The sequence below is a fragment of the Haemophilus sp. SZY H53 genome (assembly GCF_054332375.1).
Window position 1 is genome coordinate 1 of sequence record NZ_JBTGNV010000011.1, and the last position, 57,671, is coordinate 57,671.

Consider the following 57,671-nt stretch of genomic DNA (forward strand, 5'->3'; position numbering starts at 1 on the left):
TAAAAATAAGAAAAGGTTTCGGAATTAAAATTGACTTTAGATAGCGTAAATACTGGATTATGCTCTTTTGAAGTCAATGTGAACCAATTTTGGTTTGAATGGGTGACGTTGCATTGCTTGAACTTTCACTGCAACTTCTTTACCTTCAACCACTAAAGTGATTACATCGCTATAGAAAGAATCGTGAACTTGTGCGTTGTTTAATTCATCGTGATTTAAGATGATTGAAACAGGTGCTTCACTGCCACCATAAATGATTGCAGGGATTTGACCGTTGTGACGCAGGCGGCGGCTCGCACCCTTACCTTGCGCTTGACGAACTTCAGCGTTAAATTTAAATGCCATTTTAATGTTCTCTTGATTAAAAGTTTAAAATAAAAAATTGCAGGCGACCCAGCAATTTTCCTAAATTTGCTCAAAGACAAACTTTGAGAGCGACGGATTATAAAATATTCAGCCCCACAATGCAAATTTACACAGCAAATTTTTTCTAGGCTTTTCAAGGCAAAGCGATTAAAATAAGCCCCAATTTTTAATTAATTTTAACTAACTGATTGTAAGTGGGTTTCAAATGGAATTTCTTATCAGCTTTTTTACCGATTACGGTTATTGGGCGGTGCTATTTGTTCTGATTATTTGTGGTTTTGGTGTACCCATTCCAGAAGATATCACGCTTGTATCCGGTGGCGTAATTGCTGGTCTTTATCCTGAAAGTGTAAACTCCCATTTAATGTTATTAGTCAGTATGATCGGCGTACTTGCTGGTGACTCTTGTATGTATTGGCTTGGTCGCATTTACGGCACCCGAATTCTTCGTTTCCGTCCAATGCGTAAAGTAATCACTCTACAACGCTTAAAAATGGTACGTGAAAAATTTGCCCAATACGGCAACCGCGTACTATTTGTGGCCCGTTTCCTTCCAGGATTACGCGCACCGATTTACATGGTTTCAGGTATCACCCGCCGCGTCAGTTACACACGCTTTATATTAATTGATTTCTGTGCGGCCATTATTTCTGTGCCAATTTGGGTTTACCTTGGCGAATTTGGTGCAAGAAACTTAGATTGGTTGCACGAACAAATCCAAAAAGGTCAGCTTGTAATTTATATCCTTGTTGGTGCATTAGCGGTTTTCTTATTCTGGAAATGGAAAAAAGCGAAGAAACAGGCTAAATAATTTCTTATAAAGTGCGGTCAAAAATTTATAAATTTTCGTCAATTAAAAAACGCTTAATAATTTTATTAAGCGTTTTTTTGTTTTTGTTAATCTACTCTCACATCTTTATTTTCTAAATAAGCAGAAAAAAGATGTCCCTTGAAACTTACATTTCAAGGGACAGAGCTTTGCGAGAAATCTTTTCTCTTATTGTAACAACGTTTTTCATTTCGCAGTGCCATTACAACGAGGTGAATTCTATCTATTTATTTTTTTATCGTCAATATATTTTTTATACAAAAATCTGTTAAAATTTAAACAAAAAAACTAATGAAAAGGAACCAACCTTATGGAAAATAAAAACTTACATTATATCCTTGGTCTCGACCTTGGTATCGCCTCTGTTGGCTGGGCTGTAGTTGAAATTGACGAAAAAGAGAATCCTCTGCGTTTAATTGATGTTGGTGTTCGTACTTTCGAACGAGCAGAAGTACCCAAAACAGGTGAAAGTCTCGCGCTTTCTCGCCGTTTAGCCCGCGCTGCTCGTCGATTAACTCAACGTCGCGTTGCTCGCCTGAAAAAAGCAAAACGACTTCTAAAATCAGAAAATATCCTATTATCCACTGATGAACGTCTTCCTCATCAAATTTGGCAGCTACGTGTCGAAGGTCTAGATCGAAAACTAGAACGCCAAGAATGGGCTGCTGTGTTATTGCATTTAATTAAGCATCGTGGTTATTTATCTCAGCGTAAAAATGAAAGTAAAAGCGAAAATAAAGAGCTAGGTGCGTTATTAAGCGGTGTAGCCAGTAACCATGAATTATTGCAACAAGCTACATATCGTACGCCTGCAGAACTTGCTGTAAAAAAATTTGAGATCGAAGAAGGTCATATCCGTAACCAGCAAGGCGCCTATACTCACACGTTTAGCCGACTAGACTTACTCGCCGAAATGGAACTTCTCTTCTCTCGTCAACAACTCTTTGGTAATCCATTCGCTTCAGAAAAATTATTAGAAAATTTAACCGCACTTTTAATGTGGCAAAAGCCCGCCTTATCTGGTGAAGCCATTTTAAAAATGCTCGGTAAATGTACTTTTGAAGATGAATATAAGGCGGCTAAAAATACCTATACTGCAGAACGTTTTGTTTGGATAACAAAATTAAATAATTTACGTATTCAAGAAAATGGCTTAGAGCGTGCTTTAAGTGATAATGAACGTTTAATGTTAATCGAGCAACCTTATGAAAAAGCTAAATTAACTTATGCACAAGTACGTTCAATATTAAATTTATCTGATGATGCAATCTTTAAAGGCGTCCGTTATTCCGGTGAAGATAAAAAAGCCATTGAAACCAAAACAACTCTGATGGAAATGAAAGCCTATCATAAAATTCATGATGTATTAAAGAGTAATAACCTAAAAGCTGAATGGGCGGAATTAAAGACAAATCCAACATTGTTAGATGAAATTGGCACGGCATTTTCATTATATAAAACTGATGAAGGTATCAGCGCTTACTTAGCAGGAAAACTTTCTCAGCCTGTATTAAATGCCTTATTATTGGAAAACCTTAGTTTTGATAAATTTATCCAATTATCTCTTAAAGCTTTATATAAACTTCTACCATTAATGCAACAAGGGCTACGCTATGACGAGGCTTGTCGTGAAATTTATGGCGATCATTATGGTAAAAAAACAGAAGAGACCCATCACTTCTTACCACAGATTCCAGCTGATGAAATTCGTAATCCTGTAGTTTTAAGAACGCTCACGCAGGCTCGTAAAGTAATTAATAGCATAGTGAGATTATATGGTTCGCCCGCTCGTATTCATATTGAAACAGGACGAGAAGTGGGCAAATCTTACAAAGATCGTCGAGAACTAGAAAAACGTCAAGAAGAAAATCGCAAACAGCGTGAAAACGCAATCAATGAGTTTAAAGAGTATTTTCCTCATTTTGCTGGTGAACCTAAAGCTAAAGACATTTTAAAAATGCGACTTTATAAACAACAAAATGCAAAATGTTTATATTCCGGTAAACCTATCGAATTACACCGTTTATTAGAAAAAGGCTATGTAGAAGTCGATCATGCCTTGCCATTTTCCCGCACTTGGGATGATAGCTTCAACAATAAAGTATTGGTGCTTGCTAATGAAAATCAAAACAAAGGCAATTTAACCCCTTTTGAATGGCTTGATGGTAAACATAACAGCGAACGCTGGAGAGCTTTCAAAGCATTAGTTGAAACAACTGTATTCCCTTATGCGAAAAAACAACGCATCCTAAGCCAAAAGCTTGATGAAAAGGGCTTTATTGAACGTAACTTAAATGATACGCGCTACGTTGCTCGTTTCTTATGTAACTTTATTGCAGATAATATGCACTTAACAGGTGAAGGAAAACGTAAAGTCTTTGCTTCCAACGGGCAAATTACTGCTTTACTTCGTAGCCGTTGGGGATTAGCAAAATCACGTGAAGACAATGATCGCCATCACGCTTTAGATGCCGTTGTGGTCGCTTGCTCAACCGTCGCTATGCAGCAAAAAATCACACGTTTTGTTCGTTTTGAAGTAGGTGATGTATTCACTGGAGAACGAATAGATCGTGAAACAGGTGAAATTATTCCATTACACTTCCCTACACCATGGCAATTTTTCAAACAAGAAGTTGAAATCCGAATTTTTAGTGATAATCCTAAACTGGAGCTAGAAAATAGATTACCGGATCGTCCACAAGCAAATCATGAATTTGTCCAACCTCTTTTTGTATCTCGAATGCCAACACGCAAAATGACTGGTCAAGGACACATGGAAACCGTGAAATCCGCGAAACGTCTCAATGAAGGGATAAGCGTGATTAAAATGCCACTCACTAAATTAAAATTAAAAGATTTAGAATCAATGGTAAATCATGAGCGTGAAAAAGAGCTTTATGACGCATTAAAAGCTAGCTTAGAGGCTTTCAATGATGATCCTGCTAAAGCGTTTGCTGAACCTTTTATGAAAAAAGGCGGGGCTATTGTTAAATCAGTACGAGTAGAACAAATACAAAAATCTGGAGTATTAGTCCGTGAGGGTAATGGTGTCGCGGATAATGCCTCTATGGTGAGAGTGGATGTCTTCACTAAAGATGGAAAATATTTCCTTGTACCAATTTATACCTGGCAAGTAGCGAAAGGTATTTTGCCTAATAAAGCTGTTATTCAGGGAAAAGATGAAGAAGATTGGGAAAATATGGATGACAATGCAACTTTCCAATTTTCATTACACCAAAATGACTTAGTAAAATTAGTCACTAAAAAGAAAACTATTTTGGGTTACTTTAATGGACTTAATCGTTCCACAGGTAATATTGATATTAAAGAGCATGATTTAGATAAATCTAAGATCAAAGATGGTATTCATCAAAGTGTCGGCATAAAACTTGCTACTTCCTTTGAAAAATATCAAGTAGATGAACTTGGCAAAAATATTCATTTATGTAAACCAAGTAAACGTCAAGCTGTTCGTTAATTTTCTCCAATCCCCATCGCATTGCCTATGGGGATTTTTTATAAGGAAACATTATGACATGGAGAAGTCTTCTTATTAGCAAAGGAGGAAAACTCTCTTTGCATCAGCAACAAATGCTAATTCAGCAAGAAGGGAAAGAATTTACCGTTCCTTTAGAAGATATTGCTATTGTTGTTGTGGAAAGCCGAGAAACAGTGATTACCTTTCCGTTACTCTCTGCATTCGGTTTATATGGGATCACTTTATTGAGTTGTGATGAACAATTTTTACCTTGTGGTCAATGGCTCCCTTTTAATCAATATTATCGACAATTAAAAACCCTTAAATTACAACTTGAAACCAGTTTTCCACTGAAAAAACAACTTTGGCAACGAATTGTGCAACAAAAAATTCGTAATCAAGCAAAAGTCTTATCACTCTGTCAGTTTCAAGAAAAATCAGAACGCTTACTCCAGCTCGCTAATTTAGTGAAATCAGGTGATAAAGATAATCTTGAGGCACAAAGTGCGGTTATTTATTTCTCTGGATTATTCGGCACTCATTTCAGACGAAAAGAAGAAGACAATGCGATTAATATACATCTGAACTATGCTTATTCAGTTATGCGTTCAGCTGTGGCAAGAAGCCTTGTTCTTTATGGTTGGCTACCTCAATTAGGTTTATTTCATCATAGTGAACTTAATGCCTTTAATTTGGCTGATGATTTTATTGAACCTTTTCGCCCTATTGTTGATTTGCTTGTATCGAACTTGCTCGAAAAAGGCTTACTCTCCAAAAACCTTAGTCCTATATCAAAACAACAATTAATAAAAATCTTACATCATCAACTACGCTTTAAGCGGGAAAAAGTGAGTGTTTTAACTGCCATAGATAAAAGTGTTGCCTCTTTACAAATTGCACTTATTCAAAAAAATGCAGCATTATTGCAGTTACCAGAAATTGATACACTACAGGAATATCAATATGAGTGAGGAAGTATTTATGCGTATGATCGTTTTATTCGATTTACCAGTCACCACTAAAGCAAAAATGCGGACGGCAAACCAATTCCGCCAATTTTTACTTAAAGATGGTTATCAAATGTTGCAACTTTCTATTTACACTCGAATTATTAAAGGGCGAGATGCTTTAGAAAAACATCATAAAAGACTCGTCGCACACTTACCTGAAGAGGGTTCAATTCGATGTTTATCTATTACAGAAAAACAATTTGCGAGCATGGAAATTTTAGTGGGAGAGAAAAAACCGCAAGAAAAAAAGTCAATTCAAATCAATTACTGCTTTTTTAACCGTTTTTTTAGACAAAAAAAAGCCCCTAAACCTTACGGTATGGGGCTTTTTGCTGTCCCTATTATAGCACTGCGAAATAAAAAAGGGAGCTACAACTCACGGTAAAGCATAATGATTTGGCTTGCGATTATAGCACTGCGAAATAAAAAAGGGAGCTACAACGAAAATGAGTACACACATCCGCTATTTATTATTATAGCACTGCGAAATAAAAAAGGGAGCTACAACTTACATATTTGTGGTAACAATCCGAATTGTATTATAGCACTGCGAAATAAAAAAGGGAGCTACAACACAAATACTGACTGGGGATTACCTTATTTAATTATAGCACTGCGAAATGAAAAAAGGGTGTTATTACAATACAGTATAAATTTATTATTTAATAATAATGTATTTAACTTTATTCTCTTCTTGCATTTTTTTCTGATGCTCTCTCTCCCATTTTTTATATAAAAAATAGATTAATATCCTAAATAAGACAAGAAATACGAGGTAAGTAAATACAATACCTAAAAGTACATTCCATATTACACCATGAATAACGCCAATCAGCACTAAAATAATTGAAAGCGGAAATAGAAAAAACACATTAAACACGACAATAAACTCTCTGCCTAAAAAGCGAATAAGAGCAATTTCATCTTTAAACATATTTCCTCCTTATAGTAATCTTAATTAACTATATCCCTCTTGCTTTTAAATAATTCTCCACCGTATCTACAATCGCTTGTGTTTGAGGATCAATTTCAATATTTACTAAATCGCCAATTTGGCGTTTGCCGATCAGAGTTCTATGCAAAGTTTCAGGAATTAAATTCACGCAGAATTCATCACCTTTCACTTCACCGATAGTAAGGCTGATGCCGTCAATCGCGATAAATCCTTTGGTGAGGATATATTTCATCACGTCTTTAGTAGGTAATTTAAACCAAATCTGACGATTGTTTTCGCTTTCGATAATCTGTGAAACGCTTGCAGTACAATAAACATGGCCAGATAAAATATGCCCACCAATTTCTGCACCCATTTGCATTGCGCGTTCAATATTGACAAAATCCCCTGCTTTTAAGCTGCCGAGATTGGTGATGCGCAAGGTTTCTTGCATTAGGTCAAAGCTCACAAGATCATCATGAATTTCAGTCACTGTTAAGCATACGCCGTTATTCGCCACTGATGCACCGATTTCTAAGCCTTTTCGCATTTCAGCTGGTAATTTTACGATCTGTGTTCTAAAATTATCGCTATCTTTAATTGTATGAATTTGGGCGATGCCCTGTACAATACCTGTAAACATTATTATTCCTTCATTAAAAACTTTTCCAATATTATAGCAAAATTTATGAATTCTCGTCTTTTTTCTCAATACCGTATTGATATTCAAAAACTTATCCGCATTGCGACACCTATCGGGCTTGCCCAGTTAGCTCAAACTGGCATGGGCACCGTGGATGTGATTATGGCGGGGCGTGTGAGCTCGGCTGATGTAGGCGGCGTCGGTATTGGCGCCTCCATTTGGCTACCTTTAGTACTTTTCGGACAAGGCTTATTACTCGCCTTGCCACCAACAATTTCCTATTTAAATGGTTCAGGGCAGCGCCATCGCATTGCTCACCAAGTAAGACAAGGCCTTTGGATTTCATTTTTAGTGATGATTCCCCTTGCTTTCATCATCTATCATAATGATTTCATATTACAGTTTATGAATATGGATACCCACATGGCAGATGTGACGATGAATTATTTGCGTGCGATGGTGTGGGGCTTACCTGCCTATTTATTGCTGATTAATTTCCGCTGTTTGAATGATGGCATTGCTAAGACCAAACCGTCCATGGTGATTACCTTCATGGGGTTAATGCTGAATATTCCACTGAATTATATATTTATTTACGGCAAATTTGGTGCGCCAGCATTGGGCGGTGTTGGTTGTGGTGTGGCAACGGCTATTGTCAACTGGGCGATGGCGATCTTAATGATTACTTATTCGGCCAAAAACTATAACGAACGTAGTTTAAAAGTCTTTGAAAAGATTATTGAAAAGCCTGACATCAAAACACTGAAAAAATTGACCGCACTTGGTTTACCTATTGCCATTGCGCTGTGCAGTGAAGTGTCACTGTTTGCCTTGAGTAGTTTATTACTTTCCCCATTAGGTGCGGATGTAGTCGCTAGCCACCAAATTGCCTTAAACACCAGTGCCGTAGCCTTTATGTTCCCCATGTCTATTGCGATGGCTGCAACCATTTTAGTGGCGCAAGAACTCGGTAATCACGCACCACAAAAAGCCAAAATCATGGCTCACGCTGCTATTATTCTTGGTTTGATCGCGGCAAGTGTATTGGCGTTGGTAATTTGGGTATTTAGTGCAGAAATCGCCGCATTAATTGTAGGCGATAATGCCACCGTTATTGCCCTTTCAGGCAGCTTATTAGCAATGGCGGCGATTTATCAATTTTCAGATTCGGTGCAAGTGGTAGTGAGCGGTATTTTACGTGGCTATAAAGATACCAAAATTATCCTTTATATCACGTTACTTGCCTATTGGGGCGTGGGTATCCCTGTTGGTTATATTCTTTCCCGCACGGATTGGATTGTTCCAAGCATCGGTGCAAAAGGCTTCTGGGTTGCGTTTATCATTGCATTAACCATTGCCGCCACTTTACTCTTTATACGTATGCGAAAAATCCAATCACAACCTGATGAGGCCATTATTCAACAGTTAGAAAGATTGAAATAGTTAAAATAAAAAGTGCGGTCAATTTGATTTGACTGCACTTTTGTCTTTTACATCACCACCACATCAAACTGTTCTTGGTTGTAGTACTGCTCTGTTTTGACCTGAACCTGTTTGCTGATGAACATTTCGATCTCTGGCAATAAACCGTGCGATTCTTCTTTGATTAAGTAATCCGCTACAGCGGGAGAGGCATAAACCACAAATTGTTCACTCGAGAATAAGTGGTTGACGCGAATGATCTCACGCATAATTTCATAACATACCGTTTCAACGGTTTTCACGCGTCCACGACCTTGGCAAGTTGGGCATTCATCACACAAAACGTGCTCTAAACTTTCACGTGTGCGTTTACGGGTCATTTCCACTAAACCAAGTTGAGTAAAACCATTCACATTCGTTTTTACGCGATCTTTCGATAGGGCCTCTTCCAAGGATTCAATCACGCGATTGCGATGCTCATCGGTTTGCATATCAATAAAATCAATAATGATAATACCGCCTAAATTACGCAGTTGTAACTGCTGTGCAATGGCTTTAGTCGCTTCAATATTGGTGTTAAAAATTGTTTCATCTAAATTTCGATGTCCGACGAAAGCACCTGTATTAATGTCAATAGTCGTCATGGCTTCGGTTTGCTCAATAATGAGATAGCCGCCCGATTTTAAATTCACACGTTTCTCTAAGGCATTTTGAATACCACGTTCTACACCATAAATATCAAAAATCGGCTGATTGCCCGTATAAAGCATTAATTTTTCACTTAATTCAGGCATGAATTCATCGGTAAATTCTCTAACCTCGTTAAAACAAAGTTTGGAATCGATATGAATTTTCTCTAAATTAGCACCGATAAAATCACGCAAAATACGTTGCGGCAATGCGGGTTCGCCATAAATTTTAGAACGGGTTGGATATTTGCCTTTACGCTCAAGCACTTTACGCCATAAACGTTTTAAAAATTCCGCATCTTGGCGTAACTCTTCTTCCGTTGCGCCTTCGGTAGCTGTACGGACAATAAAGCCACCTAACTCATCACAAAAAGGCTCAACCAGTGCTTTTAATCTTGCGCGCTCTTCTTCGCTTTCAATACGTTGTGACACACCAACATGACTATTTTCCGGCATAAAGACAAGATAGCGAGAAGGTAATGTAATATCCGTGGTTAATCTTGCGCCTTTTGTGCCCAAAGGATCTTTCACCACTTGTACCACGATATCCTGCCCCTCGCGTACGAGTTCAGAAATGCTTTTTGCACGGAATTGTTTTTGTTCGTTTACATCCACACATTCGGTATGTGAAACAATATCGGAAGCATGCAAAAATGCTGCTTTTTCTAAACCGATATCCACAAATGCGGACTGCATTCCGGGTAAAACACGGGTTACTCGCCCTTTATAAATATTCCCCACAATGCCACATTTGGCTTGACGTTCAATATGAACCTCTTTTAAAACGCCCGTTTCCACCAACGCAATACGGGTTTCATTGGGCGTAACATTCATTAGTAATTCAACTGAATTCATTTTTGTAACCTTCGTTTCAATCGTACTAGTCTATCGAAAAGGGAAATAGAATAATAGTCCCAAATAAGGTAAAATATGACCTTTCTCAAATTTTCATGACTTATTTTGGGGTATTTAATGTTTGGTTTAGACCCAACACTTATTACTTTTAGTATTTATATTTTCGGCATGATTTTAATCGGTGTCCTTGCCTATTATTATACAAACAACTTATCCGATTATATTTTAGGTGGCCGTAAACTCGGGAGCTTTGTAACAGCCATGTCTGCTGGCGCTTCTGATATGTCTGGCTGGTTATTAATGGGCCTACCCGGTGCAGTATATGTATCTGGATTAGTTGAAGGTTGGATCGCCATTGGTTTAATTCTCGGCGCTTATTTTAACTGGTTGCTCGTGGCTGGTCGCTTAAGAATTTATACCGAATTCAACAACAACGCACTCACATTACCGGAATATTTCCATCATCGTTTTGGTACATCACATAATCTCTTAAAAATTGTGTCAGCAACAATCATCTTAGCCTTCTTCACGATTTATTGTGCTTCAGGTGTGGTTGCGGGTGCTAAATTATTCCAAAACTTATTTTCTGTCGACTACTCCACCGCCATTTGGTACGGCGCATTAGCGACGATTATTTATACCTTTATCGGTGGATTTTTAGCGGTAAGTTGGACTGATACGATTCAAGCGACATTAATGATTTTTGCCTTAATTTTAACACCACTTTTTATCTTTTTAAGCTTCAGTGATGCATCACAATTTACAGAAGTATTACATCAAGCTGAACTCGCTGCCAATAAAGATTTTACTGATTTATTGAGTTCTACTACGCCATTAGGTTTATTAAGTTTAGCGGCTTGGGGAGTCGGTTATTTTGGGCAACCACATATTCTAGCCAGATTTATGGCCGCTTATTCAGTGAAATCTTTAATCAAAGCTCGCCGCATCAGTATGACATGGATGGTCATTTGTCTAGTAGGTGCGATAGGTATTGGTTTTTTTGGTATTCCTTATTTCTTTGCCAATCCAGAGATTGCAACTGTAGTTAATCATGAACCCGAGCAAGTCTTTATTGAACTAGCCAAATTGCTCTTTAATCCATGGGTTGCTGGTGTTCTATTATCCGCAATTTTAGCGGCAGTAATGAGCACACTTTCTGCACAATTATTAATTTCTTCAAGCTCTATTACTGAAGATTTTTACAAAGGTTTTATTCGTCCCAAGGCCTCTGAAAAAGAATTAGTTTGGCTAGGTCGAGCAATGGTTTTGATCATTGCGGCAATTGCCATTTGGATTGCACAGGATGAAAACAGCAAAGTTTTAAAACTTGTTGAATTTGCATGGGCGGGCTTTGGTTCTGCATTCGGACCTGTCGTACTTTTATCTTTATTCTGGAAAAAGATGACTTCTGCAGGCGCTATGGCTGGTATGATTGTTGGTACTGTCGTCGTATTTAGTTGGAAATCTGTAATTGTCGAAACGAGTGAATGGTTTAATGTTTACGAAATGATACCCGGATTTATTCTTGCGAGCCTTGCAATTCTTATCGTATCTCTCATTTCTACTGAACCGAATAATGAAGTCAAAGAAACCTTTGAAAAAGCAGAAAAAGCCTATAAGGAAGCAAAATAATGATTAATTTTCGTCCTTTTTATCAGCAAATTGCCACCACCAATTTATCTGCCTGGCTAGAAACGTTACCTTTACAGTTAAAAGAATGGGAAAAGCAAACCCATGGTGATTATGTCAAATGGTCAAAAATTGTAGACTTTCTCCCTGATTTACAGGCAGATACCATCGATTTAAAAAATTCGGTGAAATCTGACTGCACTTCGCCACTTTCAGAGGGCGAAAAACAACGTATTATCCATCATTTGAAGCAATTGATGCCGTGGCGAAAAGGACCTTATCATTTATTTGATATTCACGTAGATTGCGAGTGGCGCTCTGATTTCAAATGGGATCGTGTTTTGCCTCATCTTGCGCCATTAAAAGATCGTACCATTTTAGATGTAGGCTGCGGTAGCGGCTACCATATGTGGCGCATGGTTGGTGAAGGTGCGAAAATGGTGGTGGGTATTGATCCAACCGAACTTTTCCTTTGCCAATTTGAAGCCGTTCGAAAATTATTAAATAATGATCGACGAGCTAACTTAATCCCACTAGGTATTGAAGAAATGCAACCTCTTGCGGCATTTGATACCGTGTTTTCAATGGGGGTGCTTTATCATCGTAAATCACCGCTCGAGCACCTCACTCAACTAAAAAATCAATTAGTAAAAGGTGGCGAGCTTGTCTTAGAAACCTTAGTGGTTGATGGCGATGTGAATACGGTATTAGTACCTTCAGATCGCTATGCAAAAATGAAGAATGTGTATTTTATTCCTTCCGTTGCCTCACTCATTAATTGGTTGGAAAAAGTCGGCTTTACTAATGTGCGTTGTGTGGATGTTGCCACCACAACATTAGAAGAACAGCGTAAAACGGATTGGTTAGAAAATGAAAGCTTGATTGATTTCTTAGATCCAAATGATCACAGTAAAACCATCGAAGGCTATCAAGCCCCAACTCGTGCAGTGATTTTAGCGAATAAATAATGGTTTAAATAAAAAGAGCGGTCAAAAATTCAATGTTTTTTGACGGCTCTTTGCTTTTCTATTTTAAGGCAATATGCACTGTAATCTCTTCGCGATCGTGATATAAATGCTTCGCTTGAATATCAAATTCCAGTTCTTTTTCTGCTAACATCACCGCAAGATTTTCTAAACACAACATCACTTCTTGATAACGTTTTTTCATTGGTAATTTCAAATTGAAAATAGTTTCTCGGCACCAGACGTTAATTAACCATTTTCCAATTAAATTCGCAATTCGACTTGGTTGCTCCACCATGTCACACACAAGCCAATCAATATGCTTACGTTTTGGTGGTTGGAATTTAAATCCATCTTCCGGGCAGTGCTCTATTCTGCCGGTATCATGTAAACTGGCCGCCATTTTGCCGTGATCAACTGCATACACAAATAAACCACGTTTCACTAATTGATAGGTCCAGCCGCCAGGGCATGCGCCGAGATCAACGCCAACCATATTTTCATTTAAGCGTTTACTTTCTTCATTTCGAGGAATAAAGGTTAAAATCGCTTCTTCCAATTTTAAAGTTGAACGACTTGGTGCATCCGCTGGGAATTTCAAACGTGGTATCCCCATAAAATAGGTAGAGTTATTGCCAAGATAGGAATACCCTACATAACAGCAATTCGGCTGAGTGAAAAAACAATGTAAAATCTGACCGCGCTTTGCATTCGGCTTACCTTGTAACCAACCTTGTTTTTTCAACGCTTGGCGTAACGGCACGGTAAATTTTCGGCAAAATGTCGAAAGCGCTTTCGCTTCATTGGTATCTGCTGTTTCGACAAATAGCTCTACCGCTTGCTTAAGATTAATGTCTTCTGCAATACGTTTATATTGAGCAAGAATTGGCGAGATACGATCTTGAGGATCGAGATTTTCTAAGAAATCTGAAACAACGATCATTTGACGCGCAAAAATCAAACGATTAAAAGGGATTTCCCTCGCTAAGCGATCCGCATCGCCTGGTTGATAGCATTCAAAAATGACATAGCCGCTGTTTTCTACTACTCGAGCAAAACCAAATACACCACGCTCAGAGGCTCGGTCGGTAATTTCTGCGGCGACTTCTTTTTCAAAGCCAATTCGACAATATAAGGCTAATTTATTCATGTTTTCCTAATTTAATTGAATCTTTAATCCATGTTCTAAAGGCTTGAATTTGTTCATCATCTAAACGATCTAAATGATTGACCACATAGAATGATTTTGGATCCCGCAATTCGGTTGGTAACACAATTTGCAAATGACCGTTTTCAATTTCTTGCTGAGCCAAAATACGATTAGCTAGCGCAATACCCTGCCCATGAACGGCAGCTTGCAATGCCATAAAGGTGTGGCTAAATAACGGACCTTGTTGAATATTTAAATCATCTAATTTGAGATAATCCGCCATAGTTTTCCAGTTATCTCGGGTATGCGTATGAATCAGCGTATGCTTTTTCAAATCATTAGGACAACTTACTGGTGTTTTCTCAAGCAATGAAGGCGCGGCTAAAATCACGAGGTTTTCTTCGCCTAAACGATCAACCTGTAAATTTTCCCAATCACCTTTACCATAATAAATGGCAATATCTATTTCTTTATCCAATAAACCTTCATCTTGATCAACGCCTTTTAAGCGTACTTCTATTTCAGGATACTGCTCATTAAAATCATTTAAATGCGGTACAAGCCACTGAATACCAAAGGTCTGTGGAACACTAATGGTTAAATGGGGCTCGGCCTTAAATGTTAATAATCGTTCCGTCGCTTCGTTTAATTTTCTTAAAATTTTATTAATATCGATAAAATACGCTTTCCCAAACTCAGTCAATTCTAGCAAACGATTCTTACGAATAAAAAGCTCAACGCCTAAAAAATTTTCTAGTGATTTAATTTGATGGCTTACTGCTGCTTGTGTTACACACAACTCATCAGCTGCTTTTGTAAAGCTTAAATGCCGTGCAGCTGATTCGAAAGACTTCAATGAATTAAGGGGAGGCAAACGTTTATACATAATTCTTCCCAAGGGTTAAATTTTAGTTTATAATTAAAAAATATATATCGGATTAGTTTTTTTTATGCTTCAAATAAAAAAACATCACTTGCCCTTTCAAAACCTTCTATCTAAAATACGCACATACTTAATGATTGGTAATTCCTTACAAGTTAATGAGTTTCGGACTTAAGTATGATGTTGTGTTTGCATATAGTTCGGTCTCCGAACTAGAGTAACGATTAAGTTACTCATTTACTTCCTGTATATATTGAACCATTTTGGTTAAGCGCTGCTCACTCAGAGCAGCGTTTTTTTATGTCTGTCATTCTAACATAAGCTGCATTTTATTTCCTAACCGAGTTCACAAATTTAAAAATCCACACAAAATTTTTGAAACATTATCATATTTTACGTTTAAATATTTTCATTCTGGTGATTATGGTGTAGATTAATTAATGTTCTCATTTCATTATTTATTTGTACAACAACATATTAAGGAAGCAAAATGAAAGACTTAGACTGGAAAAATCTTGGATTTAGTTATATCAAAACGGATTACCGTTTCATTGCTCATTGGAAAGATGGTAAATGGGATGAAGGTAAACTGACCACTGATAATATGCTACATATCCACGAAGGTTCAACGGCAATTCACTACGGCCAACAATGTTTTGAAGGCTTAAAAGCCTACCGCTGTAAAGATGGTTCAATCAATTTATTCCGCCCAGATCAAAATGCAAAACGCATGCAACATACCTCTGATCGCTTATTAATACCACAAGTGCCAACAGAATTATTTATCCGTGCTTGTAAAGAAGTGGTGAAAGCAAACCAAGAATGGTTAGGTCCTTACGGATCTGGCGCAACATTATATTTACGTCCATTCCTCTTTGGTACAGGCGCGAATATCGGTGTAAAAACCGCACCTGAATTTATTTTCTCTGTATTCTGCTGCCCTGTTGGCGCTTATTTCAAAGGTGGTTTAGCACCATCTAATTTCATTACGACTGATTACGACCGTGCTGCACCTATGGGAACCGGTGGTGTAAAAGTAGGTGGTAACTACGCAGCAAGTTTGCTTCCACATGAACTCGCCGCAGAAGCAGGTACGCCAGAACGTAAATTCGCTGATGCGATCTATCTCGACCCAAAAACACATACTAAAATTGAAGAAGTGGGTGCGGCAAACTTCTTTGGTATCACCAAAGATAATAAATTTATCACACCAGCGTCCGACTCTATTTTACCAAGTATCACTAAGTACTCATTACTTCATATTGCAAAAGAGCGTTTAGGTATGAAAGCTATCGAAGGTGATGTGTATATCGATCAACTTGATCAATTTGCAGAAGCGGGAGCTTGTGGTACTGCTGCAGTGATTACGCCAGTAGGAGGTATTCAACACAAAGGTAAATTCCACGTGTTCTATTCCGAAACTGAAGTGGGTCCTGTCACACGTAAACTTTACAATGAATTAACCGGTATCCAATTTGGTGATGTTGAAGCACCTGAAGGCTGGATTGTGAAAGTGGAATAATCTTTCCTAAAAGAAAAAAGCGATAACTCTCCTAAAAGTTATCGCTTTACTTTTTTATAAAATAACTAGAAATCCTTTTCTACTAACATCTGCACATATTTTTCTGAATAAGAAAACATTGAAGGAATGTTACTTTCTTGTTTTTTCCAACGAAATTGAACTTTCGGCGTAAAGCCTAAATACTGCCAATCTTGTTTCCAAAGCGTTAAATTTAGTGAATAGATTTTATCTCGACGAATTTTATTTAACGGCAAAATCCCACCAAGAGAAGCAAAATCCTTATACTGTTTCAACGCAATAGAGCCATTAATTTGACTTGCAATTGCATAACCCCAATTTTGCCGCCAACCTATTCTCAAGGCTTTCATATCATTACTATATTGTTTTATACGAGTGCTTTCTCGAACAAAATCCGAACCTAAGTAATAATAACCTTTATCATATGGCTGCCAAATAAAGGTTAAAGAAGCTAACTTAATTGTTCCATTACGATCTGCTTGGGTAAAATAACGTGGCTGACTTAATTCAAGTGCGGTTGAAATCTGCCAATTTTTTGAAAAATTTAAGCTATATTCCGCTCTGGCACCATTTGCCCAGTTATAACGATGTCCGCCCAACCATTGATGCTCATAAAACGGTTTTAACACTAATTTATATTTAGCATTTTGATATTGATAGCCTAAATAAGTACGGTTGGTGATTTCATCATAATCGTGATTATCCCAATAATTTTTGCCATATAGATTATTTGCAAAATGCAGATAATGCGAACCCGCTATGTTCCAATTTTTCTGAGCATCAAAATAATAAGCAAAACCGTGTGCCGATTGTGGCAACATATCATCATTTTTCACAAAGCCTGTGTTTTCAATATGTCGCTCATTAGATGTATTATTCACATTCTTGGTTTGTAAATAATTCCCACCTAAGGAAAATTGCCAATGTTCTCGGTTTTCAATTGCTTGCAAATAATTTTGAATAATCGACCGCTCTTCATCATTTAAATTTGCTTCTGTTTCCAATGCCTGAAAAGCCTTTTTTGCATTATTGTTTTGATAATCTAAGAATAATAATCTTGCTTGTCTTATTTTAGCGTAATTAACCAATCTTAAATCTTTATCTGGAAAGCTTTGATAAATCGGTAACAAACGATCTACTAAATCCATTCGATCAATACTTAACATATCTGAAAGGAGTTTTTCAGTAAGTACTTGATTATCCTTTAATTGAGTTATGGAGTAGGCTGTTTCATTTGCAACAGCAATACAATTAGATAAGCAAAAAAAGAAAAAAAGTTCATATTTCATATTCAAAAAGACCCACAATAAAATTATTGTGGGAAAAAAATTATTGTCTATTTAAATCAGAACCTGAAGTATTATACCCTCCAGCATACCCTCGGCTATACTCTAAAGCACCTTCTTTTATAGTACGACTTTGATCTTTTTCTGATGTTACTTTATATCCTGCACTCATTTCCGAGAATGGACTAGCTTCACCATAAATAATTCCTGCATATTGACCTGAAAATTTTTCATGATTGTGTATCGCAGAAGCATCTCCCTTAAATTCATACATCTCATTATAACTGGAGTAATTTCCATCAAGATATCTAATTGTACCTCTATACAACGTTGTACTATTTAAAGAGATATTTACATTTTGATTGTCTATTTTCCCTACCGCACTACCTGAGATAGTTCTATTGTCAAAATCTGCATCTAATCTTATTGAGCTTGTCGCAGAAGCATAAGTTGCTTTACCTGTTGCATAGCCATCTGAAGCGACTTTAAATGTCGATGGAGTGATTGAAGGAACTACAACTGTTGCATTAGGTTTCGTTGCGTTCGTTGAATTATTCACCGTGTTAGAATTATTGGTATCAACATTTGGTACGGTAATTGAATCTGTATTGTTCGTGCTTGAAGTTGTTGGTTCATTTGAACCACCGCCACCACCCGAACTACAAGCAGTTAATCCCAGCATTACAACCGTTGCTAATAACGTTTTTGAGAATGTTAATTTCATTATAATATCCTTATGGTTGATTAAGAATTTTGTTTGTGTAATACAATTAAAAATTGCATTAACACGGTGGTTTGATAAAAGATAAAATCTATCTCAATATATTTAAAATTAATATTATGTTTTACATTTTCATTTTGATACTTAGTGAAAAAATCAAAAACAGTAGCCATATAAAAATTTTTAACTTCCACGTTAATATTTCTTTCATCTAGAAATTTACCTAACTCAGATTTTAAATTTTCTAATGATTTTCTACTCTGTAGAATATCTTTAACTAAAGATTCAAAAGAAGAACGTAAATCATCAAGTAAATTTCTTCCGTAAATATTGCAGTTCTTTTTTTCTAAAGCACTTTCATAATTAACTTTAGCTTCAGGATAATCATCTAACCAATGCCTAACTTGATTGATGCTTTCTAAAATTTGTTCTGGGACATCTTGTGGGGCAAGATGAGAATAATCTCTTGCTAAAGTTAGTTTTAGATCCTTTACTTGTTCATTATTGGAAAACTTTTCTAAATCGCATAAATCTCGAATAATGACAAACTGCTGCTCAGGCTCAAAGCAAGCTAAATTTTCTCGTAAAACTTGTGCTTTATTCGATACTCCTTTTGCAAAAGGTAACTTTGTATGTTTAATTGTTTTTGCGTATTTAACAGCATATTGATTACAGAATTTACAAATTTCTGAACCACTTAATCCTTCATTAGTATCAGCTAAAATTCTAGCTGCATAACTTAAATACTCATTATTAATCATCAGCGACTCCATAAATTTTTGGATAAATTTCGCGTAAATGTTATACTCAACCCCAATTTTTCACCACAAACGAACAGTGTCAAAAACTGATCTGCCACTACCTAAAACCGCACTTTAAGGAAATAAAATGGAAGTCCACGATAAAATTCGCGTAATGAGAGAAATCAATCAATGGTCGCAAGAAGAAATGGCGGAGAAGCTTTCAATGTCACCGAATGGATATGCCAAAATTGAGCGTGGACAAAGCAGTATTAATTTAGATAAATTACAGCAAATTGCGAATGTGTTTAATATTGATATGGGCGAATTGATTACTTGTAAGGATAGATCGATTTTCTTTGCGGTAGGTGGCGATAATTCTTATAACTTAACTAACAGTCATTTCGGTACTAATGAAGTATTAACCGCTGAAAATGAAAAATTAAATAGTTTACTGGCAATGAAAGATACATTATTAGCTCAAAAAGATGATGAAATTAAGGCATTAAAAGAGATTATTGAGTTGTTAAAAGCAAAATAAAATTGTGAAATTTTATTGATAACCGCAATAAGCGCGAAAACTAAAAAATCTAAATAATAAAAGCCTATCTACAATGTAAAATAGGCTTCTTTATAACCGCACTTTTTTATTGATTCAATCCCCATTGGCGAGAATCTTTATCAAATTTAACACCTGAATGAGAACCTTCTGCGCCGTTAAAATACACATCTTTATTCGAACAAGCTGAAATAATCAATGCGCCTGCGATAATGAATAATCCAATAACACTCAACCAAATATTTTGATCTGCTTTTAATGTGCGAACGTTATCTTTTAAATACCTTAAAGAAAGGTATTTTCTCATATCAAACTGACCATCTGTATTTTCAACTTCTTGCTTAAAGAATGGGATTTTAAACGCAAAATAGGCTTCGAGTGTACTCAGTAATACTAATGCTACACCTATCACCCAAACACTTTGTAATACTTCATTCGGATCATCTGATGCCACATAATGCGCTTCAAAGAAGAAAGAAAAAGCAAAAGAACTAAATAGAATGGCCACAATAGTAAGCGCTTGAATGACACCATTTGCCATACCAATATTTTCAGTGCCCACAATTGATTTAATAATGCTATATTTGGCCGGAGAATAGACCGCACTTTGCGCTGCCAAAATCAATGTCAGTACAAAGGAAATAGCAAACATTCCCGTCATATAACTCAATAAAATCCCAGCACTGATCACCACAGCTGCTAAACTGCTATAACGAATGACTTTAGTGCGGGAAAATTTATCATTAATAAATGCCGAAGGCGAAAATAAGAAAATAAATGGCAATAAAATCATCGCATTAATTAATGCCGTTAAAACGACCAAACTCTCGCCTGAAAAACTTTTCAGTAACACATTTTGAATGGTAATTTTATGTGCCAAATCCACACCGGCATTAATAAAGGCAATGGCTAAATAAGGTACAAAGCCAGCATATTTTAAGAGTTTCATTTCGCACTCTCCGCTTGATAAAGATTAAAGGTTTTCATATTCAAGAGATACGGTTTTAACACCAACAATAAATCAAATAAATGTTTTAATTTTTCATCTTTTTGTTCGGTATTGGCTAATGCCGCTAAAGTCACGTTTACCTCTTTTTCCGCTAACATTTTCGCAGCGGCCAAATAAGCTTTCACTACATCCATTTCGGCTTCATCACAACGAGCTAAGATCGCCAAAATATCACGTTCTTTTGCTGTAAAAATACCGTCACGAGGATTCAATAAGCCTTCCGCTACCATGTCTTCGATTTGTTTAGCAGAAAGATGAAATTCTTCACATAATTGCTCAATGGTGAATACTTCATTTTCTGCCCCCATGATGATATCTAATAATCCAATAAGGCTTTCATAAGGATTATTCCAATCAAAATGAGGATGAGCAAAAAGTGCTTTAATTTGTGAAATCGTCGCATTGAAATTGCTTTGTAGATATTTAATAAAACTGAGCAACTCTACACAATATTCATCATAGAGATGAAAATTCGGTTTATCTTTTACCGGTTCTGGCAACAAACCTTCTTTCACATAGTACAGCACCGTGGATTTTGGTGTCTGACTAAGCTTAACTAGGTCATTCATTTTTAACATAAGGATTTCCCTCTAGGTTGATTTGTTGTGTATTGTATCGGATAAAAATAAAAAGTAAATAGTGTTACTCTACACTTTTATTGAATTTAATAAAAAAAGTTGTTCACCACATCATGAACAACTTTCTTAATCAGCTTTAGCTTTCAACTTTTCGCCATAGATCCTTACTGTAAATGACACCCACTGGATTTTTCTTCGCCCCCATAATAGTTGGAGAAAGATAAACCGGTGTGGTGTATTGGAAAAGCGGTAAAGCAAGGTTTTCCTGTTGGATCTTCTCACTTAATTTTAAGTAAATTTCTGACCGCTCTTTTTCATTTAAGCTTTTTAATGCTTGCTCAAAAAGTTGGTCATATTCCGCATTGGCATAGCCATTTTTATTATCGGGACTTTTAGAATAGAACAACCCCAAGAATGCCATCGGATGATTAAAGTCTGCACACCAGCCTGAACGAATGACTTGGAAGTCACCTTTTTGACGTTTAGTCTGTAATGTTTGCCAACTGACTGGTTGAGCATCCACACGCAACATATCTGATTGCGTTAATTGCCCAACTAAACGTTGCGCGATATTTACATGCAATGGCGTCTCATCATAAAGCACATTTAAGTGTAGCGGGTGTCTTTCATTAATTTTATTTTGAGCCAATAACTGCTCGGCAACAACAGGCTCCCATCTTGAATCTTGGCCATTTAACATGGCTTTCGGTAAAAAATATGAACTCGGAATTGCTGTTGGAATTTCATTATTCACAATATTGGTGACGGAGACCAACGAAGCAATCGCCTTACGCACATCTGTCTTGGCAACATTAGGATCGTTGAGATTAAATTCATAAAAATAACTGCAAAGCTGTGGAAAATACTGAAGATCTTTATGTACTTCCAGCACATCAATGACTACATCAAATTCAATCAATTTAGGTAAAACAAAAGGCAAATAGGCTACACGCTCAAAAGCCACATTATTTTTTTGCCAATAATACGGGTTCTTAATTAAATGTATACCTTGTTGGTTTTCACTTTGCAACATATAGGCGCCATTTGTTACTGCGATTACATTTGGATGTTTATATTGAGGCACAAGACTAATATGTGCCAACATTTCCGGTAAATAAGGCGTGGCTTTATCCAGTTCAATACGTAAAGTGCGTTCACTTTCCGCATAAATTCCCAAACTCTTAAAAGGTTTATTTTTCTCTAAAACACCTTTTGCATTTTTTAAATTGAGATAAGCTAAATAGGATCTTAATGGGCTATTTGATTGAGATAACGCTTGCCAAGAAAGCATGACATCTTGGGCGACTAAAGGATCACCATTTGACCAACGAAGCCCTTCACGCAAGGTAAAAATCCAGGTTTTATTATCTTTCGTTTGCCAATGTTCTGCGATACCTGGCACGATTTTTCCCTCTGGATCATAAGCCGTTAAGCCTTCATACAAATCACGCAATAAGCTCTCTTGTTCTGGATAACGAACAAACCAAGGCTCAAAAGAAGGGGCATGAGTAAACGCCCGAGTCAGTAATGTACGATTCGATTTTGAAGTATTCTCTTGTTTGATAGACTGGCTGTGTGTTAGTTGGTCATCCGTTTCTGTGTTTATCGATTTCTGGCTGTTTAATTTATCACAGCCACTCAATCCAAAAACGACACCGAAAATAACCGCACTTTTAAGCCAAGTCAGGAAAGAATTATCCATTTTCAACGTCTTCTGTTTTAATCCAAAAGAAAAAGAACCAATATTTTACCGCAATTAAAATGGCAATGATCGTTCGACCCACAACGCTTGGGGTAAAATAAAAGCCAATTAAAAGCATTGTGGTTGAAAACGTTAGAATAGAAATTTTTGCTTTTTTCGTCAATGCACGACGTTCATTAAAGGATTTTAGGTGTTTTTGATAAAGCTTAGTGCCTAAAAACCATTGTTCTAAACGAGAAGAACCTTTCGCAAAAGAATAAAGTGTAAGCAGTAAAAAAGGTGTGGTTGGAAGAATAGGTAAAAAAATACCAATAACACCTAATATTAAAGAAATGCAACCAAGAACAATATACATGACTTTGGTTAAAGAAGTCTTTGAGAAAAACTTAAGTGAAACAACACCTATAACGATCGCAAGAGCAATGATGCCAGAAAAAATGATAATAGAAAAAAAGGAAGTGCCGTCCATCATAAACCCTAAATAAAAGTGATACGCAATTATCACTGATTTTTTAGATTTTTCAACCTTGATATTATAGAATTTGTCGCAATTTACTAAAGAAACTATTAGCAAAAGGAATATTTATGTCTAATCCATTACTTCATATTGAAGGCTTACCTCCGTTTTCTCAAATCAAACCGGAGCATATTCAACCGGCAATCCAAAAACTCATCGAAGAAAATCGTCAAGCCATTGAACAAGTTCTAAAACAACCGCACTTTACTTGGGAAAACTTTATTGAACCGCTTTCTGAAGCAGGCGAGCACTTAAGTCGTGCTTGGTCACCGATCTCCCATTTAAATTCAGTTAAAAACAGCCCTGAATTACGTGATGCGTACCAAGCCTGCTTACCACTACTCTCTGAATACAGCACTTGGGTAGGCCAACACAAAGGCTTATACAACGCTTATTTAGCCTTAAAGAATAGCCCTGAATTTGCGACTTACTCCGTCGCACAAAAGAAAACCATTGAAAATGCACTACGTGATTTTGAGCTTTCAGGTATCGGTTTATCCGAAGAAAAACAAAAGCGTTATGGTGAGATTGTTGCTCGCTTATCTGAATTAAGTTCACAATTTAGTAATAATGTACTCGATGCCACCATGGGCTGGGAAAAAGTCATTGAAGATGAAAGTGAATTAGCGGGTCTTCCTGAATCCGCATTACTTGCGGCAAAACAATCTGCCGAAAGTAAAGGCTTGAAAGGCTATCGCTTTACGTTAGAAATCCCAAGTTATTTGCCAATCATGACCTATTGTGAAAATGCAGCATTACGCGAAGAAATGTATCGTGCTTATGCGACTCGCGCTTCTGATCAAGGTCCAAATGCCGGTAAATGGGATAATACGGCGATCATTGAAGAAATCATGACGTTACGTGTGGAACTAGCTAAATTATTAGGATTCAATACCTATACTGAACGCTCACTTGCCACCAAAATGGCAGAAAACCCACAACAAGTGTTAGATTTCTTAAATAACCTTGCAGCTCATTCAAAAGCACAAGGTGAGAAAGAATTAGCTGAACTCAAAGCTTATTGTGAAAAAGAATTTGGCGTCACTGAACTCGCCCCTTGGGATATCAGTTTCTATTCTGAAAAACAAAAACAACATTTATATGCGATCAATGATGAAGAACTTCGTCCTTATTTCCCTGAAGATCGCGTTATTTCGGGCTTATTTGAATTAATTAAACGTATTTTTAATATTCGTGCAGTTGAACGTTTTGGCGTAGATACTTGGCACAAAGATGTACGTTTCTTTGATTTAATTGATGAAACCGATGAAGTACGCGGCAGTTTCTATCTCGATCTTTATGCACGCGAAAATAAACGTGGCGGCGCATGGATGGATGATTGTATTGGTAGAAAACGCAATGCCGATGGTTCAATTCAAAAACCGGTTGCCTATTTAACGTGTAACTTCAATGCGCCTATTGGGGATAAACCTGCGCTATTCACCCATGATGAAGTCACGACTCTATTCCACGAGTTTGGTCATGGTATTCACCATATGCTCACCAAAGTTGATGTGCCGGATGTTGCGGGTATCAATGGTGTACCTTGGGATGCGGTAGAGCTTCCAAGTCAATTTATGGAAAACTGGTGTTGGGAAAAAGAAGCGCTTGATTTTATTTCGGGTCACTTTGAAACGCACGAGCCATTGCCAGAAGAAAAATTAAATCAACTTCTCAAAGCGAAAAACTACCAAGCAGCGATGTTTGTGTTACGTCAGCTTGAATTTGGCTTGTTTGATTTTACTCTTCATCATACTTTTGAAGTGGGTAAAGCTAATCAAGTGCTTAATACCTTAAAAGCTGTGAAAGATAAAGTTGCCGTGATTAAAGGTGTTGAATGGGCAAGAGCGCCACATAGCTTTAGCCATATTTTTGCGGGCGGTTATGCGGCCGGTTATTACAGCTATTTATGGGCTGAAGTGCTATCTGCTGATGCCTTCTCTCGTTTTGAAGAAGAAGGGATTTTCAATCCAGTTACGGGTAAATCCTTCTTAGATGAAATTCTCACTCGCGGCGGCTCTGAAGAACCAATGGTATTATTCAAACGTTTCCGTGGACGTGAACCTCAATTAGATGCATTACTTCGCCATAAAGGCATTGCAAACTAATGAACTAAAAAAGAGCGGTCAAATTTTTGGCCGTTTTTTATTTTTCTAATATGTAGAAAATAAAAAAGCCCTCGGTAATCCGAAGGCTTTTATTTTTACTATCGTAATAAAAATTAGCGACGTAAACCTAAACGAGCGATAGTGCTTTGGTATAAAGCAAGATCAGTACGTTTTAAGTAGTCTAAAAGTTTACGACGACGAGAAACCATACGTAATAAACCACGACGACCATGGTGGTCTTTTTTGTGCTCAGCGAAGTGAGCTTGTAAGTGGTTGATTTGTGCAGTTAATAATGCGATTTGAACTTCAGAAGAACCAGTATCTTTCGCATCGCGACCAAATTCAGCAACGATTGCTGCTTTTTTTTCAGTACTTAGAGACATTTTTTACTCCTAAAAGGTAGTGTTATTAATACATCATTCGCCGATCTCTAACTCAGCGATGACAAGGAACCTGAATTTTAACGATTGAAGCCAATAAAAGCAAGGAATTATTACGCTGTTCCCCCTAAATGTTTAATCATTTTTAAATCCATTCTTACGAATAATCTCTTGCGCATGCTTGCTCAATAAAAATTGATAAAATCGTTGCGTCAATTCGGTATCATTCAGCATAGCAAGGACATACTCTGCGCGAATATCATATTTAGATGGTAATGTATGACAAAGCATCCCCGCATTTTCTAATCTTGTCTGGTAATGCGCATAGCCCAACATCATATCCGCATAATCGTTTTTCAAGAGATAATGTGAAGCCATTTCACCTGGTGGTATAACAACTTGATTTTCTGTTCCTCCAACCAATTTCAATGCCTTCGATTTTAACCTTTTACCTTGTTCTGGATAATCTTTTTCAATGAGGTCAAAAAGCTGCCAAGTATAATCGCCACAAGGATCACAAATAGGCGTTGAGGTTGCCAAGCGATATTTCGAATCCAAAAGTAAATCTAGAGTATCTCGCTGAAATTTTGGCTTATTTTTTGTTGTCAGCATAAGTTGATTATAAGTGAGCACCTGCTGCTGAAAAACTCGACTCCCTAGTGCCGATACATTTTCTGAATTCGCACTAATAAAAACATCAGCTAACTCCCCTTCCATTATGCGTGTTTTCAATAAACCAGCGGGACCAAATATGCATTCAATTTCTACTTCATTACATTGCTTAAATGCACCAGTAATTTCCAATAAGGCATATCGAAAGCTTCCTGCGCTATAAATAGTGAGTTTATTCATATCTCTTTCCTTCTAACAACACCTCATAAACTGGCACAAAATGGCTAAACTGTTGCTGTTGATATTGCGATTGTTCAACAATCATGGGTAAATGAAAGAGTGCAGTCAGATTTTCAGAAGTTAATATTTCATCCGTTTGCCCAAAGCGAATAAAATCTCGATTGATCAAAAGTGTTTTATCCGCAATAGCTTGTGCATGGTTAGGTTGATGCGTGGTGAAAATAATTCCAAAGCCGCGCTTTTTCGTTAATTGTCTTAAAAGTGATAACACCGCATCCTGATTGGCTAAATCAAGTGCTGAAGTTGGTTCATCCAACAGCATTAAACGACATTCGGATGCAATGGCACGCGCAATCAAGATCAACTGGCGCTGCCCTCCTGAAAGTGAAGCAAAATCTTGCCCTGCTAAATGCTGTAACTGTAAATCGGCTAACGCTTGTAATGCTACTTCAATATCTTTGGGTTTGGGCTTACTAAAGATGGCAATATGGTTTGAACGCCCCATTAGCACAATATCCAATACCGAATAGGCAAAAGGTGCACTGAAAAATTGCGGGACAAAACCAATTGAGTTATTCAGCTGAATATTACCTTGTAAGGGGCGATGAATGCCAAGTAACAGATCTAACAAGGTACTTTTGCCACAACCATTTTGTCCTAAAATAGCAAGAATCTCTCCTGCCTGTAAAGCAAAATTGAGATGTTGAAAAAGCAGGTTATTTTTTTCATAAGCAAATGCAAGCTCACTTACTTTAATCAAATCAGTCACGCATCGCTCCATTTCGTTTTAAACGATAAACTAATATACCAAACAGAGGTGCGCCAATAAGTGCGGTTAAAATGCTGATAGGAATTTCATTATCGGTCAAAGCGCGAGCAGCATTGTCCACCCACAACATATAAATTGCCCCCACTAGCATTGTACAAGGCAGTAAACGTTGGTGATTGGCACCGACCAACATGCGACTAATATGGGGAATGATCAACCCAACCCAACCGATACTGCCACTAATCGCCACTTGGCAAGCGACTAACGTTCCGCTAAGACCAATAACCAACCAGCGTAATCGTCCAACTTTCACACCTAATGCTTTAGCCTCTTTATCCTCTAAGGAGAGCAAATTTAAGCGCCAACTAAGTTTCAGCAATAAAGTCGAACAACACACAAAAGGGACTAAGAAAAATAGCCATTTTTCTGTATTGGCTGTAGCGAAACTGCCCATCAACCAAAACACGATACTCGGTAATTTTTCTTCAGTGTCGGAAACGTACTGCAATAAGCTCACCAATGCAGAAAACAGCCCACTTAAAATCATCCCGATTAAAATTAACATCAGTAAACTTCTTCGACCAAACTTTACGCTAAACAAAAAAACGAGAACTAATGTACTTAAACCGAAAAAAATCGTACTGGCAAATAAGCCATACAGACTCAAACTAAAAAAAATGGCCAACGTGCCGCCAAATGCTGAACCTGAGGTAACACCAATAATATGCGGATCCACCAACGGATTACGAAAAATGCCCTGTAATGCGGCGCCGCTTAAGGCTAATCCGGCCCCCACACAAAGGGCAGATAAAATACGCGGTAAACGAACTTGGAAAATAACTTGCTGATGGATTGGATCAATAGGAAGTGCGGTCAATTTTGCCGCTAAAATTTGCAAAATCTGCTCTAAGGATAAAGCATAACGCCCGATTCCTAAAGAAATCAGGGCGCTAGCGACCAAGACAATGAGCAACAAGCCCATCAATTTAGAATGTTTATTTACCATTGTTATACGGTTGACGATAGAATTTTAAATAGTAGTCATTCACCATTTTATCTAAATCGATATCTTGAAATTTTTGCGGATATAGCGATTTTGCTAACCAAACTTCGCCTAATGCTAAGGCTTCTGGCATCGGATAACCCCAAGCTTTCGCATATTCTGGCATTAAAAATACTTGGTTATTTTTCACTGCATCAATATTAGCCCAAGCTGCATCTTCTTTAATTTGTGACACCACTTTAGGATAACGATCTTGTACCAAAATCACTGCTGGATTCCACTCAAGCACATTTTCCATAGATACCTGTTTAAAGCCTTTCACTGTCGCTGCCGCAACGTTGTAAGCACCTGCATGTTCCAACATTAAACCAGTATATTTACCCGAACCATAGGTATTTAAATCTGGGTTGGCCATATAGGTACGCACTCGTTTATCTGCAGGAATTGCCCCTAAACGATCGGCTAACATTTTACGATTCGCAAATGCCGCTTTAACTAATTCTTTGCCTTGTTGTTCTTTTTCAAATACTTGGGCAATCAACTCAATACCTTGAGTTAAGCCTTCGTTATAAGCTTTATCTTCATCGGCCAAGGTTGGATTAAGTTTATCTTTATCGCTACCAGTTCGTAGAGAAATGGCAATCACCGGAATACCTGTATCAGCAATTTGTTTAATCATTTCCGGTGGCGCATAGTTGGTAACAAACACCACATCCGGTTTTAATTCCAACAAACTTTCAATATTCACCGAATTTAAATCGCCTGGCATGGCCATTTTTTCTAATTCCGGTGCTAAACGTACATAATTTTGCCCCAGTTGTTTTTTCCAATTTGATAACACGCCAACAATCTGTTTAGTGGCATCTAATTGCACGGCAATATTAAGGGTTTGATGCTGTAATACTACAGCACGCTGAATATGATCAGGAATAGTCACTTGACGATCTAGTTGATCAGTTACAACGCGATCAGCCAAAGCCGATGTAGAGAAAATACCGAACAAAGCTGCAGCAAATAAGCGATTAAATTTCATAAATTATCCTTAAAATGAAAACGGATCTGAATTATACAACAAAATATATAGCGATATATACAAAACAATAGATGTTCTAAGCAAAACGACTATGCTTTACTGATCACCACCTTAATATCCTCTGGTGCAGCATAATAAGGCGCAGAGGTAATAAACAAATTAATACCTAGCTTGGCATAATCCGCCACATTATTTTTATTCACACCACCCGCTACAGAAAGCGTAATATTTTTGCCTTGCGCATTGATGAGATCCTGGGCTGTTTTAACATCTTCAACCGACCATTTATCTAGCTGAATAATATCGGGAGAGGCTGTAATCATTTGTTCGAATTGAGCAAAATTGTCTGCTTCAAGAGTAATCTTATTTTCTGGTGCTTCACGCTTTAAGGTTTCCACGATATGCACCCAGTTATTCGGCTCAGACAATAAATTACGATGGTTAGTGAAAACCAATACAGTTTCACTCACGCCTTGACGATGGATATGTCCACCGGCAGCCAGCACCGCATTGGTCGCCAGTTTTCGGGTATTTGGAATACTTTTACGGGTACAAGCTACCACCGCATTCGGGTTAATGGCTTTGGCATTACTAATCATCTCCGCCGTGTATTGTGCCATGCCACAAGACCATTCCAATACAAGCTGCACTACTTTCCATGCCTGCTGTAATTTGTCCGCAGAATCGACCGCACTTAGCAACACTGCACCTGCTTCAACGGATTCCCCTTCATTCACATAAATCTGTGGAGTAATGTCTAATTTTTTCAGTAATCGTTCTGCTACCGAAATCCCTGCCACTACACCGGTATTTTTACGTTTGAATTCAATTTTTGCTGGGACTTTTTCCACCCCTAATGCGCGCGTGGTTAAATCTCCGCGACAAATATCTTCTAATAAAAGATCATCGAGTTCTTTGTCTGAGAAATAAATCATAGTTTATCCTTAAATGTTGAGATGTTTTTGCAATTCCTGAACTGAAGTGCGGTAAATTTTGGCGAGGTTTTCAAGCGTCATTAATTCACTTTTCTCACCTTGTTGGAAACCAAATTCTTGATCGAGCATAGCAATATTCTCGGCTAAATAGACCGATTGTTGAGGGTTATGCGTGGTAATCAATAAGGCTATATTTTGATGCTGTAATTGCTTAATTTTTTCTAGCACCCGAATTTGATTACCGAAATCAAGACTGGCTGTCGGTTCGTCCATAATCAACAATTTCGCCTGTTGAGCGATAGCTCGTGCAATGAGTACTAGTTGCTTTTCTCCACCGCTGAGTTCGTGATAATAACGTTTGGCAAGATGTGTGATTTGTAATTCGTCTAAGGCAGAAAGGGCAAGATCTCTATCTTCAGCTTTCGGCGTTTGATACCATTTCAAATAAGCAGAACGCCCCATCAATACCATATCTTGCACAAGAAAAGGAAAAAGTTGAGCATGTGCTTGTGGTACATAAGCGATTTCACGTGCTAATTCAGCGGCAGAATATGTAGCAAGCGGTCTATTTTGAAAAAAAATTTGCCCATTTAGTGCAGGTTGCAAGCCTAACAAGGTTTTTAAGAAAGTACTTTTCCCTGCCCCATTGGCGCCAAGTAAACAGCAAATTTGCTGAGGTTTTAAAGCAAAATTGATTTTGTCTAACAACGGTTTATTGCCATAGCCAATGGTGAGCTGTTGGGTTTCAATTAAATTCATTTTCGCCCTCTCAACAATAAATAGAGGAAAAACGGTGCGCCACAAGCGGAGGTTAAAATCCCTATTGGGAGTTCAATGCTCGCAACTGTGCGAGCAAGTGTATCCGTGAGAAGTAAAAAGCTCGCGCCGAGCAACAACGATGTTGGAAGTAATAAAATGAAATTAGCCCCCACTAATAATCGAGCAATATGAGGCACGAGCAAGCCAACCCAGCCAATAATGCCTGTAATTGAGACTGCACTTGCTGTACAAAGCGTAGTGAAAATAATCAAAATATAGCGCGTGCGTTGAATAGGAATGCCAAGGCTTTTGGCTTCATCTTCTTCTAAGGCAAGTAGATTTAATCGCCAACGTAATAAGAAAAGCGGCAAAATACCGAAGATTAAAATTGGGGCAAGTTGACTTAATTCTTTCACACCAACCGCGGTAAAACTGCCTAAGAGCCAAAAAGTAATGGAAGGTAGCTGAGTAAAAGGATCAGCTAAAATTTTTAACAGTGAAATACCTGCGCCAAGTAATGAACCGATAGCAATCCCTGAAAGTACTAAAACTAAAATTGGATCTTGATTACGGCTTCGTGATGCGACCATAGAAACACACAGCACCGCCAAGATACCGCCAGTAAAGGCAAAAAGCTGCACATAAAACATCGGTAAATTGTAGAAAATTGCCAGTGATGCACCTAGTCCTGCACCGCTTGAAACACCTAAGATATCGGGAGAAACCAACGGATTTTTAAACATCCCCTGATAAGTCGCACCAGCTGCAGCCAGCGCAGCTCCCACTAAACACGCCACTAAAATACGTGGTGTGCGAATATGCCAAAGCACGGTTTCAACGGAAGATGGTGTTTGACATTCGGTTTCAAAGACACATCGAATAGCCTGTGCAAGTTGAAATGTCGAAATCGAAAATTTCCCCACATTCAACGAGAGCAAAATGGTGCCGACTAACAAAATCACCAACGAAGTGAAAAATACTTTCGGGTTACGCTGAACAATATACGGCATAGCTATTTCACATCATGTAGCAATTGAGCCGCTTTTTCTGCGGTTAATTCAATCTGATAGAACAAGTGATAAAACGTTTGTACTTCTTTTGCAAATTCAGCAATAGGTTTACCGCTGACTAAATGAGAGACCCAACGTACTCCAAGCAAGCGGTTTACACTAGGTGGCGAATCTAACCAACCAAATGGATTATTCGGAATTAAAAAAACTTGTCCATTTTTGACCGCACTTAATTGTTGCCATTGCGGATTATCTTTTAAGGTTTGCAAAAACTCAGGATATTGGCTAAAAATCACATCAGGATTCCATAATAAAAGCTGCTCCATCGAAACCTGTGTGAGCCCTTTATGATCGCCTTCCACCACGTTTTTTAAACCGACTATTTCAATGGCTTCCGTATGAATGGAGCCTTTTTGTCCTGTTTGTAAGCCATCTGCACTACGAGCTAAATAGAAGGTTTTGGTAAATTTAGAGGCGTTTTCGACCGCTTGTTTAAGCGTTTCTTCCGCATACTTAGCCTGAGGTTTAGTTAAGTTCTCTACCCCTAATACTTTGCCTAAATAACGTAAGGTAGTCGGTGTTTCGCTGAGTTTGCCATCTAACAATAAATAAGGCACGCCCGTTTGCTCAAAGGTGCGCTTTGCTTGATCGATATAGTTTGGCGTAACATTACCCACATCAATAATTAAATTCGGTTGTAATGCCACAATTTTCTCTGGCGAGAGCGTGCTGCCTTTTCCAGCTATTTTCCCTAAGGTTGGTAAAGTTTGTTGCACTGCAGGAAACAGTTTTCCGCGTTTTTCCATATTAAATCCTGCCAATCCAAGCAATTTATTCGGTGCACTTGAAAGCAATAATACATCGGCTGGATTGCCCGCACTTAATACTTTTTCAATTTTAGCAGGCTGAGGCAATTCCCCTGCCAAATAAGATACTTCCTCGGTTGCTAATGCTGCGGTTCCTACACAGACTGAAAGTACAATGGTTATCCATTTTTTCATGTTTTCTCCCTCTTTTAGCCATTCAACTGATACAACTTAATTTTAACGCTATATATTTTTTAACATAACAGATAAATTTTGTTAGAATAACATCGTTATATTTTCAATTATATAATATTTATTATTCATAGCTAAAGGTGAAAAAATGAAATGGGATGTGATTTATAAGTTTTGCTTGCTTTGCATACTCATTGCAGGATTAGCAGGGATATTGTTCAGCGGCTTAGGGATTTACTTCCAGTGGCCCATTCAAGGCATCTTTCAGTTGCATTTAGGTTCTGCTTTACTGTTTATTTTGGGTGTGGCTTTACACGTCTTCAATCGTAAAAATAAAGCGGTCAAAATTGTTCAACAATTTAACGATTTAGTGACACATAGTCGCTATCCCACCTATTGCAATTTAGACCGTTTGATCATGACGTTTGAGCACTTTTCAATTCTACAAATTGCGGAGCAACTTCAACTTACCCCTTCGATTTTACTCACTGAATTAGCTAACGGAAAAATAAACTTCAGCGATTCTAACCGCACTTTACGAGAAAATTTCCCCCATAATGATGAGAAAATTTTCGCCGCGATCACTATTGCATTGAAGTTACGTTTCAACCCCAACCTAAAAGGATGTTCCAATGGAAAAGAAACTACTTTGCATCGCCATTAGTTTGGCTTGCTTGCCTGCTTATGCCGAGAATGTATTTACTCTTGGTCAAATTGAAGTCATCGGTGAAAAAGCGAGTGATCTCAGCACCGCGCGTATTGATCAAGCTGAATTACAAAAAAACAACCAAGATCGTGTGTCTGATGTAGCAAAAAGCACACCAGGTGTGTTTGTCGAACATGGGGGCGCACGCAACGAATACAACTTATTAGTACGTGGTTTTAATGCTCGCCGCGTACCCGTATTTATTGATGGTATTCCTGTTTATGTCCCTTATGATGGCGAAATGGACTTAGGTCGTTTTACCACCTTTGATTTATCTCGTATTGATATTTCTAAAGGCGCAAGCTCTGTGCTTTATGGCGCAAATACCATGGGTGGAGCAGTGAATTTAATTTCCCAAAAACCAACTAAACCTTTCGAAGGTTCTATTGGCTATGGTTTTTCACATGGTAAGAGTGGTGGTACAACAACCAATAAAACTGATTTTAATCTAGGGACTAAACAAGAATTATTTTATGCGCAAATAAGTGGTTCTTTTGTTGAAAAACAAGGCTTACAACTTTCTCATTATTATCAACAAATCAATCCCAAAGGGGATGATGGTGGCCGAGCAGAAAATTCTAAACAACGTGATAAAAAACTAAGTTTGAAAGTCGCTTATACACCAAATGAGCATGATGAATACGCGCTTGCGTTCTCCACACAAAAAGGCACCAAAGAATCACCTTTCTATTCTGGATCTGATAGTTTTGAACGCTATTGGCGCTGGCCGATGTGGGATAAAGACAGTATCTATTTCCTTTCCCATACTGAATTTGGCGCCCACAATCTCACGCTAAATACGAAAGCATTTTACGATACCTTTAAAAATGACCTACGTGCTTTTGATGACGCTACATTCAGTACTCAAAAGAAAAAATCGAGCTTTAATAGCTATTACCGTGATTACTCCTACGGTGCAGGCTTCGATTTAGGTGGCGATTTAACCTCAAAAGATCGCTTAAAATTCTCTACCCTCATTAAATATGACGTTCATCGCGAACATAATGATGATGAACCTACCGCAGTAGATAAAGATCGTACCTACAGCTTTGGTTTAGAAAATACTCATCGTTTTAATGAGAAAACCTCTCTGATTACAGGTATCAGCTACGACAAACGCGATTCAAACCGTGCAGAGAAATTTGAAAAACAATGTGCATCAACTCATCAAAAAAATGCGATTTGTCCGTTTGATATCGGTAATAAACATGCCTTTAATTACCAAATCAAACTAGCCCATCATTTCACTGAACATGATGAATTTGCGCTGAGTTTTGCGAAGAAAACACGCTTTGCCACAATGAAAGAACGTTATTCTCGCCGATTTGGACGTACTGAACCGAATCCGTTTTTAAGCCCAGAAACTGCCTACCACTACGAAGCAAGCTATATGCATACCTTTGGCGATTGGTTAAGAGTGGATAGCGCACTGTTCTACTCTGAAGTAAAAGATGCGATTGAAGAAGTCGCAATTAGCAAAAAGCTCAATCAGTACCAAAATGTGGGCAAAGAAGCGTTTAAAGGCGTTGAACTGGCCGTTAATCTTTTTGCAACGGATAATTTAACGTTAGGGGCAAACTACACCTATACCCATGCAAAAAATAAAACCCAAGATATCATTGTGAAAAATGTGCCAAAACATAAATTCTTTGCATTTGTTGATTGGAAAATGCTACCAAATCTTTCACTTTATGTGAGACAAGAAGCGGAACATGGCCGTTATTATTTAGATGGTGGTGAAACCGTGAAACTCTCTGGTTTTGGAAATAGCAATGCGAAATTGATCTATGAACCTGTTTCAGGGTTAAGTTTAGAAGCGGGTGTATCGAACCTCTTTGATAAAAACTACTACTATCAAGCTGGCTACCCAGAAGAAGGACGCATTTATTTCGGCAATATCCGATATAAATTCTAAAATAAAAAACGGGCAACTTGTAAAACAGGTTGCCCGTCGTTTTTATAAAGCCATTAATCTTTCAGCGCTTTGATTTTCTCAATCACGTTTGTAGTTGAACAGCCATTTTCGAAATTCAATACACGAACATCACCGCCGTTCGCCCACACTTCTTTACTGCCTGCAATCTCTTCTGGTTTGTAATCGCCGCCTTTTACCAATAAATCCGGTAAAATCTCACCGATTAAACGTTGTGGTGTATCTTCATCAAAAGAGACTACCCAATCCACTGAAGCTAAACCAGCCAATACTGCCATACGAGCATTCAGATTGTTAATTGGACGACTTTCACCTTTTAAGCGTTTGACTGAATCATCCGTATTCACGGCAACAATTAAGCGATCGCCAAGTTTGCGAGCATTTTCTAAATAAGACACATGACCTGGATGAAGAATATCAAAACAACCGTTTGTCATCACAATTTTCTCACCGCGCGCTTTAGCATGAGATACTGCAGTTTTTAATTGGCTTTCTGACATAATACCGAAGCCTGTTTCAGAACGTCCATGGATTGCATTCTCTAATTCCACAGTAGAAACCGTTGATGTACCCAATTTACCAACCACAATACCTGCCGCCACATTGGCTAAGTAGCAAGATTCTTCAAAAGAAAGACCGTCTGCAAGTGCGGTTGCTAAGACACTGATTACGGTATCGCCCGCCCCCGTTACATCAAACACTTCTTTTGCAACGGTTGGTAAATGGAACGGTTCTTGATTTGGACGAAGTAATGTCATGCCTTTTTCAGAGCGCGTCACTAAAAGTGCGGTCAATTCGATGTCTGAAATTAATTTTAAACCTTTCTCAATGATCTCTTCTTCAGAATCACACTTACCTACCACCGCTTCAAACTCTGACATATTTGGTGTCAGTAAAGTCGCACCACGATAACGCTCAAAATCTGTACCTTTTGGATCGATTAACACGGGTACGTTTGCTTTACGTGCAATTTGGATCATCTTTTGCACATCTTTTAATGTACCTTTACCGTAATCAGAAAGCACTAGCGCACCAAAGTTTTTCACTTCCGTTTCTAATTTCGCAAGCAACTCATTACATTCCACGTTTTGGAAATCTTCTTCAAAGTCCAAGCGTAGTAATTGTTGATGACGAGACAAAATACGTAATTTCGTAATGGTTGGGTGAGTATCCAATGCCACAAAATTACAATCAATTTTTTGATGTTGTAATAAATTGGTTAAGGCTGCACCTGTTTCATCTTGACCAATTAATCCCAAAATTTGCACAGGTACATTAAGAGAAGCAATATTCATTGCCACGTTTGCTGCACCACCTGCACGCTCTTCATTATCTTGTACACGAACCACAGGAACTGGTGCTTCCGGTGAAATACGATTAGTCGCACCAAACCAGTAACGGTCAAGCATCACATCGCCTAACACTAATACTTTCGCTTGATTAAAATTGGCAGAATATTGAGCCATTTTGAAATCTCTCTGTTGGAATAATAAAAATTTGGTGCAATTTTACCACAACTCAAATTTGCGATAAACTACACGTCGAACTAACCAGAAAAGAATTATGAAAAACGAAAAACTCCCTCAATTTCAACCGCACTTTCTTGCCCCTAAATACTGGGGCTTTTGGCTTGGTGTGGCGATTTGGCGAAGCCTTTTGTTACTTCCCTATCCAATTTTACGTCACATCGGCAATGGCTTAGGCTGGCTTTTCTCAAAATTAAAAGTAGGAAAACGCCGTGCTGCAATTGCTCGCCGAAATCTTGAGCTCTGCTTCCCAGAAATGCCCGAACAAGAGCGTGAAGCCATTTTGCAAGAAAACTTGCGTGCCGTTGGGATGGCGATTATTGAAACCGGTATGGCGTGGTTTTGGTCTGATGCGCGCATTAAAAAATGGTCAAAAATTGAAGGCTTAAATTATTTAAAAGAAAATGCCCAAGACGGCATTATCTTTGTGGGTGTTCATTTCCTCACTCTTGAGTTAGGCGCACGTATTGTGGGCTTACATCATCCTGGCGTAGGCGTTTACCGTCCAAATGACAATCCTGTATTGGATTGGCTACAAATCAAAGGTCGCTTACGTTCAAATAAAGATATGCTAAACCGAAAAGATCTGCGTGGTATGCTCAAAGCCTTACGCAAAGGTGAAACCATTTGGTATGCCCCTGATCATGACTACGGCAGAAAAAATGCGGTATTTGTGCCTTTCTTTGCCGTACAAGAAGCGGCAACCACGACGGGCAGTTACTATCTACTTAAATCCGCACCAAATTGCAAAGTCGTGCCTTTTGCCCCATTACGTAATAAAGATGGTTCAGGCTATACGGTCAGCATTTCGCCACCAGTGGATTTTTCTGATCTTTCAGATGAAACGGCGATCGCTGCACGAATGAATAAAGTCGTGGAAAAAGAAATCTTAAAAGGTGTGGAACAATACATGTGGCTACATCGCCGATTTAAAACACGCCCAACGGAAGATGAACCGAGTTTGTATTCATAAGTGCGGTTGATTTTTCATTTGTTTTTGAATGCTAAAACGACATATCGAAAAATAAGGAAAATTTTCCTTATTTTTTTCTTGATCTTTATATAATTAAATATATAATTAACCTCGTTTTAGATAGTAAACTTGTGTTATGACAAACACACTACTGGCTAGTGCATTCCCCCCACTCCTTTTGCACTAGCCATTTTTTTTGAAATCTCTTACCATATCTCACCCTTTTCTTTTTTCTTAGAAATCATGAACAACCTAGAACTTGAACGTTTACTAAACGAAAAACTTAGCACAGACAGAATTAACGATTATGCGCCTAACGGTTTGCAAGTAGAAGGCAAAGCGGAGATCAAAAAGATCATCACGGGCGTCACCGCAAGCCAAGCTTTGATTGATTATGCCGTTGCACAACAAGCTGATGCAGTACTTGTCCACCATGGCTATTTTTGGAAAAGTGAAAATCCTTGTATTCGCGGCATGAAAGGCAAACGTATCAAAACCTTGCTTGTGAATGACATCAATTTATATGGCTACCATTTACCCTTAGATGTTCACCCTGAATTAGGCAACAACGCAAAACTTGCTCAGTTATTAGGGATTAGCGATCTTCAACCTTTAGAAAATAGCTCAACCAGTATTCCTGTTTGGGGAACGTTAAAAGATCCCATTACCGCTGAAGAATTTGCGCAACGTATTGAGCAAGCACTTCACCGTAAACCATTAATTTGCACCGAAAATGGACCGCACTTAATCCGTAAAATTGGCATTTGTACTGGTGGTGGACAAGGCTATATTGATTTAGCCGCAGCACAAGGTTGTGATGCTTTTATTACCGGTGAGGTTTCGGAGCAAACCATTCACTCTGCTCGTGAGCAAGGTATTCATTTCTTTGCGGCGGGTCACCATGCTACTGAACGCTATGGCATTAAAGCATTAGGTGAATGGCTAGCGGCTGAATATGGCTTGGATGTAGAATTTAAAGATATTGATAATCCGGCCTAACTGGTACAAAGTGTGATTAATTGCCGAAAGCACACAAAACAAGTATAATCTCGTCGATTTTTTTAACTCAAACATAGGAAAAAATATGGGTTTCTTAACTGGTAAACGTATTTTAGTGACAGGTCTTGCAAGCAACCGTTCTATTGCTTACGGGATCGCAAAAGCAATGAAAGAACAAGGCGCTGAACTTGCTTTCACTTATTTAAACGATAAATTACAACCACGCGTAGAAGAATTTGCAAAAGAATTTGGTTCTGACATCGTATTACCTTTAGACGTAGCGACCGATGAAAGCATCCAAAACTGCTTTGCTGAATTAAGCAAACGTTGGGAAAAATTTGATGGTTTTGTACACGCTATTGCATTCGCACCAGGCGATCAATTAGATGGTGATTACGTAAACGCCGCAACTCGTGAAGGCTACCGTATCGCTCACGACATCAGTGCATTCAGTTTTGTTGCAATGGCACAAGCGGCTCGTCCTTACTTAAATCCAAATGCAGCGTTGTTAACGCTTTCTTACTTAGGGGCAGAACGTGCAATTCCTAACTACAACGTGATGTGTTTAGCAAAAGCATCTCTTGAAGCGGCAACTCGCGTAATGGCAGCGGATTTAGGTAAAGAAGGTATTCGTGTGAATGCGATCTCTGCTGGTCCAATCCGCACTTTAGCGGCATCAGGCATTAAAAACTTCAAGAAAATGCTTTCTACCTTTGAGAAAACCGCAGCATTACGCCGCACTGTCACTATCGAAGATGTGGGCAACTCAGCCGCATTCTTATGTTCTGATTTAGCATCGGGTATTACCGGTGAAATCGTTCACGTTGATGCAGGTTTCAGCATCACTGCAATGGGCGAATTAGGCGAAGAATAATTTTTCGTACAGTCTATTTTTAGGCAGGCTTTTCAGTCTGCCTTTTCTCTCTTTTTAAATATAACTATGTTCCAAGATAATCCATTACTCGCACAACTTAAGCAACAAATCCACGATAGCAAAGAACACGTTGAAGGCGTGGTAAAAAGTACTGATAAAGCTTATGGTTTTTTAGAGTGCGATAAAAAAAGCTACTTTATTGCCCCACCCGCAATGAAAAAAGTGATGCACGGTGACAAAATCAAAGCCACCATTGAAAAACAAGGCGATAAAGAGCAAGCTGAACCTGAAGAATTAATTGAGCCAATGCTCACGCGCTTTATTGCCAAAGTGCGGTTCAATAAAGACAAGAAATTGCAAGTTTTGGTTGATCACCCAAGTATCAACCAACCCATTGGTGCACAACAAGCTAAATCCGTCAAAGAAGAATTACAAGAAGGCGACTGGGTCGTAGCAAATTTAAAAACGCACCCATTACGTGATGATCGCTTTTTCTATGCCACTATCAATCAATTTATCTGCCGTGCTGATGATGAATTAGCCCCTTGGTGGGTGACATTGGCACGTCATGAGCAATCTCGTCATCCTGTGCAAGGTGCCGAAAGCTATGAGATGTTAGATCAACAAACTCGCGAAGATCTGACCGCACTTCATTTTGTCACTATTGACTCTGAAAGCACGCAGGATATGGACGATGCGCTTTACATTGAACCTATCGAACAAAATGGTACGCAAACCGGCTGGCGATTAGTCGTTGCTATTGCGGATCCAACAGCTTACATTGCATTAGATTCACAAATTGAAAAAGATGCGAAACAGCGTTGTTTTACCAATTATTTACCTGGCTTTAACATTCCTATGTTGCCGCGTGAATTGTCTGATGACTTATGCTCATTAATGGCAAATGAAACTCGCCCTGCATTAGTGTGTTATATCGAAACGGATCTTGCCGGCAACATCACGGCTAAACCGCATTTTGTGTCAGCTTATGTACAATCTAAAGCAAAATTAGTCTATAACAAGATCTCAGATTATTTAGAACAAGTACCGGATGCATGGCAACCGGAAACACCAGAAATTGCACAGCAAATTGATTGGTTACATCAATTTACTAAAGCACGTATTCAATGGCGTAAAACGCATTCTCTTTTATTTAAAGAGAAACCGGATTACTCCTTTATTCTCGCTGAAAATGGCAAAGTGAAAGAAATTAAAGCAGAATATCGCCGCATTGCCAATCAAATCGTGGAAGAATCCATGATTATTGCTAATATCTGTGCGGCTCAATTCTTAGCTGAACAAGCACAAACCGGTATTTTTAATACGCACTCTGGGTTTGATAAGAAATTCTTAGAAAATGCGCATAATTTCTTAATGGCAAATTTAGCTAATGAAGAAAATCAAGCCGAGCTTACTGAGCGTTATTCGGTAGAAAATTTGGCAACCTTAAAGGGTTATTGCCAAATGCGTCATGATATTGAACCAATTGAAGGTGACTATTTAGAATTCCGTTTACGTCGTTATTTAACCTTTGCGGAATTTAAATCCGAACTTGCTCCACATTTTGGACTTGGATTAGAAGGTTATGCGACCTGGACATCGCCTATTCGTAAATATTCCGATATGGTGAACCATCGTTTAATTAAAGCTGTGCTCACTCAACAAGCTTGTGAAAAACCACAAGATGAGGTTCTGGCTCGCCTACAAGAAGCGCGTCGTCAAAATCGCTTGGTTGAACGTGATATTGCAGATTGGTTATATTGTCGCTATCTTTCTGATAAGGTCGCTGAAAACGCTGAATTTGATGCAGAAGTGCAAGATGTAATGCGTGGCGGTTTACGTGTTCAATTATTGGAAAATGGCGCATCTATGTTCGTACCCACCTCTACACTGCATCCAAATAAAGCTGAAATGCAAGTGAATGCTGATGAATTAGCACTGTATATTCAAGGGGAACGCCGTTACAAAATCGGGGATTTGGTGAAAGTAAAACTCACCGAAGTTCGGGAGGAAACTCGTAGCATTGTAGGAAATATTACGATGTAGTCATATAAAATTTGCACCTCAATTATTGGCTATTTAGTCCAACTTTTGGGGTGCAAATCATTTTTTAACCGTACTTTTTATTTAAATTACTTTAACCAAAATTGTCCTTTAAAAATTTTTCCTAGTGTCATCAGTACTAAACCACTCATCATCAGGTTAGCAAAGATAAATGCACCATTTGCCAAGCCGCTCAGTACATTATGATGAACGAAAAAAACAGCCCCATTCGCTAAAGAAGCTAATCCGAATGAAAAAGCCCAGAAGCCAATATTCAGCCCTTTTTCACTAATCCAAGGGAACAGACGAATTAAAAAGAACATTTGTAAAAAACCGTATCCCCATAAGAGCTTAACGAAAAGATCGATCTCTCCCCCATTAAGCGATAAATACGCCGAGGATCCCACGAATGCTGGGGCGAGAATGATCCCCATGGTTGGACGAAATTGAGGTTCAATTTGCAACACGCGTAAACGTTGGAATAACACCGGTTCATAAATAATCCAAGCAATCATCCCCGCACCTAAGAACAAATAACCTAAATCTTGATAGCCTAGTAAGGCTAATGATGAGGCACTTGTAAAGTTAGTCGCCACAGAGGGCAAATAAAACGGTGGCAATGTCGATTTTTCCTCAAATGTGCCATCTTTCCATAACGCACTAATACGCACTGAAGCAAACAATAATTGCCCAATTGTCCCAATCCAAATTAATCCCTCACCAATGAGAGGAAGCCAACGATACAGAATATCCCCGCTTAACATCGTTGTAATCGGTATTAAGGCAAGAAAAGAAAAACGTATCGGACAGCAATATTCATCGCGTACTTCGTGAGAGAAATAAATCATTTTATAAATATAAAGCAAGACGAAAAGTGCCCATACTGAAACAGACGTTACGCCAATAATATCACTCACATTCCGAGAAAAAGAGAGCGTATCGCCCATATGTAGCCAAGCTAAAGACAAGGCACCTCAACCTAATGGAATCGCAAAATACCCTGTTGGTAATGGAAATGGTCGTTTATCAGTCATTATTATTCTCCTAAAAATTAATACCTTATAAGTTATAAGATTACCTCTAAACGCATGAATATTGATGTGGATTTATCTCAAAGACTAGAATAAAAATCTCATTTCTCTAAATGAAAGAAAGGGCTAATAAAAATTAGCCCTAAATTGAATTAATATATTTTTGATTATTTGCCGATCACTTCTAATCCGCCCATGTAAGGACGTAATACTTCTGGTACTGTAATTGAGCCGTCTGCATTTTGATAGTTCTCAAGCACGGCCACTAATGTACGGCCTACCGCCAAACCAGAGCCATTCAATGTATGCACTAAGCGAGTTTTCTTATCCCCTTTCGCTTTGCAACGTGCTTGCATACGACGCGCTTGGAAATCCCACATGTTAGAGCAAGAAGAAATCTCACGGTAAGTATCTTGTGCAGGCACCCACACTTCTAAGTCGTAAGTTTTGCAAGAACCAAAGCCCATATCACCAGTACAAAGTAATACTTTACGATAGGGTAAATTTAAAAGTTGTAAGACTTTTTCTGCATGACCCGTTAATTCTTCAAGCGCTTCCATCGATTTATCAGGATCAACGATTTGTACCATTTCCACTTTATCGAATTGGTGCATACGAATTAAACCACGGGTATCACGACCATAAGATCCTGCTTCAGAACGGAAACATGGGGTATGTGCGGTCATTTTGATTGGCAAATCTGCTTCATCAACAATCACATCACGAACAAGGTTAGTCACTGGCACTTCCGCTGTTGGAATTAATGCGTAAGGTTGTTCGCCTTCTAGCGCTAAAGTATGGAATAAATCTTCACCAAATTTTGGTAATTGACCTGTCCCATAAAGGGTCGCATGGTTAACTAAATAAGGCACGTAAGTTTCTAAATAACCATGTTGTTCGGTATGAAGATCTAGCATAAATTGCGCTAATGCACGGTGCATTTTAGCAATTTGACCTTTCATTACCGCAAAACGCGCACCTGCTAATTTAGCCCCTGCTGCAAAATCTAAGCCATTGGCATCTTCACCTAGTGACACGTGATCTTTGATCTCAAAATCAAATGTACGCGGTGTACCCCAACGTAAAATTTCTTTATTTTCAGTATCATCTTTACCTAATGGCACTTCATCTGCCGGGATGTTTGGAATGCTTAACGCGATTTGATTGATTTCTGCTAACACCGCATCAAGTTGAGTTTTTGCTTCGTTAAGCTGTTCACCCATGTTATCCACTTCAGCCAATAATGGCGCGATGTCTTCACCACGTGCTTTTGCCGCACCAATAGCTTTAGAACGCGCGTTACGTTCTGCTTGTAATGTTTCAGTTTTTACTTGTAAATCTTTGCGTTGTTCTTCTAATGCGGTAAGTTTTTCCGTATCAAGAATAAAGTTACGTTTTACTTTTAATTTTTCTGCTACTTCAGCCAGATTATTACGGAGTAAATTTGGATCGATCATTGGAATTCCCTATTTTTCATTATGAAACAGATACCTTTATTCTAGCGTGCTTTGAGCAAATAAACCAGTTAAAACCCTGATTTTTCTTTTATTAATCTCGCCAAAAACATCTAATTTTATGGCCGCACTTTGCCATAATTTAATTTTGTGATCTCTGTCAAATTCTGAGAATGAGACACTAGAAACAGCAAAAAAAAGTTCTATAATAAAAATGAACGTTAACCAAGAGGAGTAACCTATGTTTCCTGAATTTCGCGATTTAATCACTAATCTTAAAAACAAAGATGCTTATTTTGATCGCTTGTTTGAAAAACACAATGTGTTAGACCAAGAGATCAAAAATAAGATTGATAACATAGAACTCGCTACTCATACGGAAATTGAGAACTTGAAAAAAGAAAAATTACGGATTAAAGACGAGCTCTATCAATACTTGAAAAAGAAAGCAGCTGAGTAATTGGTTTAATGTGAAAGCAAAGTGCGGTGAAATTTACCGCACTTTTTTGTTTTAAGCGGTTTTGCTTTTTTGAGAGCCAAGATAAATCGCGACTAATGTCAGCACTGCACCCGCCCATTGCCAATGATTAATGGGCTTATCCAAACCAAAATAATCAATCACGAGCGCCACCACCGGTTCAGAAAGAAGTAATAAACCGAATAGTACGCAGCCCACGACTCACATCGGGGCGGCGTAAGATTTTATTTTATCCATTAAATAAACATCGCCCAGACAGCCAAACTCGCCGCCATAAAGAACACAATGAGTAGGCTGTTATAGCTGAGTTTCCATTTGTTTACACTGTGTAAGAGCAATACACCCGCTATCACTAAGTGAAGCAGAAAATAAATGCCGTATGCGAAAACGTTCGAAAAAACGACCGCACTTGTGCCTTGATAAACAATAAAAATCAGTACTGCCAACGCATTAAGGGCAAGCAATAAAATCATCAATAATGGTAGTAATGCAATGAAACCTTGCAAACGATTACGAGAAACGGACAAGCACAAATTTGCCAACAAGACGCCCATTAAAGCTTGTGCCAGTGGGTTATATTGCATGAAATTCGGTGTTGGATTGCCGAAGAAAATCATCAAATAGGCAATGACACCCAATCCACTCACCAAAGATGCCATTAAGAGAAAACCACGGCGAGCGACTTCATCTTTAGGTTGTTTCCACACTGCATATACAGCAGATAACCCGCATAAGCTGACAATATCAGTCATCACGTAATGATGTGGTGAGGCCAAGCTCATCCCAAGCCAAACGAACCAATAAAGCGCAAAACAGACATTTGCTTTGATTAAACGTCCACGCTGTCCTGGGCAAATTTCCCCTTTAATAAAGGCAACTAAACAAAGCAATTGGGCAATCAACACGCCAAAGGCTAAATGAGGAATCAATTTTTCAGCAAGTTGCAAAGATTCTATAAAAAAATCGACCATTAATAGCAACCCAATTGGCAATATCGCAAGAAATGCGGCCAAGGGTTTAGATTGTTCTTCTGACATAAAATTCTCGATTAGAAAAAGAAGGCGTCATTATGCCAAAATTTACGGCTTTTTTTAATGGCTTTCGTGCATTTTGCCTCATTCCCTTTTAAAATAAGCAAAATAATAACCGCACTTTAGGAACCACAAAAAAATGCTATTAGGCGTACTTTATATTATTGGAATTACCGCCGAAGGAATTACCGGCGCATTAGCCGCTGGACGAGAAAAAATGGATATTTTCGGGGTAATTATTATCGCCTGTGTCACGGCGATTGGCGGTGGAACAGTACGTGATGTATTATTAGGACACTACCCTGTTGGCTGGGTTAAACACCCTGAATATTTCATCATGGTAGCTGGTGCGGCAGTATTAACCGTTTTTATTGCGCCGTTCATCAAACATTTTATGCGCTACTTTCGTACGATTTTCTTGGTATTAGATGCTTTAGGATTAATCGTGTATTCCATTATCGGTGCGCAGATTGCTATTGATATGGGCTATGGTTTTACCATTACATCGATTGCAGCAACGGTGACGGGGGCATTTGGTGGTGTGTTGCGTGATTTACTTTGTAACCGCATTCCCCTTGTATTCCAAAAAGAACTTTACGCCAGTGTATCATTCTTCTCTGCTGTGATGTATATGGCATTACAACATATTCAATTAGATCATACATTTACGATTTTACTGACTTTATTCAGCGGTTTTGCACTGCGTTTACTTGCTGTTCGATTTGGTTGGGGACTACCTGTTTTCGATTTCCAAGAGCAAGAAGATGAAACAAATGATAAATTACCGAAGAAAACAAAATAATTAAAAGGAATAATTATGTTAGTACAAATGGGCAAACAGGCCAAAGATGCAGCCTTTATTTTAGCGCAGTTAAACACCACTGAAAAAAATCATGCACTCAGTATCATTGCGGAACAATTAGAACAGCAAACAGATCGTATTCTAGCCGCAAACCAAAAAGATATTGAAATCGCGAAACAAAATGGTTTATCTGAAGCCTTAATTGACCGCCTCCTATTAACCGAAGATCGCCTAAAAGGCATTGCGAATGATGTGCGCCATGTGATTTCGCTCGCGGATCCTGTGGGGAAAATCATTGATGGCGGCACCTTAGATAGCGGATTAAAGATCGAACGAGTCCGTACTCCGCTTGGCGTGATTGGTACCATTTACGAAGCGCGTCCAAATGTCACCATTGATGTGGCGAGCCTTTGCTTAAAAACGGGCAATGCCGTGATTTTACGTGGAGGAAAAGAAACACAACATTCCAACCAAATTTTAGTGGAAGTGGTACAAAATGCCCTTGAACAAGCGGGATTACCACGCCATGCAGTCCAAGCCATTACCGATCCGAATCGTGAACTTGTGATGCAACTGCTTAAATTGGATCGCTATGTGGATATGATTATTCCTCGTGGCGGTGCGGGCTTACATGAGCTTTGCAAACAACATTCCACCATTCCGGTAATTGTCGGTGGTGTAGGCGTTTGCCATCTTTTTGTAGAAGAAAGCGCTGACCAAGAAAAAGCCCTTGCGGTGATTGCTAACGCAAAATGCCAACGTCCAAGCACATGTAATACGTTGGAAACGCTTTTAGTTCAACGTTCAATTGCAAAAAGCTTCCTGCCAAAACTCGCGAAATATTTAGCCGAGAAAAAAGTGAAATTCCATGCTAAATCGACCGCACTTTCGACTCTTCAAGCTGCAAATGTTGATGTGCAAGAAGTGACTGAACAAGCGCTACGCCAAGAATGGGGCTCATTGGATCTCAATGTTGTAGTCGTTGAAGATATGGATGCGGCGATTGCTCACATTCGTGAATATGGCACACAACATTCAGAAAGTATCTTGACGGAAAATCAACGACTAGCCGCACAATTTATCAATCAAGTGGATGCAGCAGCCGTGTATGTTAATGCAAGTACTCGATTTACCGATGGCGGACAATTTGGTTTAGGTGCAGAAGTGGCGGTAAGTACTCAAAAACTTCATGCTCGAGGCCCAATGGGATTAGAAGCCTTAACCAGTTATAAATGGGTTTGTGTCGGCGATTACACTTCTCGCAAATAGTCTGTTTCATCTATAAAAAAACCGCACCTTGAAAGCATCAAAGTGCGGTTATTTTTTATCTCGTTTTTAGTGTTTACCGAATAATTTCATCGCGGGTAATACAATCGCACAAGCAATCGCGCCTACAATCACACCCACGACTAACGTCGCCACATTACCTAATAGGCCATCTGCCAATTGATAATCAGCGAGCAAATGATGAATGAAATCCACATTATGTACGAAAATACCACCACCGACTAAGAACATCGCAAGCGTACCGATAAAACTAAGTGAACGCATAAATTTAGGCATAATCACTAAAATTGCGTTCCCAATTGACTTCGCTACGCCACCTTTTTTGATAAGGTATAAACCGAAATCATCTGCTCTAACAATCAATGCGACCAAGCCATAAACAAAAATAGTAATCCCAATACCCACTACCGAAAGGGAAATAATGCGAGTCAGCAAGCTCGCTTCGGTTAATTCGCCCAATGCAATAATGATAATTTCAGCGGAAAGAATAAAATCAGTACGAATTGCCCCCTTAATTTTAGCGGCTTCATTAAAGGTTGTTTTTTCTTCATGCTCTTCATGAGCAATAAATTTATGTAGAATTTTCTCTACACCTTCAAAACATAAATACGCCCCACCAATCATCAGAAGTGGCACGATCAACCAAGGTAAAAACGCAGAAAGCAGTAAAGCAATTGGAATTAAAATGATTTTATTGACTAACGATCCTTTGGTGACTGCCCAAACAATGGGTAATTCACGATCGGAAGATGCTCCCGTTACCTGATTAGCATTTAACGCTAAGTCATCGCCTACCACACCAACAGTTTTCTTGGCTGCCATTTTGGTCATCAAGGCGACATCATCAAGAATCGATGCAATGTCATCAATAAGGGTAAAAAGAGAGCTAAACGCCATATTCTTTCCTTTATAAAGTTAAAATTTAGAGAAATGAGTTTTAGACTGGTCGAATGCTTTCGACATCCAACTTCGCATCAAACTCTTTTTGTAATAAAAGCAGTTTTTTATCTTGCTGTAAATCCGTACGTGCCTGTTCACGCAACTCTTGATAAACTTTTTTACGGTAATCCATTGGGGTTAAAACATCGGAATCTTCAACAAAAATCGACAATTTGACTGGTTTTTCATATAAACGTTCAAGATGTTCTACTAAATTTTTAATATTTCGATCTTGTTTTAAATGCGCTTTTTCAGAATGAAGCCCGAGTTGAATTTCATCTTCTGTTTGCGACTTGATGAAACAATTTAATGCTAACTCTTTTGAAAAGCCAATCACACCAGAACGTTCGACAATATCCGTCCAAGGATCTTGTTTTTGCGTAATTTGTATAATTTTCTCACGCAATTCTGGTGTCACATCTTTCAACATTGCCTGTTTAATATCAGAAGGACGCATACCACTATCTACTTTGGCTAAATCTGGATTGCTCCACTCCCAACGATAAGTTTCCGCATCGAGAATTTCTTGCTCTTCCGCGTCCATTTCAGCATTATCATCAATGGTATTTTCCACCGTTTCAATACCTTGCTTTAACTCGTCAGCTTGTTGAGTCATTGGATTTGGTACCATGGCTTTCGTTTGCGTAGCTTTCGGTGGTGTCATCTCTCGCACAGGAAGTGCGGTCATTTTGGGTGGATTTTTTTGCTCATCTAACTCTTGAAGATGATGCAAGGTTTCTTCCACTGCGGCTTGCTGTTCATCATGATGATGTTGGCGCTCTGATTGCTCAATTTTCGTTAATTGATTCAATGCCTCTAGCGCAGCAAGGCTAGCTAAATTTAATGAAGATGTAGTTTGAGTGGAAACAGGTTGAGAAGACGAGGAATGCACAATCGCCGATTGAGCTATTGGCTTTTGCGCTTGTGCTGAATAATTTGCCTTGATGTTTTGCGACAGCACCGGCATATCCACATAACCAGAAACAGGCTGATTTTCAACCGCACTTTTCTGTGTATTTTGTTCAGGGGATAGCCCGCCTTGTTTAGGCGTTTGTGCTGCCGTAAGGAACTTTGGGTGGAATGCCAATGCCCTCAACAATGTCATTTCTGCGCCAATTCGACGATTTGGTGCGGAGGCCAATTCTTTTCGACCTGATACAATGACTTGATAGAAAAATTGTACGTCTTCCGGTGAAATATGTTTAGCCAGAAAACCTAAGTGATCGTTTTCATCCGTAGCATTTTTAGCGAGCAACTGCATTAAGGCAATTTGATGCAATTTCTCAGCTGTTTCTGCCAATAACTCATCCCAATCGCCCGCTTTTTCTGCCACCGCTTGGACGGTTTTCATTAAACGCTCACCGTTACCTTGGTGTAAGGCGTAAATGATTTCAATCGGCTGATCTTCATCTAACAGCCCAAGCATGGTATTCACTACATCAGTGGACACTTTACCGTTGCCCATGGCTATCGCTTGATCCGTTAAACTTAAGCTATCACGAATACTCCCCTGCGCCGCTTTGGCTAATTTATCCAATGCAGGTGCATCAAAAGGAATATTTTCGGCAGTAAGCACGCAATTAAGATGCGCTGAAATTTGCGGTTCATCTAATGCTTTAAGATGAAATTGCATACAACGGGATAAAATCGTAATCGGTAATTTTTGAGGATCCGTTGTAGCGAGTAGGAATTTCACATATTCAGGCGGCTCTTCCAAGGTTTTTAACAACGCATTGAAAGAATGGCGAGAAAGCATATGCACTTCATCGATAAGATAGACTTTATAACGCCCTACTACAGGCTTATATTGCACATTGTCTAACAGCTCACGCGTGTCTTCTACTTTGGTACGAGAAGCCGCATCGATTTCAATTAAATCAATAAAGTTGCCTGCTTCGATCGCTTTACAGTTTTCACATTCACCGCAAGGATCAGCAGTAATACCATTTACGCAGTTCAAGCCTTTCGCAAATAAACGAGCAATGGAGGTTTTACCCACGCCACGGGTGCCGGAAAATAAATAAGCATGATGTAAACGGTTTTCTTTTAAACCGTTTTCCAAAGCAGTGAGTACATGGCTTTGCCCCACTACTTCAGAAAAGTTTTTTGGTCGCCATTTTCTGGCTAAAACTTGGTAGCTCATCGCATCTCTTTAAAAATTAATGGCCTTCAAAATTGACTAAGGTGTAGCAATCAATGCCTAAATCACGTAAGCGTTTTTCGCCCCCTAATTCTGGCAAATTAATCACAAAGGCAGCATGTTTCACATCTCCACCTAAACGTTGAACTAATTTCACGGTGGCTTCAACTGTACCGCCCGTTGCTAACAAGTCATCAATGATTAACACATTATCACCTTGTGAAATGGCATCAGTGTGCAATTCAAGGGTGTCTTGACCGTATTCTAACTGATAAGACTGTGCAATCACTTCACGAGGTAATTTGCCCGGTTTACGAACGGGGATAAATGGCAAGCCTAATGCTAATGCAACTGGCGCACCAAAAATAAATCCACGAGACTCAGTACCAATTACTTTTGTGAGTCCTTGATCTTTATACTTTTCAACGATCAAATCGATTGTGGCTTTAAAAGCTGTAGGCGCTTCAAGTAAGCTCGTGATATCACGGAAAATAATGCCTTCTTTTGGATGATTTGGGATAGATTTGATAGAAGATTTGATTAATTCAAGTTGTTTGTTCATAAATAATTGCTCAAAAAAGAGTAAGAAAAAATCCTGTTTTTAGGCTCGCATTCTAGCATATAAAAATGCAAAAGTGCGGTGAATTTTGACCGCACTTTTGTAAATAAAATGAATTAATCTGGGTAAATATCTTCCCCGTCTTTTCGAGTACGAAGAAGCTGTAAAATCCAGACATATTGTTCGGGTGTTGGCGTGACGAAATACTCTATTTCTTCGTTCATCGCACGGGCCGATTGCTCAGGATCGTCGCTTAATTGCATTGGTGGGCGAATTTCCATTTCATACTTGCCACGCTTGGCGTTATAGCGTGGGAACATTGGAATAACCACCGCTTTCGCTAATTTTGCCATTTTGTTTAACCCAGGAAGTGTGGCTTTATAAGTGGAAAAGAAATCCACAAAGACACTTTGCTCGGCACCAAAATCTTCATCTGGAAGATAATACCCCATTTGGCCTTGTTTGATATGTGCTAAAAACGGCTTAATACCATTTTGGCGAGCATGCATTTTCCCGCCAAAACGCTGACGCGCTAAAGTCCACAACCAGTCCACCAACGGATTTCGGTGCGGGTTATACATTGACGTCATCGGCATGCCGTGTGTATGCAAAATAATGCCTGAAGCATCTATCGCCCAGCCATGTGGTACCATTAAAATGATGTTATGCCCTTCAGCTTTGGCTTGCTTGATATGTTCAAGGCCAATGAATTCACTGCGTTTTTGTAAATGTTTTTTAGAACGAATGGCAATTTCACCAATACCAAGCATGACTTGTGCGACCGTCACAAACATCTCTTCAATCACTTTTTCACGCTGCTCAGCCGTCCAATCCGGGAAACAGAGTTTCAAATTAATCTCGGCACGAATACGTGGTTTACCAATTTTTTTGGTCAGCGCACGAGCCAGTTTCTCGGCCATTTTATCGCGTAAACGAAATGGTACAAAAGCGAGTAACAAAAGCACAAAAATACCAAGCCAAATGCCCCAATTTTTCGGGTGCAAATATGACCATGAAAAATGTGGTTCATAACCTGTTCGTGCTGTAATACGTAATTTTTTCTGAGAGTCTGTCATAATCAATCATTAAAAATGAAACCAACCTTGATCATACGCCATTTTTATCGTCATGATAAATGACATAATCACCACCATCGGTCTGATCAGTTGTTTGCCTTTTGCCATCACCATTTTAGCACCTAAATTTGCACCTATCAGACTTCCTACCATCATCACTAAACCGACAGTCCAAATGACATGCCCCCCAATAAAGAAGAAAATTAATGAAGCAAAATTTGAGGTTAAATTCATCACTTTCGCATGGGCGGTGGCTTTGGTTAGGTTAAATCCAAGCAATGTCACACAAGCTAGGTTCATCAATGAACCCGTCCCAGGCCCGAAAAAGCCGTCATAAAAACCCAGAAGAGAGCCAAAACATAACGCAAAAACAGCATAAGAAATTCGTTGTTTACGATCACTTTCGCCCAATTTAGGCGTAAATAAAAAGTATAAGCCGATCGCTAAAATGAGAAATGGAAGCCCTTTTTTAATTAATGACGCATCTAAACTTTGAATGAGCAAGGTGCCAACCACCGAACCGATAAAAATCACCAATAAGATGAAAGAAAACTCTGATAAATTGACCGCTCTTTTACGCAAAAAGTAAATACTTGCAGACAACGCACCACCGAATGCTTGTAATTTATTCGTGCCTAATGCCATTGCAGGTGGCATACCTGTCATTAATAAGGCAGGGATTGTAATTAAGCCTCCGCCACCCGCTATAGCATCAATAAATGCGGCAATAAAGGCAGCAGCAAAAAGCATGGCTAATATATCAATCCCCAACTCCATTATTTAACTCCTACTCTAACCATTCGCTACTATTTGGCGAACTCAACACTTGCTGACATAAAAACGGTTCTGGTGGTGTTACTTTTGGTTTAGAAGAGCCTGAACCTGGTTTTGCGGGTTCAAACCAAGAATAAAGTTCATCGCCACAACCATCGCCTGCTGGTACAGGTGCTTGATCTTCACAATAAGCGGCATCTTTCGGACAAGCAATGCGCACGTGGAAATGTGAATCATGTCCAAACCATGGACGAATTTTATGTAACCAGGTACGATCATCTCCTGCAGTTTGACAAAGTTTTAATTTAATCGCGGGGTTCACAAAAATACGCGTGACTTTGGGATCTTGTGCCGCCAGTTTAATTAATGTGGCGTGATTGTTATTCCACACATTTTCATCAACACGTTGTGTTTGACGGTTCACCACGAGCAAACCTTTTCCATCCGAATTTAACGCTTCGCTGTCTGTCATAGTGCCCATACGCAACCAAATATCCGCATCTAATCCCATTTGATGGCTTGCATGCCCCGTTAAAAAGCGACCACCGCCTGGCATAGCAATATCCCCAACTAACATCGTTGGTAAGCCTGCTGACTTCGCCTTTTGTCCAAGACGCTGTAAGTAAGCAATCATATCCGGATGACCATAATAGCGGTTTTTATTCATACGAATGACTTGGTATCCCTCACCTTTATAAGGCAATGGCTCCGCTCCAATAATACAACCATTTGAATAGCTGCCGATTGGATTCGCTTTACCGTCTGTTGCTGGAATTGGACGTTTAATTCGTTGCCAGTCTTGTGGCGAGGCCGTTGTTTGTAGCGAGAAAAAAACACTCCCTAAAACAACCGCACTTGAAAGTAATTTTGCTAAAGATTTATTCATAAGATTTCCTAAACGAATGACCTTATCTTCAATAAAAGAAAAAATAAGCTTAATTTAAAAGAGTTATCTGCATTGCGCCTTAAAACGCAATAAATGGTCGAGTAACACAATCGCAACTATTGCCTCTGCAATGGGTACTGCACGAATCCCCACACAAGGATCATGACGGCCTTTTGTTACCACTTCAACAGGCTCACCTTCTAAATTAATCGAGCGTCCAGGAATAGTAATACTGGATGTTGGTTTTAGAGCAATGGTCGCAATAATTGGCTGACCTGAGCTAATGCCACCTAAAATCCCCCCTGCATGGTTGCTTTCAAAACCATTTGGTGTCATTTCATCACGATGTTCACTTCCACGCTGTTCAACCACGGCAAAACCATCGCCAATTTCTACACCTTTAACGGCATTAATCCCCATTAAAGCATGGGCTAAATCTGCATCAAGTCGATCAAAAACAGGCTCACCTAAGCCAACAGGGACATTTTCTGCAATCACCGTTAGTTTAGCGCCAATCGAATCCCCTTCTTTTTTCAATTCACGGATTAATTCATCGAATTTTTCGACCGCACTTTCATCTGGACAAAAAAATGGATTACTGTTGACTTTATCCCAATCAATTTTGCCGACAGTTTGTGGCGCAATCTTTACTTCGCCAATTTGGCTTAAAAAACCACGCACTTCAATACCAAACTGTTCACGTAAATATTTCTTCGCAATCGCACCCGCGGCAACACGCATGGCGGTTTCACGCGCAGAAGAACGACCACCACCGCGATAATCACGAATACCGTATTTTTGTTGATAGGTAAAATCCGCATGTCCAGGACGGAAACGATCTTTGATATCGCCATAATCTTGTGAACGTTGATCACCATTTTTAATGATCATTCCAATGCTGGTACCCGTTGTTTTACCCTCAAATACCCCAGATAAAATCTGCACTTCATCGTCTTCACGACGCGGTGTGGTATAGCGTGATGTACCCGGTTTACGACGATCTAAATCAGGTTGAATATCGGCTTCCGATAATTCAAGATTCGGAGGCACACCATCAACGATGCAGCCTAATGCAATACCATGTGACTCCCCAAAGGTTGTCACACGAAAAAGTTGTCCGATAGTATTCCCTGCCATATTGTCTCTCTTTAATTAATGATTTTGGGCTAATTTTGCCACATCAATAAATGGAATTTCTTCGCCAGTATCTTTATTTTTAATAAAGATATCTAATTGATTGAATGCAATATCAATATTATTTTCTGCAAATAACTCATTTACACGACGATTGAGCGCATCCAACGTATCATTTCGCTCAGATATTTGCCCTACATAAACACGTAATTCGTGATCTAAAGTACTTGCACCAAAGGTTAAGAATAATGCTCTTGGTTCAGGATCTTTTAAGACGCTTGGTTGCTCATGTGCTGCTTGCAATAATAAGCGTTTCACTAAGTCTAAATCTGAACCATATGCCACACCAACAGACACCACTAAACGAGTTACTGTATTAGACAATGCCCAGTTGATCACTTGACCTGTTACAAAAGATTTATTTGGCACAATCACTTCTTTTCGATCAGGATCAATCATGGTAATCGCACGAATGCGGATTTTCGCCACCGTACCTGTCACGCCATTAATTGTCACGGTATCGCCCACACGAATTGGACGTTCAAATAATAAAATGATACCCGAAACAAAGTTTGCAAAGATTTCTTGCATACCAAAACCGAGACCAACGGAAAGGGCGGCAAATAACCATTGTAATTTCGACCAAGACATCCCGAGCGTTGAGAATGCCCATGCCCCACCAACCGCAACAAAGATGTAGGTTAATAAGGTGGTGATTGTATAAGACGTACCTTGTGAAAGTTTCACTCGGGAGAAGATTAATACTTCTAAAATACCCTGAATGTTACGCACTAAAATATACGTAATTACAATAATCAGCAATGCAACAATCAAGTTAAAGAGTGAAATCGTTTCTGTCACCACGCCCGCTTCAGTTGTTGAAGTTTGTTGCCATAAAGTAATATCACGCAAATAGCTTACAACGGTCACTAAATCTGACCATACATAATAGAAGATGGCAAAAAGTGCGGTCCAAATAAAGAGATCGGCAAAGCGTAGTAACTGGCTACGTACTTCATTTAAGGCCAATCCCTCTTCTTGTTCGGTAATGACTACCACATCATCAGAAGCTGAAGCATCACTTGAATCTTGCTGTTTTTGTTGACGTTTTTCTTGTAAACGACGATATGCTAAACGTCTTGATGCTACTGTGACGCCCCGATAAATTGTATGACGCACCAACGACCACACTACCCACGCTATGTAGGTATTAATAATATGCGTAATTAAATTTAAGGCCGTGTAATAATAGCCTAAAGCGATTAGCGCAATTAAAATAACAGGGACCAATTGCAATAAAACGCGCATAATTTTTAAAAGCGTTCTATCACGCTGATCCGTTGTGCTTGAATTCAAGGATTTTTCTGTACGAACAAAACGTGGTGCAATAATTACAATGCAGAAAAGCAACGCAACAATGGTATTTATTTCACCCAATACGTCATTGGCTAAGCCTGTATCCATTACATTACTGAAAATTGATGTATTCAGTAATAACACAACAGAAACAATAATACGTTTCGTCACATCCTGTAAGTTAACCGCGCTCTCTTTCGAAAAACCAAAATGACGCACTAAAATGCCATTCGGACGAAGAATAGCTAAAACAAAACTAAAGAACCACCAATAACCCGCCATACTGAGCGACCACTCCCAAAACTCTTGTGGGTTTTT

Annotated in this window: 51 protein-coding genes and 3 pseudogenes (1 of these 54 running past the window's edge); 19 read left to right on the forward strand and 35 right to left on the reverse strand. The window is 38.8% G+C overall.

Annotated features, from left to right (window positions below; genetic code table 11):
- Nucleotides 1–57: 57 nt before the first annotated feature.
- Nucleotides 58–345, reverse strand: a complete 288-nt coding sequence (gene rplY, locus ACXVWB_RS09715) for a 50S ribosomal protein L25 (protein WP_014065570.1) — start codon at nt 343–345, stop codon at nt 58–60.
- Between the two features lie 226 nt (nt 346–571).
- Between rplY and ACXVWB_RS09720 the strand changes: the two genes are divergently transcribed.
- From ACXVWB_RS09720 to cas2, 4 genes and pseudogenes are all read left to right on the forward strand, one after another.
- The gene (locus ACXVWB_RS09720) at nt 572–1,177 is read left to right on the forward strand and encodes a DedA family protein (protein WP_289901927.1); all 606 of its coding nucleotides are present in this window, start codon (nt 572–574) and stop codon (nt 1,175–1,177) included.
- 328 nt (nt 1,178–1,505) lie between these two features.
- The gene (gene cas9, locus ACXVWB_RS09725; protein WP_458485346.1) at nt 1,506–4,673 is read left to right on the forward strand and encodes a type II CRISPR RNA-guided endonuclease Cas9; all 3,168 of its coding nucleotides are present in this window, start codon (nt 1,506–1,508) and stop codon (nt 4,671–4,673) included.
- 53 nt (nt 4,674–4,726) lie between these two features.
- On the forward strand, nt 4,727–5,644 hold the full coding sequence (gene cas1, locus ACXVWB_RS09730) for a type II CRISPR-associated endonuclease Cas1 (RefSeq protein ID WP_289901929.1): 918 nt from the start codon (nt 4,727–4,729) through the stop codon (nt 5,642–5,644).
- Nucleotides 5,637–5,962: pseudogene (cas2, locus tag ACXVWB_RS09735) on the forward strand (CRISPR-associated endonuclease Cas2). The gene cas1 and the pseudogene cas2 overlap by 8 nt, the downstream one beginning before the upstream one ends.
- 379 nt (nt 5,963–6,341) lie before the next feature.
- Here the strand turns inward: cas2 and ACXVWB_RS09740 are convergent.
- Both ACXVWB_RS09740 and ACXVWB_RS09745 read right to left on the reverse strand, forming a co-directional pair.
- Nucleotides 6,342–6,617, reverse strand: coding sequence for a hypothetical protein (locus tag ACXVWB_RS09740; protein ID WP_128787148.1), 276 nt, complete (start codon nt 6,615–6,617; stop codon nt 6,342–6,344).
- A gap of 28 nt (nt 6,618–6,645) precedes the next feature.
- A complete protein-coding gene (locus tag ACXVWB_RS09745) occupies nt 6,646–7,260 on the reverse strand; it encodes a riboflavin synthase subunit alpha (protein WP_289901930.1) in 615 nt (204 codons plus the stop codon).
- Between the two features lie 45 nt (nt 7,261–7,305).
- On the opposite strand from ACXVWB_RS09745, the gene ACXVWB_RS09750 reads away from it, so the two are divergent.
- Nucleotides 7,306–8,703 (forward strand): MATE family efflux transporter, encoded by a 1,398-nt coding sequence (locus ACXVWB_RS09750; protein WP_289901931.1) that lies wholly within the window; start codon nt 7,306–7,308, stop codon nt 8,701–8,703.
- 47 nt (nt 8,704–8,750) lie between these two features.
- Here the strand turns inward: ACXVWB_RS09750 and rng are convergent, their stop codons facing one another.
- Nucleotides 8,751–10,226: a ribonuclease G gene (rng, locus tag ACXVWB_RS09755; protein ID WP_289901932.1), complete on the reverse strand. Its 1,476-nt coding sequence runs from the start codon at nt 10,224–10,226 to the stop codon at nt 8,751–8,753.
- Between the two features lie 117 nt (nt 10,227–10,343).
- Here rng and putP point away from each other — a divergent pair, with 117 nt between their 5' ends.
- Both putP and cmoB read left to right on the forward strand, forming a co-directional pair.
- Nucleotides 10,344–11,858 carry a sodium/proline symporter PutP gene (putP, locus tag ACXVWB_RS09760; RefSeq protein ID WP_289901933.1) on the forward strand — a complete coding sequence of 505 codons (1,515 nt, stop codon included), beginning with the start codon at nt 10,344–10,346 and terminating at the stop codon, nt 11,856–11,858.
- The gene (gene cmoB / locus ACXVWB_RS09765) at nt 11,858–12,823 is read left to right on the forward strand and encodes a tRNA 5-methoxyuridine(34)/uridine 5-oxyacetic acid(34) synthase CmoB (protein WP_289901934.1); all 966 of its coding nucleotides are present in this window, start codon (nt 11,858–11,860) and stop codon (nt 12,821–12,823) included. The genes putP and cmoB overlap by 1 nt, the downstream gene beginning before the upstream one ends.
- Before the next feature lie 58 nt (nt 12,824–12,881).
- On the opposite strand, the gene rlmM is transcribed toward cmoB, so the two are convergent.
- Nucleotides 12,882–13,970, reverse strand: a complete 1,089-nt coding sequence (gene rlmM, locus ACXVWB_RS09770; protein WP_289901935.1) for a 23S rRNA (cytidine(2498)-2'-O)-methyltransferase RlmM — start codon at nt 13,968–13,970, stop codon at nt 12,882–12,884.
- The gene (locus ACXVWB_RS09775) at nt 13,963–14,856 is read right to left on the reverse strand and encodes a transcriptional regulator GcvA (protein ID WP_289901936.1); all 894 of its coding nucleotides are present in this window, start codon (nt 14,854–14,856) and stop codon (nt 13,963–13,965) included. Before ACXVWB_RS09775 ends, rlmM begins: the two co-directional genes overlap by 8 nt.
- A 487-nt stretch (nt 14,857–15,343) precedes the next feature.
- Between ACXVWB_RS09775 and ACXVWB_RS09780 the strand changes: the two genes are divergently transcribed.
- Nucleotides 15,344–16,375: a branched-chain amino acid aminotransferase gene (locus ACXVWB_RS09780; RefSeq protein WP_289901937.1), complete on the forward strand. Its 1,032-nt coding sequence runs from the start codon at nt 15,344–15,346 to the stop codon at nt 16,373–16,375.
- A 65-nt stretch (nt 16,376–16,440) separates the two neighbouring features.
- Here ACXVWB_RS09780 and ACXVWB_RS09785 read toward each other — a convergent pair whose 3' ends face one another.
- Genes ACXVWB_RS09785 through ACXVWB_RS09795 form a run of 3 tightly spaced genes read right to left on the reverse strand, consistent with a single transcriptional unit; the run spans nt 16,441 to nt 19,161 of the window.
- Nucleotides 16,441–17,682 carry a surface lipoprotein assembly modifier gene (locus ACXVWB_RS09785; RefSeq protein ID WP_289901938.1) on the reverse strand — a complete coding sequence of 414 codons (1,242 nt, stop codon included), beginning with the start codon at nt 17,680–17,682 and terminating at the stop codon, nt 16,441–16,443.
- A gap of 40 nt (nt 17,683–17,722) precedes the next feature.
- On the reverse strand, nt 17,723–18,403 hold the full coding sequence (locus ACXVWB_RS09790) for a hypothetical protein (protein WP_040218277.1): 681 nt from the start codon (nt 18,401–18,403) through the stop codon (nt 17,723–17,725).
- Nucleotides 18,404–18,423: 20 nt separating this feature from the next.
- A complete protein-coding gene (locus ACXVWB_RS09795) occupies nt 18,424–19,161 on the reverse strand; it encodes a hypothetical protein (protein ID WP_040218279.1) in 738 nt (245 codons plus the stop codon).
- Nucleotides 19,162–19,288: 127 nt separating this feature from the next.
- Here ACXVWB_RS09795 and ACXVWB_RS09800 point away from each other — a divergent pair, with 127 nt between their 5' ends.
- Nucleotides 19,289–19,681 (forward strand): helix-turn-helix domain-containing protein, encoded by a 393-nt coding sequence (locus ACXVWB_RS09800; RefSeq protein ID WP_118871324.1) that lies wholly within the window; start codon nt 19,289–19,291, stop codon nt 19,679–19,681.
- Nucleotides 19,682–19,901: 220 nt separating this feature from the next.
- Here the strand turns inward: ACXVWB_RS09800 and ACXVWB_RS09805 are convergent.
- From ACXVWB_RS09805 to ACXVWB_RS09820, 4 genes and pseudogenes are all read right to left on the reverse strand, one after another.
- A pseudogene (locus ACXVWB_RS09805) lies at nt 19,902–20,648 on the reverse strand (acyl-[ACP]--phospholipid O-acyltransferase); the annotation flags it as partial.
- Nucleotides 20,645–21,286, reverse strand: a complete 642-nt coding sequence (locus ACXVWB_RS09810) for a MerR family transcriptional regulator (RefSeq protein WP_289901939.1) — start codon at nt 21,284–21,286, stop codon at nt 20,645–20,647. The gene ACXVWB_RS09810 and the pseudogene ACXVWB_RS09805, both read right to left, overlap by 4 nt.
- Nucleotides 21,287–21,422: 136 nt before the next feature.
- Nucleotides 21,423–22,988 carry a peptide ABC transporter substrate-binding protein gene (locus tag ACXVWB_RS09815; RefSeq protein ID WP_289901940.1) on the reverse strand — a complete coding sequence of 522 codons (1,566 nt, stop codon included), beginning with the start codon at nt 22,986–22,988 and terminating at the stop codon, nt 21,423–21,425.
- Nucleotides 22,981–23,343 (reverse strand): YbaN family protein, encoded by a 363-nt coding sequence (locus tag ACXVWB_RS09820; protein ID WP_049357633.1) that lies wholly within the window; start codon nt 23,341–23,343, stop codon nt 22,981–22,983. The genes ACXVWB_RS09815 and ACXVWB_RS09820 overlap by 8 nt, the downstream gene beginning before the upstream one ends.
- Before the next feature lie 230 nt (nt 23,344–23,573).
- Between ACXVWB_RS09820 and prlC the strand changes: the two genes are divergently transcribed.
- The gene (gene prlC, locus ACXVWB_RS09825; RefSeq protein ID WP_289901941.1) at nt 23,574–25,613 is read left to right on the forward strand and encodes an oligopeptidase A; all 2,040 of its coding nucleotides are present in this window, start codon (nt 23,574–23,576) and stop codon (nt 25,611–25,613) included.
- Between the two features lie 113 nt (nt 25,614–25,726).
- Here prlC and rpsO read toward each other — a convergent pair whose 3' ends face one another.
- The 9 genes from rpsO to ACXVWB_RS09870 all read right to left on the reverse strand — a co-directional run bounded on the left by rpsO (nt 25,727) and on the right by ACXVWB_RS09870 (nt 33,355).
- Entirely contained in the window at nt 25,727–25,996 is a 270-nt protein-coding gene (gene rpsO, locus ACXVWB_RS09830) for a 30S ribosomal protein S15 (protein ID WP_005628925.1), read from the reverse strand.
- 132 nt (nt 25,997–26,128) lie between these two features.
- Nucleotides 26,129–26,845, reverse strand: a complete 717-nt coding sequence (locus tag ACXVWB_RS09835) for a substrate-binding domain-containing protein (protein WP_289901942.1) — start codon at nt 26,843–26,845, stop codon at nt 26,129–26,131.
- Nucleotides 26,838–27,614: an ABC transporter ATP-binding protein gene (locus ACXVWB_RS09840; RefSeq protein ID WP_289901943.1), complete on the reverse strand. Its 777-nt coding sequence runs from the start codon at nt 27,612–27,614 to the stop codon at nt 26,838–26,840. Before ACXVWB_RS09840 ends, ACXVWB_RS09835 begins: the two co-directional genes overlap by 8 nt.
- Nucleotides 27,607–28,620: a FecCD family ABC transporter permease gene (locus ACXVWB_RS09845; protein WP_289901944.1), complete on the reverse strand. Its 1,014-nt coding sequence runs from the start codon at nt 28,618–28,620 to the stop codon at nt 27,607–27,609. Before ACXVWB_RS09845 ends, ACXVWB_RS09840 begins: the two co-directional genes overlap by 8 nt.
- Nucleotides 28,610–29,650 (reverse strand): ABC transporter substrate-binding protein, encoded by a 1,041-nt coding sequence (locus ACXVWB_RS09850; protein WP_289901945.1) that lies wholly within the window; start codon nt 29,648–29,650, stop codon nt 28,610–28,612. The genes ACXVWB_RS09845 and ACXVWB_RS09850 overlap by 11 nt, the downstream gene beginning before the upstream one ends.
- A gap of 89 nt (nt 29,651–29,739) precedes the next feature.
- Nucleotides 29,740–30,585, reverse strand: a complete 846-nt coding sequence (gene modD, locus ACXVWB_RS09855) for a ModD protein (RefSeq protein ID WP_289901946.1) — start codon at nt 30,583–30,585, stop codon at nt 29,740–29,742.
- A 9-nt stretch (nt 30,586–30,594) separates the two neighbouring features.
- Nucleotides 30,595–31,344, reverse strand: a complete 750-nt coding sequence (locus tag ACXVWB_RS09860; protein WP_289901947.1) for an ABC transporter ATP-binding protein — start codon at nt 31,342–31,344, stop codon at nt 30,595–30,597.
- A complete protein-coding gene (locus ACXVWB_RS09865) occupies nt 31,341–32,354 on the reverse strand; it encodes a FecCD family ABC transporter permease (RefSeq protein WP_458485347.1) in 1,014 nt (337 codons plus the stop codon). Before ACXVWB_RS09865 ends, ACXVWB_RS09860 begins: the two co-directional genes overlap by 4 nt.
- A gap of 2 nt (nt 32,355–32,356) precedes the next feature.
- The gene (locus ACXVWB_RS09870; RefSeq protein ID WP_289901949.1) at nt 32,357–33,355 is read right to left on the reverse strand and encodes an iron ABC transporter substrate-binding protein; all 999 of its coding nucleotides are present in this window, start codon (nt 33,353–33,355) and stop codon (nt 32,357–32,359) included.
- Between the two features lie 145 nt (nt 33,356–33,500).
- Between ACXVWB_RS09870 and ACXVWB_RS09875 the strand changes: the two genes are divergently transcribed.
- Nucleotides 33,501–34,016: a hypothetical protein gene (locus ACXVWB_RS09875; RefSeq protein WP_289901950.1), complete on the forward strand. Its 516-nt coding sequence runs from the start codon at nt 33,501–33,503 to the stop codon at nt 34,014–34,016.
- Nucleotides 33,985–35,973 (forward strand): TonB-dependent receptor plug domain-containing protein, encoded by a 1,989-nt coding sequence (locus ACXVWB_RS09880; protein WP_289901951.1) that lies wholly within the window; start codon nt 33,985–33,987, stop codon nt 35,971–35,973. The genes ACXVWB_RS09875 and ACXVWB_RS09880 overlap by 32 nt, the downstream gene beginning before the upstream one ends.
- 53 nt (nt 35,974–36,026) lie before the next feature.
- On the opposite strand, the gene hldE is transcribed toward ACXVWB_RS09880, so the two are convergent.
- Entirely contained in the window at nt 36,027–37,457 is a 1,431-nt protein-coding gene (gene hldE, locus ACXVWB_RS09885; RefSeq protein WP_289901952.1) for a bifunctional D-glycero-beta-D-manno-heptose-7-phosphate kinase/D-glycero-beta-D-manno-heptose 1-phosphate adenylyltransferase HldE, read from the reverse strand.
- A gap of 97 nt (nt 37,458–37,554) precedes the next feature.
- Between hldE and ACXVWB_RS09890 the strand changes: the two genes are divergently transcribed.
- The 4 genes from ACXVWB_RS09890 to rnb all read left to right on the forward strand — a co-directional run bounded on the left by ACXVWB_RS09890 (nt 37,555) and on the right by rnb (nt 42,409).
- Entirely contained in the window at nt 37,555–38,490 is a 936-nt protein-coding gene (locus tag ACXVWB_RS09890; RefSeq protein ID WP_197555783.1) for a Kdo(2)-lipid IV(A) acyltransferase, read from the forward strand.
- 243 nt (nt 38,491–38,733) lie between these two features.
- Nucleotides 38,734–39,489 carry a Nif3-like dinuclear metal center hexameric protein gene (locus ACXVWB_RS09895; RefSeq protein ID WP_289901954.1) on the forward strand — a complete coding sequence of 252 codons (756 nt, stop codon included), beginning with the start codon at nt 38,734–38,736 and terminating at the stop codon, nt 39,487–39,489.
- Nucleotides 39,490–39,574: 85 nt separating this feature from the next.
- Nucleotides 39,575–40,363, forward strand: coding sequence for an SDR family oxidoreductase (locus ACXVWB_RS09900; protein WP_115180611.1), 789 nt, complete (start codon nt 39,575–39,577; stop codon nt 40,361–40,363).
- A gap of 66 nt (nt 40,364–40,429) precedes the next feature.
- Nucleotides 40,430–42,409 carry an exoribonuclease II gene (gene rnb, locus ACXVWB_RS09905; RefSeq protein ID WP_289901955.1) on the forward strand — a complete coding sequence of 660 codons (1,980 nt, stop codon included), beginning with the start codon at nt 40,430–40,432 and terminating at the stop codon, nt 42,407–42,409.
- 86 nt (nt 42,410–42,495) lie between these two features.
- On the opposite strand, the gene tdt is transcribed toward rnb, so the two are convergent.
- Together tdt and serS are read right to left on the reverse strand one after the other, a co-directional pair.
- Nucleotides 42,496–43,374 (reverse strand): tellurite-resistance/dicarboxylate transporter, encoded by an 879-nt coding sequence (gene tdt / locus ACXVWB_RS09910; protein ID WP_458485348.1) that lies wholly within the window; start codon nt 43,372–43,374, stop codon nt 42,496–42,498.
- Between the two features lie 230 nt (nt 43,375–43,604).
- Nucleotides 43,605–44,894 (reverse strand): serine--tRNA ligase, encoded by a 1,290-nt coding sequence (serS, locus tag ACXVWB_RS09915; RefSeq protein WP_289901956.1) that lies wholly within the window; start codon nt 44,892–44,894, stop codon nt 43,605–43,607.
- Nucleotides 44,895–45,132: 238 nt separating this feature from the next.
- On the opposite strand from serS, the gene ACXVWB_RS09920 reads away from it, so the two are divergent.
- Entirely contained in the window at nt 45,133–45,351 is a 219-nt protein-coding gene (locus tag ACXVWB_RS09920; RefSeq protein ID WP_005695756.1) for a YdcH family protein, read from the forward strand.
- A 51-nt stretch (nt 45,352–45,402) separates the two neighbouring features.
- Here ACXVWB_RS09920 and ACXVWB_RS09925 read toward each other — a convergent pair.
- Together ACXVWB_RS09925 and ACXVWB_RS09930 are read right to left on the reverse strand one after the other, a co-directional pair.
- Nucleotides 45,403–45,555, reverse strand: a pseudogene (locus ACXVWB_RS09925) (DMT family transporter); the annotation flags it as partial.
- A gap of 50 nt (nt 45,556–45,605) precedes the next feature.
- On the reverse strand, nt 45,606–46,406 hold the full coding sequence (locus tag ACXVWB_RS09930) for a hypothetical protein (protein ID WP_289901957.1): 801 nt from the start codon (nt 46,404–46,406) through the stop codon (nt 45,606–45,608).
- Between the two features lie 133 nt (nt 46,407–46,539).
- Between ACXVWB_RS09930 and ACXVWB_RS09935 the strand changes: the two genes are divergently transcribed.
- Together ACXVWB_RS09935 and proA are read left to right on the forward strand one after the other, a co-directional pair.
- Nucleotides 46,540–47,202 carry a trimeric intracellular cation channel family protein gene (locus ACXVWB_RS09935; RefSeq protein WP_049357598.1) on the forward strand — a complete coding sequence of 221 codons (663 nt, stop codon included), beginning with the start codon at nt 46,540–46,542 and terminating at the stop codon, nt 47,200–47,202.
- Nucleotides 47,203–47,217: 15 nt separating this feature from the next.
- Nucleotides 47,218–48,471 (forward strand): glutamate-5-semialdehyde dehydrogenase, encoded by a 1,254-nt coding sequence (proA, locus tag ACXVWB_RS09940; protein WP_289901958.1) that lies wholly within the window; start codon nt 47,218–47,220, stop codon nt 48,469–48,471.
- A 66-nt stretch (nt 48,472–48,537) separates the two neighbouring features.
- Here proA and ACXVWB_RS09945 read toward each other — a convergent pair whose 3' ends face one another.
- The 8 genes from ACXVWB_RS09945 to mscK form a co-directional block, all read right to left on the reverse strand.
- Nucleotides 48,538–49,386, reverse strand: a complete 849-nt coding sequence (locus ACXVWB_RS09945; protein WP_126471729.1) for a DUF808 domain-containing protein — start codon at nt 49,384–49,386, stop codon at nt 48,538–48,540.
- Between the two features lie 40 nt (nt 49,387–49,426).
- Nucleotides 49,427–51,571 carry a DNA polymerase III subunit gamma/tau gene (gene dnaX / locus ACXVWB_RS09950; RefSeq protein ID WP_289901960.1) on the reverse strand — a complete coding sequence of 715 codons (2,145 nt, stop codon included), beginning with the start codon at nt 51,569–51,571 and terminating at the stop codon, nt 49,427–49,429.
- Nucleotides 51,572–51,587: 16 nt separating this feature from the next.
- The gene (apt, locus tag ACXVWB_RS09955) at nt 51,588–52,130 is read right to left on the reverse strand and encodes an adenine phosphoribosyltransferase (protein WP_289901961.1); all 543 of its coding nucleotides are present in this window, start codon (nt 52,128–52,130) and stop codon (nt 51,588–51,590) included.
- A gap of 113 nt (nt 52,131–52,243) precedes the next feature.
- Nucleotides 52,244–53,203, reverse strand: coding sequence for a lauroyl-Kdo(2)-lipid IV(A) myristoyltransferase (gene lpxM / locus ACXVWB_RS09960; RefSeq protein ID WP_289901962.1), 960 nt, complete (start codon nt 53,201–53,203; stop codon nt 52,244–52,246).
- Between the two features lie 9 nt (nt 53,204–53,212).
- On the reverse strand, nt 53,213–53,980 hold the full coding sequence (locus ACXVWB_RS09965; protein ID WP_289901963.1) for a TSUP family transporter: 768 nt from the start codon (nt 53,978–53,980) through the stop codon (nt 53,213–53,215).
- A gap of 10 nt (nt 53,981–53,990) precedes the next feature.
- Nucleotides 53,991–54,863 (reverse strand): penicillin-insensitive murein endopeptidase, encoded by an 873-nt coding sequence (gene mepA, locus ACXVWB_RS09970; RefSeq protein WP_049366022.1) that lies wholly within the window; start codon nt 54,861–54,863, stop codon nt 53,991–53,993.
- Nucleotides 54,864–54,926: 63 nt separating this feature from the next.
- The gene (aroC, locus tag ACXVWB_RS09975) at nt 54,927–56,000 is read right to left on the reverse strand and encodes a chorismate synthase (RefSeq protein ID WP_289901964.1); all 1,074 of its coding nucleotides are present in this window, start codon (nt 55,998–56,000) and stop codon (nt 54,927–54,929) included.
- Nucleotides 56,001–56,015: 15 nt separating this feature from the next.
- Nucleotides 56,016–57,671: the 3' end of a mechanosensitive channel MscK gene (mscK, locus tag ACXVWB_RS09980; protein ID WP_289901965.1), read on the reverse strand. 1,686 nt of this gene lie beyond the right edge of the window; only the last 1,656 of its 3,342 coding nucleotides appear in the window; its start codon lies off the right edge, out of view; its stop codon occupies nt 56,016–56,018.

What these genes read in the sequence shown, in the direction of transcription:
- ACXVWB_RS09820 (WP_049357633.1), bottom strand. Translation starts at nt 23,343, where the DNA reads ATGTATATTGTTCTTGGTTGCATTTCTTTAATATTAGGTGTTATTGGT.
- dnaX (WP_289901960.1), bottom strand. Translation starts at nt 51,571, where the DNA reads ATGAGCTACCAAGTTTTAGCCAGAAAATGGCGACCAAAAAACTTTTCT.
- ACXVWB_RS09965 (WP_289901963.1), bottom strand. Translation starts at nt 53,980, where the DNA reads ATGGAGTTGGGGATTGATATATTAGCCATGCTTTTTGCTGCTGCCTTT.
- ACXVWB_RS09780 (WP_289901937.1), top strand. Translation starts at nt 15,344, where the DNA reads ATGAAAGACTTAGACTGGAAAAATCTTGGATTTAGTTATATCAAAACG.
- cmoB (WP_289901934.1), top strand. Translation starts at nt 11,858, where the DNA reads ATGATTAATTTTCGTCCTTTTTATCAGCAAATTGCCACCACCAATTTA.
- ACXVWB_RS09880 (WP_289901951.1), top strand. Translation starts at nt 33,985, where the DNA reads ATGGAAAAGAAACTACTTTGCATCGCCATTAGTTTGGCTTGCTTGCCT.
- serS (WP_289901956.1), bottom strand. Translation starts at nt 44,894, where the DNA reads ATGATCGATCCAAATTTACTCCGTAATAATCTGGCTGAAGTAGCAGAA.
- rplY (WP_014065570.1), bottom strand. Translation starts at nt 345, where the DNA reads ATGGCATTTAAATTTAACGCTGAAGTTCGTCAAGCGCAAGGTAAGGGT.
- rng (WP_289901932.1), bottom strand. Translation starts at nt 10,226, where the DNA reads ATGAATTCAGTTGAATTACTAATGAATGTTACGCCCAATGAAACCCGT.
- ACXVWB_RS09810 (WP_289901939.1), bottom strand. Translation starts at nt 21,286, where the DNA reads ATGTTAAAAATGAATGACCTAGTTAAGCTTAGTCAGACACCAAAATCC.
- lpxM (WP_289901962.1), bottom strand. Translation starts at nt 53,203, where the DNA reads ATGACAGACTCTCAGAAAAAATTACGTATTACAGCACGAACAGGTTAT.
- ACXVWB_RS09935 (WP_049357598.1), top strand. Translation starts at nt 46,540, where the DNA reads ATGCTATTAGGCGTACTTTATATTATTGGAATTACCGCCGAAGGAATT.
- ACXVWB_RS09795 (WP_040218279.1), bottom strand. Translation starts at nt 19,161, where the DNA reads ATGATTAATAATGAGTATTTAAGTTATGCAGCTAGAATTTTAGCTGAT.
- apt (WP_289901961.1), bottom strand. Translation starts at nt 52,130, where the DNA reads ATGAACAAACAACTTGAATTAATCAAATCTTCTATCAAATCTATCCCA.
- ACXVWB_RS09785 (WP_289901938.1), bottom strand. Translation starts at nt 17,682, where the DNA reads ATGAAATATGAACTTTTTTTCTTTTTTTGCTTATCTAATTGTATTGCT.
- cas9 (WP_458485346.1), top strand. Translation starts at nt 1,506, where the DNA reads ATGGAAAATAAAAACTTACATTATATCCTTGGTCTCGACCTTGGTATC.
- ACXVWB_RS09930 (WP_289901957.1), bottom strand. Translation starts at nt 46,406, where the DNA reads ATGTCAGAAGAACAATCTAAACCCTTGGCCGCATTTCTTGCGATATTG.
- ACXVWB_RS09860 (WP_289901947.1), bottom strand. Translation starts at nt 31,344, where the DNA reads ATGAATTTAATTGAAACCCAACAGCTCACCATTGGCTATGGCAATAAA.
- ACXVWB_RS09945 (WP_126471729.1), bottom strand. Translation starts at nt 49,386, where the DNA reads ATGGCGTTTAGCTCTCTTTTTACCCTTATTGATGACATTGCATCGATT.
- prlC (WP_289901941.1), top strand. Translation starts at nt 23,574, where the DNA reads ATGTCTAATCCATTACTTCATATTGAAGGCTTACCTCCGTTTTCTCAA.
- ACXVWB_RS09720 (WP_289901927.1), top strand. Translation starts at nt 572, where the DNA reads ATGGAATTTCTTATCAGCTTTTTTACCGATTACGGTTATTGGGCGGTG.
- ACXVWB_RS09900 (WP_115180611.1), top strand. Translation starts at nt 39,575, where the DNA reads ATGGGTTTCTTAACTGGTAAACGTATTTTAGTGACAGGTCTTGCAAGC.
- ACXVWB_RS09895 (WP_289901954.1), top strand. Translation starts at nt 38,734, where the DNA reads ATGAACAACCTAGAACTTGAACGTTTACTAAACGAAAAACTTAGCACA.
- ACXVWB_RS09875 (WP_289901950.1), top strand. Translation starts at nt 33,501, where the DNA reads ATGAAATGGGATGTGATTTATAAGTTTTGCTTGCTTTGCATACTCATT.
- ACXVWB_RS09800 (WP_118871324.1), top strand. Translation starts at nt 19,289, where the DNA reads ATGGAAGTCCACGATAAAATTCGCGTAATGAGAGAAATCAATCAATGG.
- ACXVWB_RS09835 (WP_289901942.1), bottom strand. Translation starts at nt 26,845, where the DNA reads ATGAATAAACTCACTATTTATAGCGCAGGAAGCTTTCGATATGCCTTA.
- modD (WP_289901946.1), bottom strand. Translation starts at nt 30,585, where the DNA reads ATGATTTATTTCTCAGACAAAGAACTCGATGATCTTTTATTAGAAGAT.
- putP (WP_289901933.1), top strand. Translation starts at nt 10,344, where the DNA reads ATGTTTGGTTTAGACCCAACACTTATTACTTTTAGTATTTATATTTTC.
- hldE (WP_289901952.1), bottom strand. Translation starts at nt 37,457, where the DNA reads ATGGCTCAATATTCTGCCAATTTTAATCAAGCGAAAGTATTAGTGTTA.
- ACXVWB_RS09775 (WP_289901936.1), bottom strand. Translation starts at nt 14,856, where the DNA reads ATGTATAAACGTTTGCCTCCCCTTAATTCATTGAAGTCTTTCGAATCA.
- ACXVWB_RS09870 (WP_289901949.1), bottom strand. Translation starts at nt 33,355, where the DNA reads ATGAAAAAATGGATAACCATTGTACTTTCAGTCTGTGTAGGAACCGCA.
- rlmM (WP_289901935.1), bottom strand. Translation starts at nt 13,970, where the DNA reads ATGAATAAATTAGCCTTATATTGTCGAATTGGCTTTGAAAAAGAAGTC.
- ACXVWB_RS09740 (WP_128787148.1), bottom strand. Translation starts at nt 6,617, where the DNA reads ATGTTTAAAGATGAAATTGCTCTTATTCGCTTTTTAGGCAGAGAGTTT.
- ACXVWB_RS09790 (WP_040218277.1), bottom strand. Translation starts at nt 18,403, where the DNA reads ATGAAATTAACATTCTCAAAAACGTTATTAGCAACGGTTGTAATGCTG.
- mepA (WP_049366022.1), bottom strand. Translation starts at nt 54,863, where the DNA reads ATGAATAAATCTTTAGCAAAATTACTTTCAAGTGCGGTTGTTTTAGGG.
- ACXVWB_RS09865 (WP_458485347.1), bottom strand. Translation starts at nt 32,354, where the DNA reads ATGCCGTATATTGTTCAGCGTAACCCGAAAGTATTTTTCACTTCGTTG.
- ACXVWB_RS09850 (WP_289901945.1), bottom strand. Translation starts at nt 29,650, where the DNA reads ATGAAATTTAATCGCTTATTTGCTGCAGCTTTGTTCGGTATTTTCTCT.
- aroC (WP_289901964.1), bottom strand. Translation starts at nt 56,000, where the DNA reads ATGGCAGGGAATACTATCGGACAACTTTTTCGTGTGACAACCTTTGGG.
- ACXVWB_RS09845 (WP_289901944.1), bottom strand. Translation starts at nt 28,620, where the DNA reads ATGGTAAATAAACATTCTAAATTGATGGGCTTGTTGCTCATTGTCTTG.
- rnb (WP_289901955.1), top strand. Translation starts at nt 40,430, where the DNA reads ATGTTCCAAGATAATCCATTACTCGCACAACTTAAGCAACAAATCCAC.
- ACXVWB_RS09815 (WP_289901940.1), bottom strand. Translation starts at nt 22,988, where the DNA reads ATGGATAATTCTTTCCTGACTTGGCTTAAAAGTGCGGTTATTTTCGGT.
- ACXVWB_RS09920 (WP_005695756.1), top strand. Translation starts at nt 45,133, where the DNA reads ATGTTTCCTGAATTTCGCGATTTAATCACTAATCTTAAAAACAAAGAT.
- ACXVWB_RS09890 (WP_197555783.1), top strand. Translation starts at nt 37,555, where the DNA reads ATGAAAAACGAAAAACTCCCTCAATTTCAACCGCACTTTCTTGCCCCT.
- cas1 (WP_289901929.1), top strand. Translation starts at nt 4,727, where the DNA reads ATGACATGGAGAAGTCTTCTTATTAGCAAAGGAGGAAAACTCTCTTTG.
- ACXVWB_RS09750 (WP_289901931.1), top strand. Translation starts at nt 7,306, where the DNA reads ATGAATTCTCGTCTTTTTTCTCAATACCGTATTGATATTCAAAAACTT.
- rpsO (WP_005628925.1), bottom strand. Translation starts at nt 25,996, where the DNA reads ATGTCTCTAAGTACTGAAAAAAAAGCAGCAATCGTTGCTGAATTTGGT.
- ACXVWB_RS09745 (WP_289901930.1), bottom strand. Translation starts at nt 7,260, where the DNA reads ATGTTTACAGGTATTGTACAGGGCATCGCCCAAATTCATACAATTAAA.
- proA (WP_289901958.1), top strand. Translation starts at nt 47,218, where the DNA reads ATGTTAGTACAAATGGGCAAACAGGCCAAAGATGCAGCCTTTATTTTA.